Raw genomic sequence first — 57,326 nt, forward strand, 5'->3', positions numbered from 1 at the left:
GCCCGCTCGTCGACTACGACGCGCAGAACAAGCCGTACGAGGTCGCGGCCGAGTCGGTGACGCCGTCCGACGGCAACAAGGTCTGGACGATCAAGCTCAAGGACGGGTTCACCTTCCACAACGGTGAGAAGGTCACGTCCGACGACTACATCAACGCCTGGAACTACGGCGCGTACGCGCCCAACGGCCAGGGCGCCAGCTACTTCTTCGAGAAGATCGCGGGCTACCAGGACCTGCAGGGCGAGAAGCCGAAGGCCACGACGATGTCCGGCCTGAAGAAGGTCGACGACCTGACCTTCCAGGTGACGCTCTCCGACCCGTACATCGACTTCAAGTCGATGCTCGGCTACACCGCGTTCTACCCGCTGCCGAAGGCCGCGTTCTCCGCCCCGGGCGTGCTCAACGACTCGTACGAGCAGGCGCCGATCGGCCAGGGTCCGTTCAAGATGAAGGGCACCTGGCAGCACGACAGCAAGCTCGACGTCGAGCGCTACGACGCCTACCCGGGCGAGAAGCCCAAGGTGAAGGACGTCGAGTTCCGCGTCTACCAGCAGCTCACGGCGGCGTACTCGGACCTGCAGTCGGACAACCTCGACGTGCTGCCGACGATCCCGACCGAGAACCTGAGCACCGCGCCGAGCGACCTGGGTGACAACTACCAGACCAGCCCGATGTCGTCGTTCCAGTTCCTGGCCTTCCCCACCTTCGAGAAGGACTACAGCAACCCGGACGTGCGCAAGGCGATCTCGATGGCGATCGACCGTGACGAGATCACCAAGTCGATCTTCAAGGGTTCGCAGCAGTCGGCCCGCTCGTTCGTCTCGCCGGTCCTGCCGGGCTACCGGGACAACACCACGGGCGCCGCGGGTCAGTTCAACCCGGCCGAGGCCAAGAAGCTCTACCAGGCCGCCGGCGGTCCGTCGAAGATCACCATCTCCTACAACGGGGACGGCGGTCACAAGGACTGGGTCGACGCGACCTGCAACCAGCTCAAGGCCAACCTGGGCGTCGACTGCGTCGGCTCGGCCGAGCCGAAGTTCGCCGACCTGCTGACCAAGGTCGAGAAGAAGCAGCCGGTGGGCCTGTTCCGCCTGGGCTGGGTCATGGACTACCCGTCCATGGAGGACTACCTCGGCCCGCTGTACAGCACCAACGGTTCGTCGAACTACTACGGCTACAGCAACCCGGAGTTCGACCGCCTGGTCAAGGAGGGCGCGGCCGCGACCACCGAGGAAGAGGCGATCAAGAAGTACCAGCAGGCCGAGGACATCTTGGCCAAGGACATGCCGGTGATCCCGCTCCGCTTCGGCGAGAACGTGTACGGGCACTCCAGCAAGGTCAAGAACGTCCAGATGGACCTGTTCCAGCGGGTCAACCTCGTCAAGATCGAGGCGGCCGGCTGAGCTGACCGTGGGACGGGCCACCCGGGGCGACCCGGGTGGCCCGGCGCACGTGGCGGCCCAGGCCGCCGGCACGCCGCGGGCCGGTCCCGGCGCCGGCTCCACCGGGCCGGAGGACACCGGTGGCCAACTTCCGGTACGCCAGAGATGTCATCCCGCGCCCCTTTCGCGCTTTTCCGGAGAGACTGGCAAGCATGTTCCGCTTCATCCTGCGGCGCCTCCTGCAGATGGTCCTCGCGTTCTTCGGGACCACGCTGATCGTCTACGCGCTGATGTTCGCCGGGCAGGGCGACCCGATCCAGGCCCTCGCCGGGGAGCGGCCGGTGACGGCGGCCCAGCGGGCATACCTGACGCAGAAGTACCACCTCGACCAGACCGGCGTGGGCGGCTTCTTCTACCGCTACCTCGACTACGTCAAGAACCTGCTCCAGGGCGACCTCGGCCAGTCGCTCACCGGCCGGCAGATCGGCGACATCCTCCAGCAGGCGTGGCCGGTCACGGTGCGGCTCGCGCTCATCGCGCTCGCCGTGGCCATCGTCTTCGGCGTCACCGCCGGCGTGATCGCCGGCATCCGCCGGGCCGGCATCTTCGACAACTCGACGCTGGTGCTCACCCTGCTGGTGCTGGGTATCCCGACCATCGTCCTGGCACCGCTCGCGCAGTACTTCCTCGGCGTCAAGTGGCAGCTCTTCCCGCCCACCGCCGGGACCCAACCGAGCTTCTACGCGCTGCTGCTGCCCGGCATCGTGCTCGGCTCGCTGTCGCTGGCCACCGCCCTGCGGCTGACCCGCACCTCGGTGGCGGAGAACCTGCGCGCCGACTACGTCCGGACCGCCCGGTCGAAGGGCCTGGTCAAGCGCCGGATCGTCAGCGTGCACGTGCTGCGCAACTCGCTCATCCCGGTGGTCACCTTCCTCGGCGTCGAGCTGGGCAACCTGATGAGCGGCGCGATCATCACCGAGGGCGTGTTCAACATCCCCGGTGTCGGCTTCAACCTGTTCCGCGGCATCCGCACCGAGGACGGCCCACTGGTGGTGGGCATCGTCAGCGTGCTCGTCGTGGTCTACCTGATCTCCAACCTGGTGGTGGACGTCCTGTACGCCGTACTCGACCCGAGGATCCGCTATGAGTGAGCGCAGCGAACGAATCATCAACGCAGCGTGCCGGGTCGCTCGTGACCGCGCCGAGCGGAGCGAGGTGCGGGCATGAGTGACTTCGAGACCGTGGCGGCGACGGAGAACCAGGCCGCGCGGCGGGGTGTCTCCGGCGAGCCGGGCACGCCCAACCGGATCGGGGAGGCGCAGAAGCCGCGCAGCCTGGCCGGCGACGCCTGGCGGGACCTGCGCCGCAACCCGATCTTCTGGGTCAGCCTGGGCCTGGTCGTGCTCATCACCGCGATGGCCGCGGTGCCGTCGCTGTTCACGGCCAACGACCCGCGCGACTGCCTGCTCTCCCGGCAGCACGCCGGGCCGTCCGGCGGGGCCATCTTCGGGTACGACTTCCAGGGCTGCGACGTCTACGCCCGGGCGGTCTACGGCACCCGGGCCTCGCTGCTGGTGGGCGCCCTGGCCGCGCTGGCCACCGGCGTGATCGCGCTGATCGTCGGCATGCTCGCCGGCTACTTCGGCGGCTGGGTGGACGCGGTGCTCTCCCGCGTGATCGACATCGTGCTCGGCATCCCGCTGCTGCTCGCCGCCATCGTGCTGCTGAAGCGGCTGAGCACCAGCAGCGACAACGTCCGGCTGTTCGCGGTGATCTTCGTGCTGGCGGTGCTCGGCTGGACCACCGCGGCGCGGGTGGTCCGCTCCTCGGTGATCACCGCCAAGGAGCAGGACTACGTGGCCGCGGCCCGGATGCTCGGCGCCCGCAACGGCCGGATCATGTGGCGGCACATCCTGCCGAACGCGCTCGCCCCGGCGATCGTGGTGCTCACCATCGCGCTCGGCTCGTTCATCGCCGCCGAGGCGACGCTGAGCTTCCTCGGCATCGGCCTGAAGGCCCCGACCATCTCCTGGGGCCAGGACATCGACACGGGCCGGATCCACATGCGCGAGGCGGCGACCCCGCTGATCGTGCCGTCCGCCTTCCTGGCGCTGACCGTCCTCGCCTTCATCATGCTGGGCGACGCGATCCGCGACGCCTTCGACCCGAAGCTGCGGTGAGAACCTCATGACCGAGTCCGCGGTCCGGCCCACGCCGGCCTCCCCCACCCCGCCCGGCGGCCACCTGCTCGAGGTACGGGACCTGCACGTCGAGTTCCGCACGACCGAGGGCGTGGCCAACGTGATCAACGGGGTGAGCTACCACCTCGACGCGGGCGAGACCCTGGCCGTGCTCGGCGAGTCCGGCTCCGGCAAGTCGGTCACCGCCCAGGCGATCATGGGCATCCTGGACACGCCCCCGGCACACGTCCGCTCCGGCCAGATCCTCTACCAGGGCCGGGACCTGCTGACCCAGTCGGAGGAGCAGCGCCGGCAGGTGCGCGGCAAGGAGATCGCGATGATCTTCCAGGACGCGCTCTCCGCGTTGAACCCGGTCTTCCCGGTCGGCTGGCAGATCGGCGAGACGCTGCGCCAGCGGGAGGGGATGTCCCGGGCCGACGCACGCCGGCGGGCCGTCGAGCTGATGGACCTCGTGAGGATCCCGGCCGCGGCGAAGCGGCTCGGCGACTACCCGCACCAGTTCTCCGGGGGCATGCGGCAGCGCGTCATGATCGCCATGGCGCTCGCCCTGGACCCGAAGGTGCTCATCGCCGACGAGCCGACCACGGCGCTCGACGTCACCGTGCAGGCCCAGATCATGGACCTGCTGGCCGACCTGCGCCGCGACCTGAACATGGCGATGATCCTGATCACCCACGACCTCGGCGTGGTCGCCGGCGTCGCGGACCGCATCGCCGTCATGTACGCCGGCCGGATCGTCGAGCACGCCGACGTGCGCTCGCTGTACCGGGCGCCGGCCCACCCGTACACCAAGGGGTTGCTGGAGTCGATTCCGCGCCTGGACGTCCGCGGCCAGGCGCTGTCGACGATCAAGGGGTTGCCGCCGAACCTCATGCGGATCCCCTCCGGCTGCCCGTTCCACCCCCGGTGCCCGTACGTGCAGCAGGTCTGCGTGGACGTGGTGCCGCACGACCTGGTCCTCGGCGACGGCCGGACCAGCGCGTGCCACTTCGCGCAGGAGGTCCGTGATGACAGCGCCCGCTAGCCCGACCAAGGTCCGCGGCGAGACCATCCTCTCGGTCGACAACGTGGTCAAGCACTTCCCGATCAGCCAGGGGGTGCTGTTCAAGAAGCAGATCGGCGCGGTCAAGGCCGTCGACGGGGTGAGCTTCGAGCTGCGCCGCGGCGAGACCCTCGGCGTGGTCGGCGAGTCCGGCTGCGGCAAGTCGACGCTGGCCCGGCTGCTCATGCGACTGGAGACGCCGACCTCCGGCCGGGCCACCCTCGAGGGCCGGGACCTGTTCAAGGCGTCCGGCTCGGAGCTGCGCCGGCTGCGCCGCAACATGCAGATGGTGATGCAGGACCCGTACACCTCGCTGAATCCGCGCATGACGGTCGGCGACATCATCGGTGAGCCGTTCCAGATCCACCCGGAGGCGGCCCCGAAGGGCAGCCGGCAGCGGCGCGTGCAGGAGCTGCTGGACGTGGTCGGGCTCAACCCCGAGCACATCAACCGCTACCCGCACCAGTTCTCCGGCGGCCAGCGGCAGCGCATCGGCATCGCCCGGGCGCTCGCCCTGCGCCCCGAGATCATCGTCTGCGACGAACCGGTGTCCGCCCTGGACGTCTCCATCCAGGCCCAGGTGATCAACCTGCTGGAGCAGCTCCAGGACGAGTTCGGGCTGTCGTACATCTTCATCGCGCACGACCTGTCGGTGGTCCGGCACATCTCGGACCGCGTGGCCGTCATGTACCTCGGCAAGATCGTGGAGATCGGCACCGAGGAGGAGATCTACGAGCGGGCCACCCACCCGTACACCCAGGCGCTGCTCTCCGCGGTGCCGGTGCCCGACCCGGACGCCCGCGAGGACCGGACCATCATCCGGCTCACCGGTGACGTGCCCAGCCCCGCCGACCCGCCCTCGGGTTGCCGCTTCCGCACCCGCTGCTGGAAGGCGCAGGAGGTCTGCGCCACCCAGGAGCCGCTCACGGTGCGCCGCGCGGCCGACCCGCACCCCTCGGCCTGCCACTTCGCCGAGGTACGCCCCGGCGCCTGACCCCGAGCACGACGGAGGCCCCGTCCCCCGGAGGAAGGGGGGACGGGGCCTCCGCACGGGGGGCCGGTCAGAGCTGGGCGAGGTCGAACGCCCAGATGCCGCGGCCGTGGGTCGCGACGTAGACCGAGTTGTCGGCCGCGTTGTACTCGACGTCCATGCCGACGGTCAGCGGCAGGCCGGCGCCGAGCCGCTGCCAGTCGGTGGCGCCGGGCGCGCGGTAGAACGTGGCCAGGTCGGTGGCGAGCACCAGACCGCCGTTGGACAGCTCCTTGATCGAGCTGGCCGGCACGTCCGGCAGGTTCGCCGAGACGTCCTTCCAGGTCGCGCCCGCGTCGCTGGTCTCGAAGACGTGACCGAAGCCGGCGCCCGGCCCCTCGGTGAACCGGCGGGAGAAGCCGTTCACCGCGAGGTAGGCGTGCGTCGGGTTCGCCGGGTCGATCCCGACGCCCTGGAGGAACCGGTTGGGGAAGTCACCCGGCAGGGCGACCTGGTGCCAGCTCGACGGGTCGGTGACCTTGCCGACCGCGAGGCCCCGGGCGAAGCCGGCGTTGTTGCACGGGCCGCACCAGCCGACGTACGCCGTGCCGCCGGAGACCGCCACCGAGGTGGCGGTGCGACCGGCGCCCAGGTCGAACACGTTGGTCCAGCCCTTGCCGTTCTGGATCGAGTAGCCCTTGGTGTTGACCCAGACGTGCTGGCCACCGGCGACCCAGACGTTCGCGTCGTGGTCGTCGGGCGCGAACGGCGCGATGAACCGGGCCAGCTCGTCGCCGGGTGCGCTGGTGTACGGCTGGATGTCCCGCGAGGTGGAGTCCGCCTGGGTGCCCGAGCCGGTGTTGGCGTTGCAGTTCTCGGTCACCCGCATGGCCAGGTTGGTGTACTCCTGGACCTGCCGGCAGCCGTTCGCCGGATCGGCCTGGGAGTCGCCGCCGTCACCGCCGAAGTGCGAGCCCATCTGGGTGTCGCCGGGGCGCAGGATCGAGGTGCCGTTGTCCTGCAGACCGCCGGAGACGACGGTGCCGGCCCTGGCCGGGTCCCTGCCCAGCGCCACCGAGTAGTACTGGAGCGCGTCGATGGTCCCGTCGTTGAGGCTCTGCCAGTCGGTGGCGTGCCCGTCCTTGTCGGTCTTTCCGTTGATCGGCCGCCGGTAGACGCCGCCGTCGTTGCCGACGTAGACGAAGCCGTTGCCCACGGCCACCGAGTGCTGGTCGGAGTGGGGGGTCTTGTTGCAGGTGTTCTGAGCGTTGTGGATGTTCCAGCAGGAGAAGTTGAAATTCCAGTACGGGCCGACGGTCTTCCAGTTGGCACCGGCGTCGGTCGACTCGTAGACCTCCTCCAGGCCCGCCCAGACGTGGTTCGGGTTGGCCGGGTCCACCGCCAGGAACTGGTTGTACCAGGCCTGGATGCCCGGTCCGTAGCCCTTCCCCATCACGGTCTGCTTGAGCGCGGAGCCGGAGTTGCCCAGCTTCGACGAGTCGGCGATCTTGTTCCAGGGGCCGGCCGGGTTGCCGGTGTTGGAGACGTAGATGCCGTCCAGGTAGCTGTTCACGTTGCCGGCCGGCTTGTTGAGCAGCCGCGGCGACTGGTTGATCGCGTACAGCTTGCCGCCGTCGGCGGAGAAGGCGAAGGTCACGTAGCCGATGTCGTCGGCCGGCATGGCGCCGGTCGGGTTGATCTTCGTCCAGCCGCCGGCCGTGTAGTCGACGGTCTCGTAGAAGCCGTTGTAGGTGTCGCCGGAACGCCAGGCCGAGGCGACCACCACGTGCTTCGGGTTGCGCGGGTCCGGGGCCACGTCGTTGACGATGTTCTTGTACGCGGCGTTCGCGTCACCCGCGTTCGCCCCGCCCGGCAGGTAGCTCGGGTTCGGCGTGAACTCCAGCTTCCAGGCACCCGAGGTGCTGCCCATCGCGTGCGAGAACAGGCCTCGGTTGGTGGCGACCCAGACCTTGCCGTCGAAGAAGCGCAGCTTGTTGATGACCGTGCTCTCCAGCTCGGTCCCGCCGACCCGGTCGGTCGTCTTGAACGCGCCGGACTTCGGGTTGGCCAGCCGGTAGACGCCCGCGCCGACGTACGAGGTGCCGCCCGTGTTGCCCTCGCCGGTCGCGTACCAGAGCGAACCGTCGCCGGCCAGCACGACGTCGCCGCTGGACAGGGTGGGCAGCGCATCCGTGATCGGCGTCCAGCTCCCGCCGCCGATCGAGGAACGCCACACGCCGCCGTCCGCGCCGGCCGCGTACACGTGACCGCTGTCGTCCGACGCGAGACCCGTGATCCGGCCGGTGACCAGGCCGGCGCCCCCGGACGAGTTGGACGCGTAGTCGCGGTAGCGCGGGTCGTCGCCGTCGTACTTGATCTTCGTGACCTCGCGCCAGGTGCCCTTCGTCGCCGGCAACGCGGTGAGCTGGCTCAACGCGTGGGAATACGCCCCCGGCGCGACGATGCCCGGCGCGTAGCGGGCCTGGGCGAACTGCTCGGCGATGGTGCGGGCCTCGAAGGCCTCCTCGCCGGCCTCCTCAGACGACTCGCCGGCGGCCATCTCCATGAACTCTCTGGGGTGCCAGGGCAGGTTGGCGCCCGGCTCGTCGGCCAGGCCCAGTTTCTCCTGCACCTCGTGGTTGGTGGCGACCACGCCACCGAGCGCGGCGGTGAGTACCAACGCGCCCGCTATTGTCGCCGGCCTGCGCCAGCGTGACTGGGACATGTGAATCCTCCCGGATTCGTGGGGGTACCGGGCCTGCGGCCCGGGGTGGAAGGCGATGGACGGATGGCGCGCGGCGGCGCGCCCGCCGCTGTCGGACGGTCACCGTCCGCAAGGGACCCTGGGCCGGCGGAACGCTCGGACGGACCTCGGGTCACGTCCGGCGGAGGCGGGCGGGGTCAGGCGGAGGCCGGTGGGCCGCGGGTGGCCAGGGTGCCGCGTGGCGGCATCGGGAGGGCCGGCTGCGGGCGGGCGATCGCGGCGGCCGCCCACTGGGGCGTGCCGCCGACCCGCTGGGGCGCGGCCGGGAGGACGTCGTCCGGTCCGTCGCCGGCGGTGACGCCGGCGTGGTGGTCACCGCAGGGTCCGCCGGAGAACTCCGTTCGCAGCTCTGACGGAGCGTCGCCGGGCGCTTGGGGCGCGGCGGCGGCCCGGGGAGCGCCGGAGGGTGGGGCGGCACGGTCCGGCGGAGGGACCGGTGTGTCGACGGCCCGTCCGTCCGGTGGGAGGACGGCGTGGCCGCCGTGGTCGATCGACCGGTGCGCGGCGGTGACCACCGCGCCGGGCTGATGGTTCTCCGCGCAGGCGGGCGCGCCCAGGCCGGCCAGGACGAACGCCACCGCGGCGACGACGGTGCTCAACCGGTCGACTGCGCGCATGGGCACACCTGTCCGAGGGGGTGGCGCTCGAGCGGGCGGCGCGACGGCCGCGGGACGGGAGCGGATCGAGCAGAGAACGGGGAGGGTCGATCGCTTGCTGCCGGACAACGCTAGCAACAACTTTCACCACCCGGCAATGGTGGACACTCGTCCTTCGGCTGGTCAGCCGTCCACTCGTGACATCGCTCGGAACGCGGCGGGCAACACATGACACAGGGGCGCGGCCAGTCGGCCGCGCCCCTGTCGGGTTCGTGGAGATCAGTGGAAGAAGTGCCGGGTGCCGGTGAGGTACATGGTCACTCCGGCCTCCTTGCAGGCGGCGATCGTCTCCTCGTCGCGGATCGAGCCGCCGGGCTGGACGATCGCCCGGACGCCCGCCTCGATGAGGATCTTCGGGCCGTCGGCGAACGGGAAGAACGCGTCCGAGGCGCAGACCGAGCCGCGGGCGCGCTCGGCGCCGGCCCGGCTCACCGCGAGCTGCGCCGAGTCGACCCGGTTGACCTGGCCCATCCCGACGCCGACGGTGGCGCCCTCCCGGGCCAGCAGGATCGCGTTGCTCTTCACCGCCCGGACCGCCCGCCAGGCGAACGCCAGGTCGCGGAGGGTGGCCTCGTCGGCCGCGTCGCCGGTGGCCAGCGTCCAGTTCGCCGGGTCGTCGCCGGCGGCGTCGATCCGGTCCCGCAGCTGCACCAGCACGCCGCCGGTGACCTGCCGCCACTCGGCCGGCAGCGGGTCGAACTCGGGGGCCCGCAGCAGGCGGATGTTCTTCTTCGCCCGGAGGACCTCCAGGGCGCCCTTGTCGAAGCCGGGCGCCACCAGCACCTCGGTGAAGATCTCCGCGACCTGCCGGGCCAGCTCCACCGAGACCGGCCGGTTGACCGCGATCACCCCGCCGTACGCGGACACCGGGTCGCAGGCGTGCGCCCGGCGGTGCGCCTCGGCCACGTCCGCGCCGACCGCGATGCCGCACGGGTTGGCGTGCTTGATGATCGCCACCGCCGGCTGCTCCGGGAAGTCGTTCGCGGCCCGCCAGGCGGCGTCCGCGTCGACGTAGTTGTTGTAGGACATCTCCTTGCCGTGCAACTGCTCGGCCTGCGCGAGGCCGGGCGGGCTGGCCGGGTCGGCGTAGAGGGCGGCCGCCTGGTGCGGGTTCTCGCCGTAGCGCAGCACCGCCTGGCGGCGCAACGCCAGCCCGGCGAACGCCGGCCAGCCGTCGGCGGCCGGCGCCAGCTCCCGGGCGAACCACTCGGCGACCGCCACGTCGTAGTCGGCGATGTCCGCGAACGCGCGCGCCGCGAGAGCCCGGCGCTGGGCCAGGGTGAAGCCGCCCTCGGCGAGCGCGTCCCGCAGCGCCGGGTACGCCGCCGGATCGGTCACCACGGCCACCGAGGCGTGGTTCTTGGCCGCGGCCCGGACCATCGCCGGACCGCCGATGTCGATCTGCTCGACGCACTCGTCCTGACTCGCGCCGGAGGCGACCGTGGCCTGGAACGGGTAGAGGTTGGAGACCAGCAGGTCGATGCCGGCGATGCCGTGCTCGTCGAGCTGGGCGGCGTGCGCGTCCTTGCGCAGGTCGGCCAGGAGGCCGCCGTGGATCTTCGGGTGCAGCGTCTTCACCCGGCCGTCGAGGATCTCCGGGAAACCGGTCACCTGCTCGACCGGGGTCACCGGCACGCCCGCGCCGGAGATCGTCGACGCGGTGCTGCCGGTCGAGACGATCTCCACCCCCGCCTCGTGCAGGGCCCGGGCCAGCTCGACCAGCCCGGTCTTGTCGTAGACGCTGACCAGCGCCCGCCTGATCGGGCGACGAACGTCCCCAGTGGCACTCATGGAACGGTGACCTTTCTGCCGGTGATCGTCCAACCTTCACGGACCAGCCGACCGACCTGCTCGACGAGCTGGCGCCGCTCGGCGGACTTGATGCGCTCGGTGAGCGTCTCCTCGTCGTCGTCGTCCCGCACCGGCACGGCGACCTGGGCGACGATCGGCCCGGTGTCCATTCCGGCGTCGACGAAGAAGAGGGTGGCCCCGGTGACCTTCACCCCGTACGCGAGCGCGTCCCGCGGGCCGTGGATGCCGGGGAACGCCGGCAGCAGGGTGTTGTGCGTGTTCAGGTAGCGGTCCCCGAACGCGGCCAGGAACTGCGGGCCGACGAGCTTGAGGAAGCCGGCGCTGATGACCAGGTCCGGCCGGTGCTCGGCGACCCGGGCGGTCAGCGCCTTGTCCCAGTCCGCCCGGGTGGGGTGGTCCTTGACCCGCTCCACGAAGGTCGGCACGCCGGCCGCGGCGGCCCGGTCCAGGCCCGCGATCCCGTCGCGGTCGGCGCCCACGGCCACCACCCGGGCCCCGTACGCGGGGTCGGCGGCGGCGTCCAGCAGGGCCTGGAGGTTGCTGCCGGAGCCGGAGACGAGGACGACGAGGCGGGCGACGGACGCGGGCTCGGTCACGCGGCAACCCTATCGGGCCTGCGGGGGCGTCCGACGCTCGGGCCGCGCCGCCGCTGGTGATCTCCCTCGTGGCGCCGGCACGATACGCTGCCGTCGCCCGGGGCCGTGCGTACGCCCGGCCCCGGCGTCGGCATCGTGACTGACCTTGGTCCCGGGCCCGTGTGCCGCGGCGTCCCGTGTCCGGGCGGAATGATGAGCGGCGACAACCCGACCATGGACCGTTGACCCCCAGTTTGAGGAGCGCCCCGCACATGCAGCCCGGTTACCCCGGTCAGGACCCCCACGGCCAGCAGCCGAACCAGGACCCGACCTCCCCGCAGTACGACCCGTACGCCCAGCCGCCGCAGGCCCCGCAGTACGGGCAGCAGCCCACCTCGGGCCAGCCGTACGGGCAGGACCCGTACGCCCAGCCGCCGCAGGCGCCGCAGTACGGGCAGCAGCCGACCTCGGGCCAGCCGTACGGCCAGCCGACCTCGGGCCAGCCGTACGGCCAGCCGGCCCCCGGCCAGCCCTACGGCCAGGACCCGTACGCGCAGCAGCAGCCGTACGGCGCCGCGCCCCAGTACCCGCAGGCCGGCTACCCGACCGGCCAGGGCGGCCAGAACAACACCCTCGGCCTGATCGGCATGATCGCCGGTATCGCCTCGATCGTGCTGGGCCTCTGCTGCCCGATCATCGGCATCCCGGCCGGCATCGCCGGCGTCGTGCTCGGCCTGATGGGCCAGAAGAAGGTCCAGGCGGGCGAGGCCAGCAACGGCGGCCAGGCCAAGGCCGCCCTCATCTGCGGCGGCATCGGCGTCGTCATCGGCATCATCAACGCCATCGCCGGCGCCGCGATCAACCTGAACAACATCGGTTCCTGAACCGGCTCCGCGAGGGGGCGTCCGGCACCGCCGGAGGCCCCCTCGCCGTTTCCGGACCCGGTCAGTCGGCGCGGCGGGGCGGTGCCGTGGGACGCGGCGGGGCCGGGGTGCGGGTGAGGCTGCGGCCGGCCGCGGCGCCGAGCAGCGCGCCGACGGCGATCACCAGGGCGGCCACGCCCGCCACCGGCCAGGCCGCCGGACCGATGTCGGCCAGCCGGCCGCCGCCGAGCGGGCCGCCGGAGGCCGCCGCGGCCAGGCCCAGCAGCAGCCCCGCGACCGGGCCGGCGAGCGCCGCCGGGACCAGCAGGGTGGACCACCCGACCGGCGCGCGGTCCTCGGCCGCGAGCCGCAGCAGCCGCCGGGCCAGCAGCCAGCCGGCCGCCATCGCGGCCAGCACGGGCACTGCGAGCAGCGCCGCGCCCAGCCCGTCCACCGGGCCGCGCGGCAGGCCGGCCAGCAACGGCACGGCCGGCAGCGCGCCGACGGAGACCTCGCTGGTCCGCACCGCGGTGTCGGTGCCGACGGCGAACCCGGGACCGAGGAGGTAGCTGACCGACCAGACGGTGGCGTTCGGCGCGTAGGCGAGGCTGACCAGCGTGATGCCCGCCTGACCGGCCACCCCGGTCCGGTAGGCCCCGATCATGTCGGCCGCGTCGCCGCCCCCGGTGGCCACGGCCAGCCCGGCCGCTCCGGCGCCCGCGCCGAACAGCAGCAGGCCGGCGACCAGCCCGGTGCGCACCCCGTCGCGCAGCGCCGCCGGGGCACCGCGGGCCAGCACGACCCACCCGCCGGTGGTCCGCAGCGCGCCCACCAGGGCGGCGAGCCCGCCGAGGACCGCGAAGGTCAGCCCGGCCCGGAGCGGCGACACCCGCAACCCGCCCGCGTCGACCGCGAGGGCCGCGAGGGCACCGAGCAGCGCGTACGCGATGGCCACCGCGACCGCGGCGGTGAGCGCCCGCCCGGGCGAGCGGTTGCCCCGGGCGCCGATGGCCCGGCTGACGTGCACGCCGGCGCGGGTGAGCCGCCAGACGGCGAGCGCGGTCAGGGCGAGCGGCGTCAGGCCGAGCGGCCCGGCGGAGGTCTCCACCGGCACGCCGTGCCCGAGCAACCAGCCGACCAGGCCGGCGCGCAGCGCGCCGGGCAGCGAGCCGGCGTCCTCGCTGAGCTGGGCCAGGCCGAGCACCAGGGTCACCGGCAGCCACGACGTCACGGCGGCCCAGAGGGCCGCCACCCCGGCGGCGACGGGCAGCGGGGCCCGGCCGCGCGGCGGCTCCCCCGACCGGGGCGCGGGCACCCGCGGCGCCGGCCGGGCACGGTCGCTCGGCCGGGCGTCGGCGGCGGCCTCGGCCGCGGGGTGGCGGGGCTGGTCAGGGGTGACGCGTGACATCGGCTCTACTCTGGCATGCCGCGCGGGCGACGGCAGTCCGATACCGCCCCGGGACCGCGGCGAGTTCCCTGATCCGTCGGCTCCGCGGCGCGGATCCGGTTTAGCCTCGGCCCAGGACGCGACCTTTCCTGTCGCGGCACCGACCGCTCGGAGGAAGCCGTGAACGCTCCGTATCCGCCGCCCCCGCCGCCACCGGCCGCCGGCCGGGACCGGACCACCCTCTGGGGCGTTCTGGGGATCATCACCGGCCTGCTCTGCTGCGGCATCCTGGGCATCGTCTTCGGCTATCTGTCGATCCGGGACGCGAAGCGCTTCGGCAAGTCCCCGGTGCTCGGCTGGCTGGCCATCGCGTTCGGCGTCATCAACATCATCGCCAGCGCCATCATCCGGACCCGGGGGCACTACTACACCCCGTACTGGTACCGGTAGGACGAACGAGGGGGCCGACCCGAACCGGTCGACCCCCTCGGCACGTCACGGGACCGCTCAGCGGCCGGACATGATCTCCCGCATCAGCTTGGCGGTCTCGGTCGGGGTCTTGCCGACCTTCACGCCGACCGCCTCCAGCGCCGCCTTCTTGGCGTCGGCGGTGCCCGCCGAGCCGGAGATGATGGCGCCGGCGTGGCCCATGGTCTTGCCGGGCGGGGCGGTGAAGCCGGCGATGTAGCCGACCACCGGCTTGGTCACGTTGGCCTTGATGAACTCGGCCGCCCGCTCCTCGGCGTCGCCGCCGATCTCACCGATCATGACGATCGCGTCGGTCTCCGGGTCCGCCTCGAAGGCGGCCAGCGCGTCGATGTGGGTGGTGCCGATGATCGGGTCACCGCCGATGCCGACGCAAGTGGAGAAGCCGATGTCACGCAGCTCGTACATCATCTGGTAGGTCAGCGTGCCGCTCTTGCTGACCAGGCCGATGCGGCCGGAGCCGGTGATGTCGGCCGGGATGATGCCGGCGTTGGACGCGCCCGGCGAGGCGATGCCCGGGCAGTTCGGCCCGATGATCCGGGTCCGCTCGTCCTGGGCCACGTTGTACGCCCAGAACGCGGCGGTGTCGTGCACCGGCACGCCCTCGGTGATCACCACGGCCAGGTCGATGCCGGCGTCGATCGCCTCGACCACCGCGGCCTTGGTGAACTGCGGCGGCACGAAGATGACCGTGACGTCCGCCCCGGTCTCCTTCATGGCGTCCGCGACGGACGCGAACACGGGCAGCTCGGTGCCGTCGAAGTCGACCTTCTGGCCCGCCTTGCGCGGGTTGACGCCGCCGACGACGTTGGTGCCGGCGGCGAGCATCCGCCGGGTGTGCTTCGAACCCTCGGAACCGGTCATCCCCTGCACGATGACCTTGGAGTCCTTGGTCAGCCAGATAGCCATTGTCAGACCCCCGCAGCTGCCAGCTCGGCGGCCCGCTCGGCCGCGCCGTCCATGGTGTCGACCCGCTGGATCAGCGGGTTGTTCGCGCCGTCGAGAATCGCCCGACCGGCCTCGGCGTTGTTGCCGTCGAGGCGGACGACGAGCGGCTTGGTGGCCTTCTCGCCGCGCTGCTCGAGCAGCGCCAGCGCCTGCACGATGCCGTTGGCGACCGCGTCGCAGGCGGTGATGCCGCCGAAGACGTTGACGAAGACGCTCTTCACCGACGGGTCGGAGAGGACGATCTCCAGGCCGTTCGCCATCACCTCGGCGCTCGCGCCGCCGCCGATGTCGAGGAAGTTGGCCGGCTTGACGCCGCCGTGCCGCTCACCGGCGTACGCGACCACGTCGAGGGTGGACATGACCAGGCCCGCGCCGTTGCCGATGATGCCGACCTCGCCGTCGAGCTTGACGTAGTTGAGGTCCTTGGACTTGGCGGCCTGCTCCAGCGGGTCCACCGACGCCTGGTCGACCAGGGCCTCGTGGTCCGGGTGCCGGAACGCGGCGTTCTCGTCGAGGGTGACCTTGGCGTCCAGCAGCAGCAGCTTGCCGTCCTTGGTCGTGGCCAGCGGGTTCACCTCGACCAGCGTGGCGTCCTCGGCGACGAACGCCTGCCACAGCTTGACCGCGACCTCGACCACCTGGTCGGCGACCTCGGCCGGGAAGCCGGCCGCGCTGACGATCTCGCGCGCCTTGGCCTCGTCCACGCCGGTGTTGGCGTCGATCGGGGCCTTGACGACCTTCTCGGGGGTCTCGGCGGCGACCTGCTCGATGTCCATGCCACCGGCCACGCTGGCGATGCAGAGGAAGGTGCGGTTCGCCCGGTCCAGCAGGTACGAGAAGTAGTACTCCTCGGCCACGTCCGCGGTCACCGTGATCATGACCTTGTGGACCGTGTGACCCTTGATGTCCATGCCGAGGATGTCGGTGGCGCGGGCCACCGTCTCCTCCGCGCCCTCGGCCAGCTTCACGCCGCCGGCCTTGCCGCGGCCGCCGACCTTCACCTGCGCCTTGACGACAACCCGGCCGCCGAGGCGCTCGGCGATCGCGCGGGCCTCCTCCGGGGTAGTGGCGACGCCGCCGGCGAGCACGGGCAACCCGTGCCGCTCGAACAGGTCCCGCCCCTGGTACTCGTACAGGTCCACGATTGCGCGTCCCGTCCCGTCTCCGCGGCGCGCCGTCGCGCCGCCACCAGCGTTGGAAAATCAGTTTGACGCCTGTCATCAGATGAGACAGGCCATTTGCCGCAGCCTAACGAGATGGGAACCGGCGGCAACCGAGCGGGTGCACGGTGTGCGGTAATGCACAGCCGCCTCTGCGTCGCGCCGGGGTCAGCCCACCCGGCAGCGGCCGGCCGCGTACCCGACCACGGCTCGCATGATCTCGTCCTCGCTCCGGTCGGCGTGGTTGACGGTGGCGGTGAAGCCGGTGCCGAAGAAGGCCTGCTGCATCCCGGAGTCGAGGGCGGTGAAGGCGCCCAGGCCGCTGCCCACCCGCGGGTCCCGGGGCTTCACGCAGAGCATCTTCTCCAGGCCCCAGCGCCGCACGTAGATCCGCTCGACCAGCTCCCACGGCAGCCAGATCGCCTGCCCCCGGGTCGGCCGCGTCTTGATCCAGAGCCCGGCCGGCCCGAGCGCCAGCACCGGGCCGCCGGAGGAGACCAGCCAGAGCTGGAGGCCGACCGGCACGGCGAAGACGAGCATGACCACCGGGATGATGGCGAGCAGCCCGACGCCGCCGCCCTCCGACGACGCGGCGAGGCCGATCGGGCAGGCCATCACGAGGCCGATCACGAGGGTCACCAGGCCGAGGGTCAGCGCCCGCTTGCGCAGGCTCGGCCGGACCACGAACGGCTGGTCCTCCGGGATCCGCTTCGCGGTCGGCACGGCCGGCGGCTGCCCCGGACCGACGCCACCCGGGTGATACGCCTGCTGCGCACCGGGCCAGCCGGGCGCGGGCGGCTGGTAGGGCGCGCCGTACTGCTGCTGCGGCGCCGGCCAGCCGGGCGCGGGCTGCTGGTACGGCGCGCCGTACTGCTGCTGCGGCGCCGGCCACCCACCGGGAGGCGGGGGCGGCGGGGGCTGGCCGCCGGCGGGGTCGGGCTGCGGGTACGGCGGCTGGGTCACGGCGGGCTCCCGGCAGGGGTCGTCGACCGCGGGACGCGGTCCGGGCAGGCACACCATACGGCCGACTCCCGTGCCGCGAGGGCCCCTGGAAACCGGCCCGTCCGGAGGGCCCGGGACGCGGGCCGTCAGCCGTCCGGGGGATGTTGGGGAAGGGGCGTAACCCCCTGTTGGGGGCGTCGTTGAGTCTGATGTCGGAGCGCTGGTAAGGCGCGACGGCGGGAGCGGCCGATGCCCTGTCGGTCGAGGGGTGGCGGCGGGGCATCGTGCATAGAGGGGCCGGGCGTGTGAGGGGTGCGTCCGGCCCCTCCCCCTGCCCGCACATCGGCGGCCCGCGGCCTGCGGCCCCGGATCAGCTCCTGGCCGCGCTACCGGCCTGATGCCGTGAACGACTCACGGCGGGCTCAGCCCGCCGACCGCGCCGAGTCGATGGCGTCACCACCGACCCGCTCATCACGTGACAGGGTCAGGCAACCGGCTGGGCGACGTTCTCCCGGACCCACTCCACGATCGACTGGGTGGTGGCGCCCGGGGTGAAGATCTTGGCGACGCCGAGCCGCTGGAGCTCCGGGATGTCGGCGTCCGGGATGATGCCGCCGCCGAAGACGACGATGTCGGCAGCCTCGCGTTCGCCGAGCAGTTCGAGGACACGCTTGAAGAGGGTCATGTGCGCGCCGGAGAGCACCGAGAGGCCGACCGCGTCGGCGTCCTCCTGGATCGCGGTCTCGACGATCTGCTCCGGGGTCTGGTGCAGGCCGGTGTAGATGACCTCCATGCCCGCGTCCCGCAGGGCACGGGCGACCACCTTCGCGCCCCGGTCGTGGCCGTCCAGGCCGGGCTTCGCGACGACGACCCGGATACGAGAGCTCATCAGCGCACACCTTTCACCGGCTCCGGCACTCCTGACCTGAACGAACGGTAACCCGCCCTGCCCGGGGCCGGAAACCCGGGCTGCGCTTTACCGCCCGGGCCCGCGCACGGGAAGCCGGACACCTCCGCCGAACGGTCACTGTCCGCGACGAACGGGCGGTTGTCGGGCCACCCGACCGGCGGCACGAGCCGGGACAAGAGGGGATGGAAACGGACAGAACGAAACGCCAGTTCGGCGCTTCAGCTTGTGACAGGAGTGGCAGTTGGCTAACGTGTCCACGGTTGTCATCAGGTCCACGGACGGGTGACGACGCGACACCGGAGGTTCGACCGAGCTTCACCGAACGGTCCGAGGTCGCATCGGATCCCCGACAACGGAGGGTGTGCGTGCGCCAGCGCCTGTCGTCTGAGCCCGATAGATATCGCGGCCGCCGCCGCGTACCCACCCCCCCGCGGAGCCGCTACGCCGCGGTCGTCACCACCGCCTTCGTGGGAGCCGGCATCGTCGCCCTCGGCGCGAACGCCCTCCCCGACGCCAAGAGCGTCAGCCCGTCGGTCCTCGACGAGCTCAAGCAGGCCTCGATCACCAGCCAGGACGCCGCGGCCCGGGCCGACAGCGCGGACCGCGCCAACCGTGACGACCGCGGCGGCAGGACCGCCGACGAGCAGGACACCTGGCTGCTCCCCCTGCACGGCTACGACTTCCAGTCGCCCTACGGCATGCGCTGGGGCAAGCTGCACACCGGCATCGACCTGGTCGCCCCGGAGGGCACGCCCTACCGGGCGATCCACGACGGCCAGGTCACCAAGGCCGGCTGGTTCGGCGGCTACGGCTACGCGGTGATCATCAAGCACGCGGACGGCAGCGAGGCCATCTACGGTCACTCCTCGGCGGTGACCGTCAAGGAGGGCCAGCAGGTGAAGGCCGGCGAGCAGCTCGGTCTGGTCGGCAACACGGGCCACTCCTACGGATCGCACCTGCACCTTGAGATCCATGTCAACGGCCAGCCGCTGGACCCGGTGCCGTGGCTCGACGAGCGCGGTGTGAACATCCAGCTTGAAACCGAGGCAATCTACGCCGAGGTAGCCGCTTCCTGACGCTCCGTATCGCCCGTTGACCGCCCGGATCAGCCGATCCGGGCGGTTTCTTCTGCGGCAAAGTCTGCTGGATCACACCGGCAGATGTGGGCGGCACCACAGCCGTGCATGATCCTTTTCGGCAGGAAACCGCCCAGCCCGGCGTAAACCCGGGCAGGTAGTCTCAGGAGCCTCACCGGCCCTCCGGAGCCCCGTACCTGGCGCCACCCCGGCCGACACCAGTATTTCGAGGTCACGTGCCCCTCGACTGATGAAGGTTTCCGTGCAGGAAGACAGCTCCGTCCAGAACGAGAACACCCCGGACATCGCTCCCGCCCGGCACCGGCGCCAGCGCCCGGTCCGGCGTACCGCATATGTCGTCATCGGCGCGGTGGCCCTGCTGGGCCTCGGCCTCGGGGGCGTCTCCGTCGCCACCGCCGACCACGGCGCCCCGACCCCCGCGGCTGTCGACTTCGACGCCCAGGCGCGCGCCGAGGCTGCCGCCCGTGCCGACCGCTCGGTCCGCGAGTCCACCGCCCCGGTCACCCCCTCCGCCGCCGTGTCGCCGAGCCCGAGCGCGGCCAGCCCGAAGCCGACGAAGCCCGCCCCGGCCAAGCCGAAGCCGAAGCCGAAGAAGACCACCAAGCCGACGCCGGCCTGGGTCATCCCCATGAAGGGCGCCGAGATCACCTCCTGCTACGGGCAGCGGTGGGGCACCCTGCACGCCGGCATCGACTTCGCCATGCCGTCGGGCACGCCGATCCACGCCGCCGCGGCGGGCACCGTGGTCAAGGCCGGTGACGCCGGGGACGGCTACGGCAACTCGGTCTTCATCGACCACGCCAACGGCTACCTGACCCACTACGCGCACCAGAGCCGGCTGATCGTCGGCGTCGGCGACAAGGTGAAGGCCGGCCAGGTCATCGGCTACGAGGGCGCCACCGGCGACGCCACCGGCCCGCACCTGCACTTCGAGGTGCACAAGGGCGCCATGTGGAACCAGATCGACCCGGCGCCGTTCCTGCGCGCCCGGGGCATCGACGTGGCCTGCTGACGGCCATCCCACGAGAGGGGGGCCCGGTCCGGCACGTCGCCGGGGCCGGGCCCCACCTGGCTCAGAGCTTGTCGATGGGGGCGTGCCGGAGGACCAGCCACAAGGTCTGGTCGCCGAAGTCGATCTGCGCCCGTGCGCCCGGACCGTGTCCCTCCACCGCCAGCACCCGGCCGAGGCCGTAGCGCTGGTGGTTGACCCGGTCGCCCACCGAAACCTTGGGCGCCTGCTTCAGCTCGCTTGCGGTGGCCAGCCGGGTGGCGTCCACCCCGAGCCGCTTGGCGAGCTCGGTGGCCTTGGGCGTCCCACCGGTGAAGCCGCCCCGCCCGCCGGGCACCCGGTCCGCCCGGCCGCCCACGCCGCCGCCCCCACCGGCCCACGAGGTGTACGACCCCTCGGTGCGCTCCCAGCGGACCAGCTCGGTCGGCAGCTCCTCCAGGAAGCGAGACGGCGGGTTGTAGGCGGGCGCGCCCCAGGCCGAGCGGGTGACCGCCCGGGACAGGTAGAGGCGCTGCCGGGCGCGGGTGATGCCCACGTAGGCCAGCCGCCGCTCCTCCTCCAGTTCGCGGGTGTCGCCCAGCGAGCGCAGGTGCGGGAAGACGCCGTCCTCCAGGCCGCTCAGGAACACCACCGGGAACTCCAGCCCCTTGGCGGTGTGCAGCGTCATCAGGGTCACCACGCCCTGGTGGTCCGGGTCGTCGGAGGGGATCTGGTCGGCGTCGGCGACGAGCGCCACCTGCTCCAGGAAACCGGCCAGGGTGGCCCGCTCGTCCTCCCCGCCCAGCGCCTCGATCCGCTCGGTGTACTCCCGGGCGACGCTGACCAGTTCCTGGAGGTTGTCCACCCGGCCGGCGTCCTGCGGGTCGAGGCTCTCCTCCAGCTCCGCCAGGTAGCCCGAGCGGGTCAGCAGGGCCTCCAGCACCTCCTCCGGGGTGCCGGTGGCGGCCAGCTCACGTGCCTCGTCGAGCAGCGCGACGAACTCGGCGATGCCGTTGGCGGCCCGGGTGGAGATCCCCGGCGCGTCCTTGGCCCGGCGCAGCGCGGCGCCGAAGGAGATCCGGTCCCGGCTGGCCAGCGCTTCCACGCACGCCTCGGCGCGCTCGCCGATGCCGCGACGCGGGGTGTTGAGGATCCGGCGCAGGCTGACCGTGTCGTCGTCGTTGACCACCGCGCGCAGGTAGGCCAGCGCGTCGCGGACCTCCTTGCGCTCGTAGAAGCGCACCCCGCCGACCACCTTGTAGGGCAGGCCGACCCGGATGAACACCTCCTCGAAGACGCGGGACATGGCGTTGGTGCGGTAGAAGACGGCCACGTCGCCCGGGCGGGTGTCACCGGCGTCGACCAGCCGGTCGATCTCCCGGGCCACCCAGTCGGCCTCGGCGTGCTCGGTGTCGGCCACGTAGCCGACGATCTGCTCGCCGGCCCCGGCGTCACTCCACAGCCGCTTGGGCTTGCGGGAGGTGTTCCGGTCGATCACGGCGTTGGCGGCGTTGAGGATGGTCTGTGTGGACCGGTAGTTCTGCTCCAGCAGGATCGTCCGGGCGTCGGTGAAGTCGCGCTCGAACTCCAGGATGTTGCGGATGGTGGCGCCGCGGAACGCGTAGATCGACTGGTCGGCGTCGCCGACCACGCAGAGCTCGGCCGGCGGGATGCCCTCGGTGCCGGAGACCAGCTCCTTGATCAGCACGTACTGGGCGTGGTTGGTGTCCTGGTACTCGTCGACCAGCACGTGCCGGAACCGGCGCCGGTAGCTCTCGGCCACGTGCGGGTGCGACTGGAGCAGGTGCACCGTCGTCATGATCAGGTCGTCGAAGTCCAGCGCGTGCGCCTCGCGCAGCCGCCGCTGGTAGAGCGTGTAGGCCTCGGCCAGCGCCCGCTCGTTGGGGCCCTTGGCCCGGCCGGCGAACTCCTCCGGGTCGACCAGCTCGTTCTTCAGATTGGAGACCTGGGCGGCCAGGCCGCGCGCCGGGTGGCGCTTCGGGTCCAGGTCCAGCTCGCGGGCGACCATCTGCATGAGCCGGCGGGAGTCGTCGGCGTCGTAGATCGAGAAGGTGGACTTGAGGCCGGCGTGCTCGTGCTCGGCGCGGAGGATCCGGACACAGGCCGAGTGGAAGGTCGAGACCCACATCAACCGGGCGCGCGGGCCGACCAGCGCGGCCACCCGCTCCTTCATCTCACCGGCGGCCTTGTTGGTGAAGGTGATCGCGATGATCTCGCCGGGGTGCACGTCCCGCGCGGCGAGCAGGTAGGCGATCCGGTTGGTCAGCACCCGGGTCTTCCCGGAGCCGGCGCCGGCCACGATGAGCAGCGGGGACCCCGCGTGGGTGACCGCGTCCCGCTGGGGCCCGTTCAGCCCGGCGAGGAGGGCCTGCGGGTCCGGCCGGACCGACGGCTTCAGGTCACGGCGCGGCGACCGGCGAGCCGGGCCGGAGTCGTCGGACCCGGGACGCGGTGGGGTCGCACCGGGCTCCGGCGCGGGCGGGGACGCGGGGATGTCGAAGAGAGGATGCATCGCACGGGAAGTCTATGCCGACCGCCGGACACTTCCCGCCCGCGCCGCCGACGGGACGGCGGCGTCACGTCCCACCTGTTGGCGGGTTTCCTTGCGCGTACGGCCCGCGGGTCGGCATACTCGACGGCGTGTCCGATCAGCGCTTCTACTTTTACTACGGCACCGGGAGTCCGGCAGCCGTAGGTCGCGCCTGATCACAGACCTACGAAAAGCCCCGGGCTCCTGGAGCCCGGGGCTTTTCCGTCCCGGGATCCGGGTACCGGGCCCGAGACCCCGAGGGGTACGACGATGATGACTGACGTGGTGGAGTCCAGCGGCAGCCTGGCGCCGCAGGGCCGGCCCGCCGGCGGTGACCCGACTGGGGCCGCGGCGGCCCGGACCGGCACCGACGACTCGGCGGCGGCCGAGCGGATCAGCGAGATCCGGGAGCGGATCGACGAGATCGACCGCACCATCATCGCGCTCTGGCAGGAGCGGGCCGCGCTCTCCCAGGAGGTCGGGGCCACCCGGATGGCCTCCGGCGGCACCCGGCTCGTGCTCTCCCGGGAGCGGGAGATCCTGGAGCGGTTCCGCGCGGCGCTCGGCGCGGACGGCACCCAGCTCGCGCTCCTGCTGCTGCGCGCCGGCCGCGGACCGCTGTGAGGGGTCCCGGGGGCGCGAAGTCCCCGGATACGACGAACCGCCTGCCGGCGTCGAGCTGACGCCGGCAGGCGGTCCCTGGTCGGTCAGGCCGCGTCGTGGGTGGCGACGATCTCCCGCTTCTCGGCGAAGTGGCAGGCGCTCGGGTGGTCCGAGCCCGGCCGGATCTGGAGCAGCGGCACATCCTGGGCGCAGACGTCCTGCGCCTTCCAGCACCGGGTGCGGAACCGGCAGCCCGAGGGCGGGCTGACCGGCGAGGGGACGTCACCCTGGAGGCGGATGATCGCCTTGCTCTCCCGCACGGTCGGGTCGGGCACCGGCACCGCCGACAGCAGCGCCTGGGTGTACGGGTGGGTCGGCCGCTCGTAGATCTCGTCCTCGGTGCCGACCTCCACCATCTTGCCCAGGTACATCACCGCGACCCGGTCGGAGAGGTGGCGCACGACCGACAGGTCGTGGGCGATGAAGACGTACGAGAGGCCGAACTCGGCCTGGAGCTTCTCCAGCAGGTTCATCACCTGCGCCTGGATCGACACGTCCAGGGCCGACACCGGCTCGTCGCAGACGATGACCTCGGGCCGCAGGGCGAGCGCCCGGGCGATGCCGATGCGCTGCCGCTGGCCGCCGGAGAACTGGTGCGGGTACCGGTTGATGTGCTCCGGGTTGAGGCCGACCAGGTCGAGCAGTTCCTTGACCTTGTCCCGGCGGGACCGTCGCGGAGCCACCTCGGGGTGGATCTCGAAGGGCTCGCCGATGAGGTCACCGACCGTCATGCGCGGGTTCAGCGAGGTGTACGGGTCCTGCATCACCAGCTGGATCTGCCGGCGCAGGCGCCGCAGCGCGCCGCCGGAGAGCTTGGAGATGTCCTGGCCCTTGTAGAGCACCTGGCCGGCGGTCGGCTTCTCCAGGTTCATCAGCACCCGGGCCAGCGTCGACTTGCCGCAGCCGGACTCGCCGACGACGCCGAGGGTCTCGCCGGCCTTCAGGTCGAAGGAGACGCCGTCGACCGCCTTGACCTGACCGATGGTCTTCTTGAACACCACACCCCGGGTCACGGGGTAGTGCTTGACCAGGTCACGGACCTCGATGATGTTCTCAGTCACGGTTCACGAGCTCCTCGGCGAAGTGGCAGGCGCTGGCCCGGCCCCGACCCAACTGCAGCAGCGGGGGCACCTTCTCCCGGCACACCGGCTGCGCCATGGGGCAGCGCGGGTTGAAGGCGCAGCCCGGCGGGATGTTCATCAGGTTCGGCGGGAGGCCCTTGATGGTCCGGAGCTCCTGCCCCTTCTCGTCCATCCGCGGGATCGAGTTGAGCAGGCCGAGGGTGTACGGGTGCGCCGGCTTGGCGTACAGGTCGTACACGTCGGCTTCCTCGACGATCCGGCCGGCGTACATGACCGCGATCCGGTCCGCGACGTCGGCGACCACGCCGAGGTCGTGGGTGATCAGGATCATGCCCATCTGCCGCTCCCGCTGGAGCTCGCCGAGCAGGTCCATGATCTGGGCCTGCACGGTCACGTCCAGCGCGGTGGTGGGCTCGTCGGCGATCAGCACCTCGGGGTCGAGCGCCAGCGACATGGCGATCATGGCGCGCTGCCGCATACCACCCGAGAACTGGTGCGGGTAGTTGCTGTACCGGCCCTTGGCGTTCGGGATCTTGACCTGGTCGAGCATCTCGATCGCGCGCTTCTTGGCGTCCGAGCGGCTCATGCCGCGCCGGATGCGGAACTGCTCGGCGATCTGGAAGCCGACGGTGAAAACCGGGTTGAGGGCGGAGAGCGAGTCCTGGAAGATCATCGCAATGCCTTCGCCCCGGATCCGGCGCCGCTGCTCGGCGGACATCTTGAGCATGTCCTTGCCGTGGAAGCGGACCTGGCCCCCGGTGACGAAGCCGGGCGGGGTGTCGAGGATGCCCATGATGGTCTGCGCGGTGACGCTCTTGCCGGAGCCGGACTCGCCGAGCACGGCGAGGGTCTCCCCCGCGTCGACGTGGTACGTCACCCCGTTGATGACCTTGGCGACACCGTCCCGGGTGCGGAACTCCACCCGCAGGCCGTCGACCTCGAGCAGGCGGCCCGAGGGGCGGCCGGATCCGTCGGCGCCCGGCGCGGACTGCTCGGACACGAGAATGTCGGACAACTCAGTTCCCCTATCGGAGCTTCGGGTCGAGGGCCTCGCGGACCGCCTCGCCGAGCATGACGAAGCTCAGCACGGCGGCGACGAGGAACGCGGAGGGGAAGAACAGCAGGAACGGCGAGACGCGGATGTAGTTCTGCGCCTCGCTGATCATGATGCCCCAGGAGACCACCGGGCTCTTCAGGCCGATGCCCAGGAAGGACAGCGTGGCCTCCGCGCCGATGAACGAGCCGACCATGATCGTGCCGTAGACCAGCAGCGGAGCCAGGCAGTTCGGCAGCAGGTGCTTGAGGATGATCCGGCCGGTGCCGGCACCCAGCGCCCGGGCTGCCACGATGTAGTCCGCCTCCTTGGTGGCGAGCACCGAGGAACGCATCAGCCGCATCACGACCGGCCAGCTCAGCACGGTCAGCGACATGATGACCAGGCCCATGATCGTCCACTCACCGTTGTCGGTGCCCGACCCGTTGAACGTGGTCAGGATGACGATCGCGCCGAGCACGAACGGCAGGCCGAAGAAGATGTCGGCGATCCGGGAGAGCAGCGCGTCCACCCAGCCACCGCGGTAGCCGGCGATGATGCCCATCGTGCCGCCGATCAGCATCGTGCCGATCACGGAGAGCAGCGCCACCACGATGGAGGCGCGGGCACCGTAGATGGTCCGGGCGTACACGTCCCGGCCCTGCACGTCGTAGCCGAACCAGGCGTCGGCCGACGGGTCGACCCGGCTGCGCGACAGCGCGCCGTTGACGGGGTCGTCGGAGGTGAACAGCTGCGGGAACGCGGCCATCACGACGAACAGCAGGATGAAGGCCGCCGAGATCCAGAACAGCGGCTTGCGGCGCAGGTCCCGCCAGGCGTCACCGAGCAGGCCGCGCGGCTTCTGCTGCTTCTGCGCGTTCTCCGGGAGACCGGCGTTGGCGGGCGCGCCGGAACCGGCCTCGGTCGGCATGGTCGCGGGCGGCGTCGAGACGATCGACGCGGTACTCGGGTCACTCATAGCGGATCCTCGGGTCCAGGGCGGCGTAGAGCAGGTCCACCAGCAGGTTCATCACGAGATAGACGACCACCAGCACCACCACGATGCCGACAACGGTAGCGCTCTCCTTGGTGACGATCGCCCGGAGCACCTGGCGGCCGATGCCGTTGATGCCGAAGATGCCCTCGGTGATGATGGCGCCACCCATGAGGGCGCCGAGGTCGGTGCCCAGCAGGGTGACCACCGGGATGAGCGAGTTGCGCAGCAGGTGCACGCCGACGACCCGGCGCATGGGGAGGCCCTTGGCGATGGCGGTACGGACGTAGTCGGCACGCCGGTTCTCCGCGATGCTGGTCCGCGCCACCCGCGCGATGTACGCCGTCGAGGCGCTGCCCAGGACGAAGCCCGGCACGATCAGCTCGCTGAACCGCATCTCGTTGGAGACGGTCGGGGTGATGATGCCCCACTTGACGCCGAGGAACCACTGGAGCACGAAGCCGATGACGAAGACCGGCAGCGCGATCAGGAAGAGGGACGAGACGAGGACCAGGTTGTCCAGGAAGCCGTTGCGCCGAAGACCGGTCAGGACACCCGCGCCGAGACCGATGAGGGCCTCGATGGCGAGCGCGACCACCGCCAGCTTCAGGGTGTTCGGGTACGACGTGGTGATGATGTCGCTGATCTCGCGACCGCCGAACGTGATACCGAAGTCGCCCTGGAACAGGTTCTTCATGTAGCTGGCGTACTGCACCCAGATCGAATCGTCGAGATGGTACTTCTCGGTCATCATGGCCCGGTAGTTCGGCGGGCAACCGCGGTCGCCGCACTTGCCGGCGAAGGGGTCGCCCGGTACCGACCAGACGAGCCAGTAGATCAGGAACGTCGTGCCGATGAACACCGGCACGAGTTGCAGCAGCCGTCTCAACAGATAACGGCCCATGGGGTGGTCCTCCTGACAAGGGGGCGCGTCGGACGGCCGACACGGATGGTGACAACGTGCGAGGGGTTTGTTGTACACCCCCTCGCGGAACGGCCCCGGGTCGGGCTCACCGGTAGGCGAGCCCGACCCGGGGTCAGACCGTTCGGATCAGAGCTCGACCGAGGTGATGTCGAGCTCGCCGACGTTGGTCAGCTCCAGCTTCTTGATCTTCTCCGAGTGGCCGGACTGCTCGCCGCTGAAGTAGATCGGGATCGCCGGGACGTCCTGGTCAATGATCTTGACAGCCTCGGCGAACTTCTTGTGGGCCTCCTCGAGGCTGGGGGCCGCGGAGGCCTCCTTGGCGAGGGCGTCCACCTGCGGGTTGCTGTACTTGCCGTCGTTCGAGGAACCGCCGGTCACGTAGAGCGGGTTGATCCAGTTCTCCACGTCCGGGTAGTCCTGCTGCCAGCCGGCGCGGTACATGCCGGTCATCTTGTAGGCGTTGATGTTCGCCCGGAAGACCGCGAAGGTCGGCACGCCCACGGCGACCGCGTCGATGCCCAGGTTGGTCTTGATCTGCTGGGCGACGGCCTCCATCCACTCCTTGTGGCTGGCGTCCGCGTTGTACGACAGGGTCAGCTTGCCCTGGAAGCCACCGGCCTCCTGGAGCAGCCGCTTGGCCTCGTCCGGGTCGAACTTGCAGGCGGTGCAGTCGCCCGGGGTCGCGCCCGGGGTCAGCGGGTTGGCCCAGCTGTCGGCCGGCTTGCGGTTACCGAAGAAGATCTTGTCGGTGACCTCCTGCCGGTTGATCGACAGCGAGATCGCCCGGCGCAGCTTCGCGTTCTGGAAGCGCTTGTCGTAGATCGGGAAGGCGATGATGCCGTTCGACGGGACGGTCGTCTGGACCGCCCGCTCGCCCAGGTCGGTCTTCCACTTGTCACCGGCCAGCGAGGAGACCGGGACCTGCTGCTGGAAGTCCAGGTTGCCGGCGAGCAGGTCGTTGTAGGCCGCCGTGTCGTCCTGGTAGATCTTGACGGTGACGTCCTTGATCTTCATCTTGTCGCGCAGGCTGTAGTCGTCGAAGCGGGTGAGCTTCAGCTCGACGTCGTCCTGCCAGGAGACGAGCTTGACCGGGCCGTTACCGATCGGCTTCTTGCCGAACTCCGCCGGGGTGGTGGCGAAGAAGGCGTCGGGCAGCGGCATGAAGGCGCTGTAGCCGAGCTTGGTCGGGAACACGGCGGTCGGCGAGGAGAGCGTGACCTCGAAGTTCCAGTCGTCGATGACCTTGAGGCCGGACATCTCCTTGGCCTTCGGCTCCGGGGCCTTCTTCGGGCCGTCCGGGCCGTCCGGGTCCTCGGTGTAGGTGTCCTCGAAGCCCTGGATGTCAGAGAAGAAGGAGGCGTTCTGCGCGCCGTTCGGGCCGTAGGCCGCCCAGTTCCAGGCCTTGACGAAGCTCTCGGCCTTGACGGTGGTGCCGTCGTGGAACTTGGTGTTCTGCTTGATCTTGATCTTGAAGACCTTCGAGTCGCTCGTCTCGATCGACTCGGCCAGCAGGTTCTGCGGGGCCCCACCGTTGTTGGGGTACTCGACCAGGCCACTCCAGACCCAGTCGATGATCTTGCCGCCACCGGTCTCGGTGGTGTTCGCCGGAACCAGGGGGTTCTCCGGCTGGGTGCCGTCGATGACGATCGCGCCGTCCTTGCTGGCGCCGGCGTCGCCACCGTCGTCGTTGCCGCTGGAGCAGCCGGACGCGATGAGCGCGAATGCCGCGCCCACCGCGAGCGCGCCGCTCGCCCGCTTCGAGACTCTCATTCCGAGGGGCCTCCTCTTTCTAACCTGGTTCCGTCGTGGGTTTCACGCACGTGTGGGGGGTGACACCGCCGACGACCCGAACCACAGGTCGCCGGTTTACCGCAGAGGAATTCGGGACACCCCCAGGGGTACCGATCCGCCGGGCGCCACACCCTTCGACGAGGACACCGCGCAGGGTCGACAGCCACGCACCGGCGCCTGGAGGCGGCGTCACGTGGTCGGCGTGCCCGACGGGGTGCCTCACACCGGGGGGTGAGGTGTTGCCACTGTGACACCCACCTGCCCTTTGCGTGAAGGTGCCGTTATCAAGCCGTTAGTTGGTCGCCACGTTGCCGATACTTGAGAAAAGATCATGAAAGGCGTGGATCGGACGGCCCTGAACAGGTACGACACGGCCAGATGGGGCGAGGTCACCCGCGTAGTCTCGGCGCTGTGAGCTTCCCTGCGTCCGCTCCAGCCCTGCCCGACGTCCGTCGAGCACTGGCAGTTTTTGCCCATCCGGATGATGTCGACTTCGGCTGTGCGGGCACCATAGCCGGCTGGGTGGATGAGGGTATCGAGGTGGCGTACCTGATCGCCACCCGGGGAGACTCCGGCGGCTTCGACGACACGCCACGCGCGGAGATGCCGGCCCGGCGGGAGGCGGAGCAGCGGGCCGCGGCCGCCGCGGTCGGCGTGCACCGGGTCGACTTCCTCGACGGCCACACCGACGGCATCCTCACGGCCAGCCTGACGCTGCGCCGGCAGATCAGCGCCGGGATCCGCCGGTTCCGGCCCGACCGCGTGCTGACCAGCTCGCCGCTGCGGCGCTGGGAGCACCTGACCGGGCCGAGCCACCCCGACCACCTGGCCGTCGGCGAGGCGGCCACCTGCGCCGTCTACCCCGACTCGCGCAACCCCTTCGCCTTCCCCGAACTGCTCGACGAGGGGCTGGAGCCGTGGGTGGTCCGGGAGATCTGGTACGCCGGCGGGCCCGGCCCGGACCACGCGGTCGACGTGACCGACCGGATCGACCGCAAGATCGCCGCGATGGAGGCGCACCGGTCGCAGACCGCCCACCTGGACGTGCCGACGTGGATCCGGGACCGGCTCACCACCGTGGCCGACAACGCCGGCCTCCCGTCCGGGCGGCTGGCCGAGGCGTTCACCGTGCTGCGCACGGAGTGAGCGCCCCGGGCCGGCCCCGGCGGAGCGGTCAGACCAGGCGGCGGTCGGCGGCCCAGCGCGACAGCTCGTACCGGTTGGACATCTGCAGCTTGCGCAGCACGTTGGAGACGTGCGTCTCGACCGTCTTGATCGAGATGTACAGCTCCCGGGCGATCTCCTTGTACGCGTATCCCCGGGCGAGCAGCCGGAGCACCTCGCGCTCCCGGTTGGTCAGCTGGTCCAGCTCGGGGTCGGCCACCGGCGCGTCCGGCCGGGCCGCGAAGGCGTCCAGCACGAACCCGGCCAGCCGGGGGCTGAACACCGCGTCCCCGTCGGCCACCCGCCGGATGGCGTCGGTCAGCTCCTCCGGCGAGATGGTCTTCGTGACGTAGCCCCGGGCGCCCGCCCGGATCAGCCCGATCACGTCCTCGGCGGCGTCGGACACGCTCAGCGCGAGGAACCGCACCTGCGGGTGCGTACGCCGCATCGCCTCCAGCACCGCCCGGCCGCCGCCGTCGGGCATGTGCACGTCGAGCAGCACCACGTCCGGCTGCATCGCCGCGATCCGGGTGACCGCCTCCGCCACCGTGCTGGCCTCGCCGACCACCTCGACGCGCGCGCCGAGCTCGGCGCGGACGCCGGCCCGGAACATCGCGTGGTCGTCCACGAGAAACACCCGCAGCCGCCCGTCCCGGGGCGCCGCGCCCTCGACCGGTCCCTGCTCGACCATGGTCATCTGTCCCTTTCCGCCGTGGAGCCCGAGCCGCTGATCGGCAGGATCAGCCGGACCTCGGTCCCCTCCCCCGGCTCGGACCTGATCTCCGCCCGGCCGCCGTGCCGCTTCATCCGTCCGATGATCGAACCCCGGACCCCGTGCCGGTGATCCTCCACGGTATCCGGGTCGAAGCCCTTGCCCCGGTCCCGGATGAAGGCGCTCACCTGCTCCGGCTCCACCTCGGCGTAGAGCGAGACGGTGCGTACGCCGGCGTGCCGGGCCGCGTTGACCAGCGCCTCCCGGGCCGCGGCGACCAGCGCCCCGACCCGCTCGTCGGTCTCCCGGTCGCCGACCACCACCGTCTCCACCGTGATCGCGAAGGTGTCCTCCACCTCGGCGGCGGCCTGTTCCAACGCGGCCGCGAAGCGCTCGGTCGGCGAGGCGGCCGGCTTGTAGAGCCAGTTCCGCAGCGACCGCTCCTGGCCCCGGGCCAGCCGCTGCACCGTCTTGACGTCGGCGGCGTTGCGCTGGATCAGGGCGAGGGTGTGCAGCACCTGGTCGTGCACCATGGCGGCCAGCTCGGCCCGCTCCTGCTCGCGGATCCGCCCCTCGCGCTCCGAGCGGAGCTGGTTCCAGGTGCGCCAGAGCACCGGGCCGGTCACGACGCCCACGCCGGCCAGCCCGACGAGCGCGAAGATGATGCCGTTGAGCACCGCGTCGAAGTTCTGCGCCGGGGAGTAGACCGCCGCCACGCCGATGATGCCGACCGCGACGAGCACCCCGCCGCCGATGAAGCGCAGCACGAACGCGCGCCGGTCGCTCTCCTCCACCACCGCGCCCAGCCAGGGCACCGCCATCGAGCCGCCCCACTGCCGGCGACGCTCGGGCGCGGACTGGTGCCAGATCACGCCGGCGCCGACCGCGATGATGGCGACCAGCCAGCCGGCGGTGCCGGCCGCACCGACCGAGTCGAAGGCGACGACCTGGAGCAGCAGCACGCCCAGCCCGATGGCCACGAAGGGCAGCAGTTGGGCGACGTCGCGGCGGGGCGGGACGGCGGTGTCGCCGGGCCGGGGCGGGACGACCGCCCAGAAGGCCGCGTAGAGCAGCAGCCCGAGCCCGCTCAGCCCGAGCAGCACCATGAACGCCACCCGGACCCGGAGCACCGAGATGCCCAGGTGTTCGGCGAGACCGGCGGCCACTCCCGCGGCCAGCCGGTGCTCGGTGGCCCGGTAGAGGCGCGGGGGGTGCGGGGTCACGGTGCTGCTGATCGGAGGCTCCCGGGTCGCGGACGGCGTGCCGGCGGTGGCCGACGAACCGATCGTCACACGTCCGGACCGCCCCGGACCACGGGGACGCCCCGGACATCCCCGGCCCGAGGATCTCAGGGTGGGGTCAGGGTCGGGTCCTGAGGACGCTCGGGCGGCCCGGGCAGCAGGATCGGAGTCATGACCGAGGACGCTGCCCGTCCGCCCCGCCCCGGGGCGGCAGCACAGGACGGGCCACCGCCACCCCCGCCGGGGCCGGCGCCCACCGCCGCCGACGCCACGGCGCCCCCGCCGTTCGGATCCACCCCGCCGCCGGGCCCGCCGCCCGCCGGCGGCACGCCGTTCGCCGACCCGCCACCCACCGGGTACGCCCCACCGCCCGGCGCCGCCGGTTTCACCTCCCGGTACGGGCTGGTCCGCCCCCGGGAGGGCCGCTACCTGGCCGGCGTCTGCGCGGCGATCGGCCGGGCCACCAACACCGACCCGGTGCTGTGGCGGGTGCTCCTGGCCGTGCTGGGCTTCTTCGGCGGCATCGGCCTTTTGGTTTACGTCACCGCGTGGCTGATCATCCCCGGCGAGGGAGACACCGCGTCGCCGGTGGAGTCGATGCTCGGCCGCGGCCGGTCCAGCATGTCCCCGATCACCGTGATCGTGCTCAGCATCGTGGTCGCGGTCGGCTTCGGCTACGTCGTCACCAACGGTTTCCGGGCGATCCTGCTCGGCGCGGTGATCCTGATCGGCGGCGCGCTGCTGCTCAACCGCGACCAGCGCGGCCCGGCCGCCCGGACGGCGGCGCCCGGCGCGCCCCCCGGCCCGCCGCCGGGTCCGGTCCCCCCGGTGGCCTGGCCGGCGCCGGCGGCCGCCGCGCCCGCTCCCGACGTGCCGGCCGCGGCCGGACCGGTCCCGCCGGCCACCCCGTCGGCGCCCTGGCCCGGCACGCCGGCCGCGGCCGCGCCGCCGTGGCCGAACGAGCCGGCCGAGGCCCCGCCGACGCCCTGGTCCGCCGAACAGCCGGTCACCGCCCCGCCGGCCGCCCGGCCCGAGCCGGGATACCCGCCCGCGCCGGTGTCCGCCGGCGGCTGGCCGGCGACGAGCGTCGCCCAGCCCGCCTGGTCCGAGCCGGAGCCCACCCTGGCCCGGCCGCCGGCCGTCCCGGGCAGCCGGGCCGGCGAGGCGTGGCCCGGCACGGAGGCCGCGGCGTGGTCCGCCGCGCCGACGAGCGGCCGTCCCTACGCCGAGCCCGCCGCCGTGCCGCCGCCGGCCCCGGTGGGCGCGCCACTGCCCCCGGGCGGCTACCGGCCGCCGTTCGCCCCGCACGGCCCGTACGCCGGGTCGGCCCCACCCGCCCCGCCCGCGCCGGCCCGGCCGGCCCGGCCGCCGAAGCGGCCGAAGGAGCGCTCCGCGCTCGGCGCGGTCACGTTCTCGCTGATCTTCCTGGCGCTGGGCGTGGTGGCGATGCTCGACCTGCTCGACGTGTTCCCGGTCGGCGCGGCCGGCTACTTCGCCGCGGTGCTGGCCACCATCGGGCTCGGGCTGCTCGTGGGCACCTGGTTCGGCCGGGCCCGCTGGCTGATCGCACTCGGTCTGGTGACCGCGGCGGCGCTGGGCATCGCCACCGTCGCCGACTCCTACGACCGGGTCCGCGGGATCGACGGGAACGTCACCTGGGCGCCGGCGGACTACCGGGACCTGGCCGACCGGTACGAGAACAACTTCGGCGACGCCGTCCTGGACCTGCGGGCGGTCGACTTCGACAAGAAGGACACCCAGGTGACCGTCGAGGTCAACTTCGGCAAGGCGACGGTGGTCGTGCCGCCGAACGTCGACGTCACCACCGTGGCCGACGTGAACGCGGGTGACGCCACCGTCTTCGGCCGGCGGACCGGCGGGCTGAACGGCCGCCAGTGGGAGAACACCGACCTCGGGCCGGACGGCCGCGGCGGCGGCACGCTGCGCCTGCTGGTCCACGTGAACGCCGGAAACCTGGAGGTGACCCGGTGAAGGCTCACCGCACCGACATCGTGTCCTTCGCCTTCGGGCTGGCCTTCCTCGGGCTGTCCGCCTGGTGGCTGCTGGCCCGGATCCTCGGGCTGGCGCTTCCCCCGGTGGGCTGGTTCCTGGCCGGCGCGCTGATCCTGATCGGACTGCTCGGGCTGGTCGGCGCACTGCGCTCGGGCCGGCACACCGAGCCGCCGGCGGCGGAGACGACGGTGTCCGCCCCCTACGAGGCCGGCACGCCGGCCGGCGGGGCCGGCGCACCCACGGCCGAGGAGGCGGACGAGTGGGCCACGGACGCCGTGACCGACGCGCCGCTCGCGGCCCGGGAGGACCGTCCCTTCGACGCCGAGCCACGCTGGTCGCCCGGCGAGCCGGCGACCCGCGAGCTGTCCCCGGTCGAGCCGGCGCCGGAGGGGCGGGCGGATCCCGAGACCCGCGAACTGCCCGCCGCGACCGGGGAACGGGACGGCAGCGCCGAGCCGGCAACCCGGGAGCTGCCGACCGCGACCGACGGCCGGGACGGCACGGCCGAGCCGGCGACCCGCGAACTGCCGACCGCGACCGACGGCCGGGACGGCACGGCCGAGCCGGCGACCCGCGAGCTGCCGACCGCGACGGAGGGCCGGGACGGCACGGCCGGGCCGGCAACCCGCGAGCTGCCGGCGGTCGACGACGCGGCGGACCGGCCGGGGGGCGGCCCGCGTGCCGGCGGGGACGGGCCGGGCTGACCGCGGCGGTGCGGGGGGCCGCCGGCGCCGCCTATGCTGGCTGGTGGAGATCTCGCCTCCGCCGGCCGGCCCACCCGTGGCGCCCCGGTCGCGGCCGGGGCGCCCGGTCGGCCGGGTCGCCCGGGTCGGCACCGCCGCCTTCCGTCTCTACCTCGTCAGGAGCCCGTCCGAGATGACCCAGTCCCCCGCCGTGCGCGTCACCGGTCCCGCCGGTGCGGTCCGCGTCGGCGAGCGCGCCGCCCGCACCCTCGTCAGTGAGTTCGCCCGGCGTAACGACGCGAAGGCCGGCCTGCTGGTCGGCGCGACCCCGGAGTCCGCGGTGCTGGCCGCGGCGATCGAGGCGCTGCTCCCCGGCGACCGGCTCACGGTCGTGCCGGCGGAGGGCGCCTCCGCGGCGGCGCTCCGCGCGCACGTGACGGCTCAGGGCCGCTGGGTGGCCGACCGGGTACGCGTGGTCGACACCCTCGCCGAGGCGGACGCCGCCGCGGTGGTGATCGCGGCCGAGGCGTTCACCGGCACCGCCGAGGAGGCCCGCACCGCCGTCGACGGGTTGACGAAGTACCTCGCCGAGGGGGCCGTGCTGAGCGTGGCCGCGCCCCTGTTCCGCACCGAGGGCGCCGGGGCCGAGCTGGACCGGCAGGGGGTGCTGCACGGCGTCCGCACCGACCTGGTGCTGCGCAACTCCCCGCCGGTACGCGTGCACCACCTGCGCTCCACTCCCGCGCCGGCCGCGCTGGCCGCGTCGCTGTCCCCGGCGTACCGGCCGTCGAGCGTGCCGCTGACCCGGGGCATGCACATCGACTCCAACGGCGTGGCCGCGGCCGGCATCACCCTCGGTCTGGCCGCGCTGGCCCGGGCCGCCCGGCCGAAGTCCAAGCTCTGGCTGCTGCCGGCACTGGCCGCCGCACCGGTGGCCGCGTTCTTCCGCGACCCGGAGCGGGACGTGCCGGAGGACCCGTCGGCCGTGGTCGCCTCGGCGGACGGTCAGGTCCTGTCGGTGCAGCGGTTGCACGACGAGCGTTTCGGCGAGGGCGAGTGGCTGCGGATCGCGGTCTTCCTGTCCGTGCTGGACGTGCACGTCAACCGCTCACCGGTGGCCGGCAAGGTGGTGGACTACTTCGTCGCCGACGGCGGCTTCGTCAACGCCATGAAGCCGGACGCCGAGCACAACGTGGCCGCGTACACGGTGCTGGACACCGACCACGGCACGGTGGTGGTGGCGCAGCGGACGGGGCTGATCGCCCGCCGGATCGTGCAGCGGGCGCCGGTCGGCGCGCTGCTGGCCCGGGGCGAGCGCTTCGGCCTGATCCGGTTCGGCTCCCGCACCGACGTCTACCTGCCGGCCGAGGCCGCCGAGCCGCTGGTCGGCCCGGGTGACAAGGTGGTCGGCGGGTCGACGGTCATCGCCCGCTGGAACTGATCCCAGGAACGCGAGAAGGGGCGCCGCTTCCGCGGCGCCCCTTCTCGCGTGCTGCGGGTCAGGCGGTGTGGCGCTGGCGCAGCCAGAGCACCGGGCCGCTGACCAGGTAGCCCACCACCACGAGGGCGAAGGTGAGCCGGATGTCGACAAGCGCGCCGACCACCGGGGCCAGCCAGAGCCACGGCGGCAGCTTCACCAGCCGGGCGAGCTTCGCGTAGGGGAAGCTGGAGACCATGGCGAAGGCGAGCAGCGCCACCCCGGCGACCATGACCAGCCCGGAGACCGGCACCCCGATCGCCACGGTGAGGGCCAGCACGGCGGCCGCCATGGTGGTCGGCACGCCGCAGAAGAACCGGCCGTCCTTGGGCGAGACGTTGAACCGGGCGAGCCGGATGGCGGCGCAGGCCGCGACCAGGGCGCAGGCGACCGCGGCGGCCGCCGGCGGCACCGAGCCGGCCAGCGAGGCGTAGACCACGACCGGCGCGGCGAGGCCGAACGAGCACATGTCGGCCAGTGAGTCCATCTGCGCGCCGAACGGGCTGGCCACGTTGAGCTTGCGGGCCAGCGCCCCGTCGAGGCCGTCGAACGCGACGCAGGCGATCAGGCAGAGCGCCGCGATCCGGACCTCGCCCTGCATGGCCAGGAAGATCGCCAGCATGCCGAGCACGAGGCTGCTCAGGGTGCAGGCGTTGACCAGCGCGAACTTCGCCCGGCGGGCGGCGGTGCGCTCGCCCGGCAGCAGCGGGATCGACATGGCCGGCGACTCGTCGACCGGCGTGGCCGGGCCGAGCGCCGGGCTGACCGGCATCACGGCCTCGACCTCGGCCTCGTACCGCCCGTAGCGGCGGCGCTGGCGGTCGGACCAGCGGTGGTCGGGGGTGACCAGGTCGGTCCCGGTGACGGCGGCGCCGTCCCGGCGGCCCACCCGGACCAGCAGCACCTGGCGGGCGAACGTGCTGCTGCGGCGCAACCGGCCCGCCCAGCGACGCCCTGCGGGGCGCGGACTGTCAGTCGTACGACGCCGGCGCCATGGGGCTCTCGGCACGTTTCCTCCATCACCGGATCGGGTGACCGCCACGCGGGCGGGTGTCCGGCTGTCTCGTGCCGGACCTTTCGGGCCCGGCAGCCCATTTGCGGAGTACACCATTGCACAGGGGATAGGGGGTTGGCGATAGCTGCCGGCGGTACTTATAACTCTCTTAACCGCACGAACCGCTCAGTTATTCCCATCTCGGGCCTCATCGCCCGTTTTCGTCGGCCAATCCCTGCCACCGACTGTACCGGAGGAGGCCCAGGGCGGCTCGGTGAGCGGGTGTCAGCTACCCCGTTGTCCGGTTGCGCGGGCCGCCACCTCCGTCATCCGCAGGCCCCTGACCTGGTCCGGCGCGAACCAGGCAGCGCGCGCCGTGGAGCCTCCGGCGAGCTCGGTCACCACGGCCTCCGTCGGGGCGTCCACCCGGACCCGATAGATGACGCGTACGCCGTGCCAGTCCAACGGCCGTCCCTCGGGGCCGAGCGCGGCCGGGTTGTGCATGTTGTCCACGGCCAGCAGGTCGACCACCCGGCCGAGCTGGCCGGCCTCCTCGACCAGTTCGCGGAGCAGGCCGGCGGCGGGCTGCTCGCCGTGGTCGGTGCCGCCGCCGGGCAGGTGCCACCGCCCGGCGCCCGGGTAGCCGTCGGCGATCATGGTGAGCAGCACGCGCCCCGCCGGGTCGGTGACCAGCCCGTACGCGGCGAAGCGCTGGCGCCGGTCGGCGTCCGGGGCGGCGAGCGCGGGCGGCAGCGCGCGGGGCAGGCCCGCCGGCAGCGGCGACACCGGCACTCCGAGCAGCTCGGCGGTGAACGGCATCAGGGGCACGGCCGCCGCCTCGTCCGGGGTGAACCAGCCCAGCTCGTCGCTGCCCCCGGCCGGCTCGGGGCGGAGTTCACCGCCGCGCGCCTCGACGTCGAAGACCAGCCGGTCGGTGTGCACGGCGACGCCGTCGGACGGGAAGGTGGCCACGTCGGCGACCGCGCCCCGGATCGCGCCCGCCGCGACGATCAGCCCGGTCTCCTCGGCGAACTGGCGCTCGACGGCCCGCGCCGGATGCTCGGCGTGCTCGATACCGCCCCCCGGCAGCTGCCACACCCCGGGAAAGGAACAGGCCGCCGACCCCCGCGCCAGCAGCACCCGCCCACCCGGGTCCCGCAACACCCCGTGCGCCCCGATCCGCCGCCGCTCCTCCACCACGCCCGCACCCACTCCCCACCGCCAACTCCGTCGATCATGAGGTTAGCGGCACCGGGACGGACATTTCACACAGTCAACCTCATGATCAACGGCCTGGGGCGGGCGGGCGCACGGACGCGGGGCGGGGTGGTCAGATCAGGTGGGCGGCGTGGACCGCTTCGGCCGTCACCTCGGTGAGGCGGTCGGTGGGGAGGGCGCCAAGTTCCTCGCGGCGGAACCAGCGGGCCTCGCAGGTGGAGCCGCCGACGTCGGCCACGGTGGGCGGGGCGGGTTGGTCGACGACCACCCGGTAGAAGGCGCGGACGCCGTGCCAGTCGATCGGGTAGCCCTCCGGGCCGAGCGAGGCGGCGTCCCGGTGGCTGGCCACCCCGAGCAGCTCGACCAGGCGGCCGGTCTGCCCGGTCTCCTCCACCAGTTCCCGGATCAACGCGGCGCCCGGCTGCTCCCCGTAGTCGGTGCCGCCGCCGGGCAGGTGCCAGCAGCCGGCGCCCGGGTAGCCGTCGGAGACCCGGGTGAGCAGGACCCGCTCCTCCGGGTCCGTCACCACGGCGTACGCGGCGAAGCGCTGCGCCCGGTGCAGCCCGTCGGGACCGGGGACGGCGTAGAACGAGGGGAACTCGGGCACCTCCTCCGGCACGATGTCGTCGGTGGCGGTGGGCAGGCCCAGGGCGCGCGCCGCGAACGAGCGCAGCGGCAGCTCCCGGGCCTCGTCGAGGGTGAACCAGCGGGCCAGGTCGGTGGGGCGGTCGACCCGGTCGGCGAGCGTCCCGCCCCGCACCGAGACCGTGTAGAGCAGCCGGTCGGTGTGGATCGTGATGCCGCGCTCGGGCAGCGCCCGCATGTCGGCGAGGACGTCCTGGAGGGCGGCGACGGCGACCGAGAGGCCGGTCTCGGCGGCGGTCTCCCGGACGACGGTGTGCTTGGGGTCCTCACCGTGGTCGACCGCCCCGCCGGGCAGCGACCACGTGCCGGGGGTGCCGGAGCGCTCCGATGCGCGGACCAGCAACACTCGGCCGTCTGAATCTGCACAAACTGCGTATGCCGCGATCCTGCGGAGCGGCTCCAGCAAGGTGGTCACGGGAGGAAATTCTCCCCGGCTGCGGTTACCCGCATCGAAAAGAGTCAGATTCCTGACTCTTTGCTGGCGCCTCAGGGACGCGTCAGGGTAGGAGTCCGGGCGGTCACCGAGGTCGCCCGCCCGACCGCGGGGGACCGTGGAGACATGACCTCCACGAACCCCTCCCAGGCCCCGTACAAGCAGCTCCGCCGGCCGGTCACCGACCGGATGCTCGCCGGCGTGGCCAGCGGCCTCGGTCGCTACTTCGCCGTCGATCCCACCCTCGTGCGGGTGGCCTTCGCGGTCGCCACCCTGCTCACCGGCGGGATCGCCGCGCTGGCGTACCCGATCATGTGGTTCCTGATGCCCGAGGAGCCGGCGGGCGCGCCCGCCTGGCCGCATCCCCCGGGCACCGCGCCCGGCTGGCCGCCGGTCCCGCCGACGACCCCGGGCCCGTACGCGGCGCCGAGTCCTGGCTCGTACCCGGCGCCGACCGCGCCGACGATCCCCGGCCCGTACGCGGCGCCGGCCACGCCCGAGCCGGCGCCCCGGCCGGCGCCTCAGCCGCCGGCGCCGCCCGCGGCCTGAGCCGGCGTCACTCCCACTCGATGGTGCCCGGCGGCTTGCTGGTCACGTCCAGGACCACCCGGTTGACCTCGGCGACCTCGTTGGTGATCCGGGTGGAGATCCGGGCCACCACCTCGTAGGGCAGCCGGGACCAGTCGGCGGTCATCGCGTCCTCGCTGGAGACCGGGCGCAGTACCACGGGATGCCCGTAGCTGCGCCCGTCGCCCTGGACGCCGACGCTGCGCACGTCGGCCAGGAGCACCACCGGGAACTGCCAGACGCCCCGGTCCAGGCCGGCCGCGGTGAGCTCCTGCCGGGCGATCAGGTCGGCCTTGCGGAGCACGGCGAGGCGCTCCTCGTCGACCGCGCCGATGATCCGGATGGCGAGGCCCGGGCCGGGGAACGGGTGCCGCCAGACCATCGCCTCGGGCAGCCCCAGCTGCAGGCCGAGCGCCCGGACCTCGTCCTTGAACAGCGTGCGCAGCGGCTCGACCAGGGCGAACTTCAGGTCCTCCGGCAGCCCGCCGACGTTGTGGTGGCTCTTGATGTTGGCGGTGCCGGTGCCGCCGCCGGACTCCACCACATCGGGGTAGAGGGTGCCCTGCACCAGGAACTCGACGTCGCCGTGGGCGGCGATCTCCCGGGCGGCGGCCTCGAAGACCCGGATGAACTCCCGGCCGATGATCTTGCGCTTCTGCTCGGGGTCGGTCACCCCGGCCAGGGCGCCGAGGAACCGCTCGCGGGCGTCGACCACCTTGAGCTTGATGCCGGTGGCGGCCACGTAGTCCTTCTCCACCTGCTCGGCCTCGCCCGCGCGGAGCAGGCCGTGATCGACGAAGACGCAGGTGAGCTGGTCGCCGACGGCCTTGTGCACCAGCGCCGCGGCGACCGCCGAGTCGACGCCGCCGGACAGGCCGCAGATGACCTCCTTGTCGCCGACCTGCGCCCGGATCCGGGCGACCTGCTCGTCGATGATGTTCTCGGGCGTCCAGGTCGGCGCGATGCCGGCGATGTCGTGCAGGAAGCGGGCCAGCATCTCCTGGCCGTGCGCGGTGTGCCCGACCTCCGGGTGGAACTGCACCCCGGCCCGGCGGCCGGCCAGGTCCTCGAACGCGGCGACCGGCGCGCCCGCCGACTCGGCGGTGACCGTGAAGCCGGCCGGGGCCTCGGTGACGCAGTCGCCGTGGCTCATCCACACCGGCAGGTCGTCGGGGAGGTCGCGGAGCAGCACGCCGGCCTCCGGACGGGCGTGCAGCGGGGTGCCGCCGTACTCGCGGTTGCCGGTGCGTGCCACGGTGCCGCCGAGCGCCTGCGCCATGGCCTGGAAGCCGTAGCAGATGCCGAACACCGGAACGCCGGCGTCGAACATCCCGGCGTCGATCTGCGGGGCGTCCGGCGCGTAGACGCTGGACGGGCCGCCGGACAGGATGATCGCGGCCGGATCCTTCGCCAGCATCTCGGACACCGGCATGGAGTGCGGGACGATCTCCGAGTAGACCTTCGCCTCGCGGACGCGGCGCGCGATGAGCTGGGCGTACTGGGCTCCGAAGTCCACCACGAGGACGGGGCGAGGCGTGCTCATGTGCAGCAACCCTACCGACAGTCACCCTCCCCGCGGGCCGCGCCCCGGTGTGTCGCGCGCCGCGTCGCTCAGGGACGCAGCGCGGCGGGGGCGTGCGCCGGCACGGCGGGCTGTTCCGGGGCCACCGGGGCGAGGCGGCGGTAGGGCGCGCCGAGCGGCGGTCGGGGGTCCTCGTCCCCCTTGTTGGGCCAGAACGACATGGCCCGCTCGGCCTGCGCCGTGATGGTCAGCGACGGGTTCACGCCCAGGTTCGCCGAGACGGCCGCGCCGTCCACCACGTGCAGCCCCGGGTGGCCGTGCACCCGGTGGTACGGGTCGATCACCCCGCGCTCCGGGCTGTCGCCGATCACCGCGCCGCCGAGGATGTGCGCGGTCATCGGGATGTTGAACGGCTCGGTGACCGCCCCGCCGGGCGTCCCGTCGATCTCCTCGGCGAGCAGCCGGACGGCCTCGTTGCCGGCCGGGATCCAGGTCGGGTTGGGCGCGCCGTGCCCCGGACCGGAGACCAGCCGGCGGCCGAACCGGCCGCGTCGGTAGCGGGTGGTGAGCGAGTTGTCGACCGACTGCATGACCAGCGCGATGACGGTGCGCTCGGACCAGCCGCGCACCGAGAGCATCCGGGCGGCCAGGCCGGGCTGCCGGACGATGCTGCCCAGCCAGCGCCGGATCCGGTGCGGGCCGCCGTCGACCAGCAGCGACTGGAGCAGCCCCATGGCGTTGGAGCCCTTGCCGTAGCGGACCGGCTCGATGTGGGTCTGCGGGTCGGGGTGGAACGAGCTGGTGATCGCCACCCCCTCGGTGAAGTCGAGGCCGCGCCGCCGGGCCTGGCCGGGCCCGACCGACGCCCCGAGGATGGCCTCCGAGTTGGTGCGGGTCAGCTCGCCGAGGCGGGGTGACAGGTGGGGCAGCGCCCCGGTCGCCTTCATCTCGTGCAGCAGCCGCTGGGTGCCCAGCGCGCCGGCGGCGAAGACCACCTGGTCGGCGTGGATCACCTGGCGGTGCCTGCGCACCCAGGCCCCGGTGCGCTCGGTGTGCACGGCGTAGCCGCCCTCCGGGGCGGGGCGTACCGCCGTCACGGTGGTCAGCGGGTGGACCTGCGCGCCGAGCCGCTCGGCCAGCCAGAGGTAGTTCTTGACCAGGGTGTTCTTCGCGCCGTGCCGGCAGCCGGTCATGCACGAGCCGCAGTGGCTGCACCCCGTCCGGTCCGGCCCCACCCCGCCGAAGTACGGGTCGGGCACGCGCTCGCCGGGGCGGCCGATGTGCACGCCCACCGGCGTCGAGTGGAACGTGTGCCCCACCCCCATCCGCTCGGCCACCGCCCGCATGGCCCGGTCGGCCCCGGTGTGCAGCGGGTACGTGGTGACGCCGAGCATCCGCTTCGCCTGGTCGTAGTGGCGGGCCAGTTCGTCGCGCCAGTCGGTGATGTCCCGCCACTGAGGGTCGGCGTAGAAGGCGTCGAGCGGCTCGTAGAGCGTGTTCGCGTAGACCAGTGAGCCGCCACCCACGCCGGCGCCGGCGAGCACCAGCACCCCGCCGCCGGCCTTCCGGTCGGCCGAGCGCAGCAGGGTGATCCGCTGGATGCCGTAGCAGCCGAGTCTCGGGGCCCACAGGAAGCGGCTCGCCCGCCAGGAGGTGCGGGGGAACTCGTCGTCGGCGAAGCGCCGGCCGGCCTCCAGGACCCCGACGCTGTAACCCTTCTCGGCCAGCCGCAGCGCGGTGACGCTGCCGCCGAAGCCGGACCCGATGACGACCACGTCGTACCGCATGCACGCATCATTACCGACCGGTAGCTATAGCGCCAGCGAGAGTTTTTCGCAGATCATGCAGAGCGCTCGATGACACGGGATTCCCGCCCGGGCAACCGACGGCCCTCCGTCGCGCGTCGAGTGGAAGACGGGGAAGGAGACCACGATGACGCGTCGACGGTTGCTGCTGGGGCTCGCCGCCCTGGTGGCCGTGGTGCTGGTCGCCGCCGGCGCGGTGGTGACCACCCGGCTGGTCTCCCGCCCGTCGCCGGGCCCGGTCGCCGGGCCGGGCACGCCGAGCCCGTCCACCGCCGCCCCGGCCACCCCGGCCCCGGTGACCTCCAGCCCCACCCCGCCGCCCGGCGCCGACCTCAAGGGGCCGCTCAACCTCCTGCTGGTCGGCGTGGACACCCGGATCAGCGTGCCCGGTTGGGAACCGCACGCCGACGCCGTGCTGGTGCTGCACGTGCCGGCCGGGTTGGGCCGCGCGTACCTCTTCTCGCTCCCCCGCGACCTGGTGGTGGACATCCCGGCCTACCCGAAGGCCGGCTACCCGGGCGGCCGGACCAAGCTCACCCACGCGATGAGCTACGGCAGCCGGGTCCCCGGCGACAAGAAGCACCCCAGCACGGCGCAGGGGTACGAGCTGCTGCGCACCACGGTCAGCCGGTACACCGGGCTGCGCATCGACGCCGGCGCGGTGATCACCTTCGGCGGGTTCGACAAGCTCGTCGACACCCTCGGCGGCGTGGACCTCTACGTCGACCAGCGGGTCGCCTCGATCCACCGCCGGCCGGACGGGCGCTACCGGGACCGGACCGGCAGCACCTACACCGGGCCGCAGATGGTCTACCAGCCGGGCAACCGGCACCTGACCGGCTGGCAGGCGCTCGACTACGCCCGCCAGCGCTACACGGCCGGCGGCGACTACACCCGGCAGCGGCACCAGCAGCAGCTCGTCCGGGCGCTGGCCCGGAAGATCCTCGACCAGGGGCTGGCCCGCGACCCGGACCGGGTCGAGCAGGTGGTCGCCGCGCTGGGCAGGACCCTGGTGTACGTCGGCGGCGGCCGCCGGCTGGTCGACTTCGCGTACGCCCTGGGCGGCCTGCCGGCGGAGAGGTTCGTCCTGGTCGGCCTCCCCGGCGAAGGGGTGGGCAGCGGCGCGTCCTACCGGGGCGAGCAGCTGCGCCCGGTGGGCCGGCAGTTCCTCACCGCCCTGCGCGGCGGCGGCGCCGACGCCTACCTGGCCGCGCACCCCTCGCTGCGGGTGAAGAACTGACTCAGAGCGGCTTCGGGGCCGGCGGGCGTTCGGTGCCGTAGAGCCAGGCGTCGAAGAGCTTGCCGAGCTTCTTGCCGGAGACCCGCTCGGCGAGCGCCACGAACTCGTCGGTGGTGGCGTTGCCGTGCTTCTTCTCCGCCGCCCAGGTGCGCAGGACGGTGAAGAAGGCGCTGTCGCCGATCGCCACCCGCAGCGCGTGCACGGCCATCCCGCCCCGCTCGTAGACCGACCGGCCGAACAGGTTCGCCACCCCCGGCCGGCCCGGCGGCGTGCGCCAGACCTGGCTCGACGCGGTCCCGTACTTCTGCTCGAAGGTGTGCTGGACGGTGGACTCGCCGGCGTGCTCGGCCCACAGCCACTCGGCGTACGTGGCCATGCCCTCGTTGAGCCAGATGTCCTGCCAGCGCTGGACGGAGACGCTGTCGCCGTACCACTGGTGGGCCAGCTCGTGCGCGACCACGCCCGTGTTGTCGCCCTGCCGGAAGAACCCGGCCGAGTAGACCGGCCGCCCCTGCGTCTCCAGCGCGTACCGGATCCGGTCGTCGGCGACCACCACGCCGCCGTACGCGTCGAACGGGTACGGCCCGAAGATGCTCTCCAGGTAGTCGGCCACCTCGACGGTCCGCGCGATCGACCGGTCGGGCGCGCCCTCGGCCACCTGCTTCGTGACCGCGCTGTACACCGGCCGTCCCTTGTGCTCGCCGGTGGTGATCCGGAACTTCCCGATCGCCACCGTGGTCAGGTAGCTGGCCATCGGGGCGCCCTCGGACCAGCGCCAGGTGGTCCAGTCCCCCTTGGTGCTCCGCCCCTTCGGGACCCCGTTGCTGACCGCGGTGAGCCCCTTCGGCACGGTGATCTCGAAGTCGTAGGTGGCCTTGTCCGAGGGGTGGTCGTTGACCGGGTACCAGGTGCTCGCCGACTCCGGCTGGCCGAGCGCGATCGCCCCGTCGGCGGTGTGCAGCCAGCCGCCCTCGCCGAGCACGTCGTTGTCGAGCGCGGCCGGCCGGCCGTCGTACCGGACCTCGGCGACGAAGCCGTTGCCCGAGGTGAGGCCGGTGGCCGGCGTGACGACCAGTTCGTCGTCGCTGCGGCTGTGGCCGGCCTTGGCCCCGTCGACGGTGACCGACCGCACCGTCAGCCCGGCCAGGTCCAGGTTGAACGCCGACAGGTTGGCGGTCGCCGTGGCCCGCAGCGTGGTGGTGCCGGTGAGCTTGTCGGTCGCCGGGTCGTAGCGCACCCGCACGGTGTAGTGGGCCACGTCGTAGCCGCCGTTGCCGTAGCTCGGGAAGTAGGGGTCGCCGGCGCCCGGCGCGCCGGGGGCGAAGCTGCGCCCGGCCGTCGGGCTGGGCGAGGTGGGGTCGGGGGCCGCCCGGTCCGGTTCGGTCGCACCGCAGCCGGTGAGCAGCAACCCTCCACAGAGCAGCAGCCCGAGCCGTCGTCGTCCGCCGCGCCGCGCCATCGCCTCGATCCTTCCCGGAGCAGGTACCGGCGCGGCCCTGCCCGGGGCCGCTCCGCCCGCGGCAGCCTACCCAGGATCGATCACGCCCGCGTCACGGCAGGGCCGGCGGGCTCGCCCCGATCAACCAGGCGTCGAAGAGGGGCCGCAGGGGCTTCCCGGCGGTCCGCTCGGCGTACCCGATGAAGTCGGCGGTGGTGGCGGTGCCGTTCCGGCGTTCGGCCAGCCAGCCGCGCAGGACGCGGAAGAACGTCGCGTCGCCGACGGCCCGGCGCAGCGCGTGCACGGCCAGCGCGCCGCGCTGGTAGACCGCGTCGCCGAACATGGCGGCGCGGCCCGGGTCCACCGAGGGCCGGCTCCAGTCGGTGACCGCGTAGCGGTCGGCGAAGGCCCGCTCGACGGTGCGCCCGCCGTCGTGCTCCGCCCAGAGCCATTCCGCGTACGTGGCGAAGCCCTCGTTGAGCCAGAGGTCGCTCCACCGGGCCACCGAGACGCTGTCGCCGAACCACTGGTGGGCCAGCTCGTGCGCGACGACCTCGGTGTTCGGGCCGGTGCCCCGGAAGAAGCCGGGCCCGTAGACCGGCCGGGACTGGGTCTCCAGCGCGTACCGGATCCCGTCGTCGGCCACCACGATCCCGCCGTACGCGTCGAACGGGTACGGCCCGAATCGGCCGGCCAGGAAGTCGGCGATCTCGCCGGTGCGGGCCACCGAGGTGGCGGCCGGCCCGTCGGCGGGCAGCGTGCCGGCGACGGCGGTGACGATCGGCTTCCCGGCGTGCGTGCCGGTCCGGACCCGGTAGTCGCCGATCACCAGGGTGGACAGGTAGCTGGCCATCGGCGCGCCCTCGGACCAGCGCCAGGTGGTCCAGCCGCCACTGCTCTCCGTTCCCTTCGGCACCCCGTTGCTCAGCGCGGCCAGCCCGGCCGGGACGGTCACCTCGATGTCGTAGGTGGCCTTGTCGGAGGGATGGTCGTTGACCGGGTACCAGGTGCTCGCCGACTCCGGCTGGCCCAGCGCGATCGCCCCGTCCCCGGTGGCCCGGAAGCCGCCGTCGCCCAGCTCGGTGCTGGGCAGCGGCTCCGGCACCCCGCCGTAGGTCACCTCGACGGTGAACCGCTGCCCGGCCGGCAGGCCGTGCGGCGGGGTGACGACCAGCTCGGCACCGTCGCGCCGGTGCTTCGCCGGGGCGCCGTCGACGCGTACCCGGTCGACGGTCAGGCCGGCCAGGTCGAGCTGGAACCGGGACAGCGCCGATGTGGCGGTGGCGGTCAGGACGGCGTCGCCGGCGAGCCGGTCGTCGGCCGGGTCGTAGCGGACCTTCAGCGCGTAGTGCCCGACGTCGTAGCCGCCGTTGCCGGACCCCGGCACGTACGGGTCGCCCGCGTCCGCCGCGCCCGGGCGGAACCGCCCGTCGCCGTCCCCGGTGCAGCCGCCGGCCAGCACCGCGACGGCGAGCACCGCCGCGCCGCACCGCCGGCCCCGCGTCATCCGCCGAGCCTAGACGCGCGACGGCGCGGGTGGGACCGGAATGCCCACCCGCGCCGTCGGTCGCTCACGCGGTCAGCGGTCGAGGACCAGGCCGACCTTCTGGAACTCCTTGAGGTCGCGGTAGCCGCACTTGGCCATCGCGCGGCGCAGCCCGCCGAAGAGGTTGAGCTGGCCGTCCGGCTCGTCGGCCGGGCCGAACAGCAGCTTCTCCATCGAACCGAGCGGCTCACCGGCCACCTCGAACGCGCCGCGCGGCAGGGACGGGTGGCTGGCGGCCGAGTGCCACCAGGCGCCGCCGGCCGGGGCCTCCTCGCAGAGCGACAGCGGCTCGCCGAGCATCACGGCGTCCGCGCCGCAGCCGAGCGCCTTGGCGATGTCGCCGGAGGTCTGCATGTCGCCGTCGGCGATGAGGTGCACGTACCGGCCGCCGGTCTCGTCGAGGTAGTCGCGGCGGGCCGCGGCGGCGTCGGCGATCGCGGTGGCCATCGGCACCCGGATGCCGAGCACCGACTCGGTGGTGGACCAGTCGTCGCCGCCGATGCCGACGATCACGCCGGCCGCGCCGGTGCGCATCAGGTGCAGCGCCGTCTTGTAGTCGGTGCAGCCACCCACGATGACCGGCAGGTCGAGGTCGGCGATGAACTCCTTGAGGTTCAGCGGCTCGTCGGTGGTGGAGACGTGCTCGGCGGAGACGATGGTGCCCTGGATGACCAGGATGTCCACGCCGGCGTCGAGGATCACCGGGGCGAGCGCCAGGGTGTGCTGCGGGGAGACCCGGACAGCCACCGTGCCGCCGCCGTCGCGCAGCTCGCGGACCCGCTCGGCGATCAGGTCGGGACGGATCGGCTCCGCGTAGACCTCCTGGAGCCGCTTGGTGGCCCGGGCGTCCTCGTCCAGGCCGGCCAGCTCCTCCAGCACCTTGGCCGGGTTCTCGTAGCGGGTCCAGAGGCCCTCGACGTTGAGCACGCCGAGGCCGCCGAGCTGGCCGAGCCGCACCGCCGACGCCGGGCTCATGGTCGCGTCGGAGGGGTGCCCGACGCAGGGGATGCCGAACTGGTAGGCGTCGAGCTGCCACGCCGTGGAGACGTCGTCGACGTCCCGGGTGCGGCGGCTCGGCACGATGGCGATCTCGTCAAGGTGGTAGCCGCGCTGCGCGGTCTTGCCCAGCCCGATCTCGACCACGTCACGCATGGGGGACTCCAGGTGGTTGGGGGTGGTGGGTCAGCGGGTGTGGTAGTTGGGCGCCTCGACGGTCATCTGGATGTCGTGCGGGTGGCTCTCCTTGAGCCCGGCCGCGGTGATCCGGATGAGCTGGCCGCGCCGGTGGAGCTCGGGGATGCTCTCGGCGCCGGAGTACCCCATCGCCAGCCGCAACCCGCCGACGAGCTGGTGGGCGACCTGGGCGAGCGGCCCCCGGTACGGCACCTGGCCCTCGACGCCCTCGGGGACCAGCTTCTCGTCGCTCGTCACGTCCTGCTGGAAGTAGCGGTCCTTGGAGTACGACTTGGCCTGGCCGCGGGACTGCATGGCGCCGAGCGAGCCCATCCCCCGGTAGGCCTTGTACTGCTTGCCGTTGATGAACAGCAGCTCGCCCGGGCTCTCCTCGCAGCCGGCGAGCAGGCCGCCCAGCATCACCGTGTCGGCGCCGGCCACCAGGGCCTTGGCGATGTCGCCGGAGTACTGGATGCCGCCGTCGCCGATCACCGGCACGCCGGCCGGGCGGGCGGCCCGGGCGGCCTCCATGATCGCGGTGATCTGCGGTACGCCGACCCCGGCGACGATCCGGGTGGTGCAGATGGCACCCGGGCCGACGCCCACCTTGACGCCGTCCGCGCCCGCGTCGACCAGGGCCTTGGCGCCCGCGTAGGTGGCGACGTTGCCGCCGACGACGTCGATGGCCACGTCCTTCTTGAGCCGGGCGACCATCTCCAGCACGGCCCGCTGGTGGCCGTGCGCGGTGTCCACGATCACCACGTCGACGCCGGCGTCGACAAGGGTGCGGGCCCGCTTGTACGCGTCCTCGCCCACACCGATGGCGGCGGCCACCCGGAGCCGGCCGGCCTCGTCCTTGGTGGCCTCCGGGTACTGCTCGCTCTTGGTGAAGTCCTTGACCGTGATCAGCCCGCGCAGCTTCCCGGACTCGTCGACGATCGGCAGCTTCTCGACCTTGTGCTGGCGCAGCAGGGCCAGCGCCTCGTCCTTGCCGACGCCGACGCGGGCGGTGATCAGCGGGGTCCGGGTCATGATCTCGCGGACCGGGGTGGCCGGGTCGGAGACGAAGCGCATGTCCCGGTTGGTGACGATGCCGACCAGCTGGCCCTGCCCGTCGACCACCGGGACGCCCGAGATGCGGTAACGCCCGCAGAGCGCGTCGACCTCGCGGAGGGTGTCGTCCGGGCTGGCGGTCACCGGGTTGGTGATCATGCCGGACTCGGAGCGCTTGACCAGGTCGACCTGGAGGGCCTGGTCCTCGACGGAGAGGTTGCGGTGCAGCACGCCGATGCCGCCCTGGCGGGCCATGGCGATCGCCATCCGCGCCTCGGTGACGGTGTCCATCGCGCTGGAGAGCAGCGGGATGGTCAGCTCGACGTTGCGCGTGAGCTGGGTGCGGGTGTTCACCCGGCTCGGCACCACGTCCGACTCGCCCGGCTGGAGAAGCACGTCGTCGAAGGTCAGCCCGAGCGGCACCACCCGGGCCGAGCCGGCGGGCAGCTCCGGCAGATGGCCGCTCAGCTCACCGCCGTCGCGGCCGGCCGGGATCTCGGTGCTGGGCGAATTCTCCACGATTGCTCCCCTGAGCTGGTCGGACGGGCTGCAGCGAGGCGGCGCGCGCGGGCACCGGCGCACGCCGGCAAGACGGCGCGTCGCTTCATCGTACCCATTGACCTGGGCGGCCCCCGGCAGCGGCGGGCCCGGGTCGGCGGCGCCACAGGGAGTCGCCGGGGCGGACTTTCCGGCGCGGCGGGGACTACGGTGAGGGGGTGCACGACGAGCCCATCGACCCGTTCAACGGCGACCCGGCCGATCCGGCTGCCGGTCTGCACGACCCGCGCGAGGACGACCCGCTCGACCCGCTGACCGAGATCGAGCGGCAGGACGTCCTCGAGGATCTTGCCGACCTGGAGATCTACCAGGCCCTGCTGCAGCCGATCGGCGTCCGCGGCCTGGTCATCGAGTGCGAGGACTGTCGCGAGCCGCACTACTTCGACTGGGACCTTCTCCGCGGCAACCTGCGCCACCTGCTCGACTCGGGGCGACCCCGGGTGCACGAGCCGGCCTACGACCCGGATCCGGACCACTACGTGAGCTGGGACTACGCGCGCGGCTACGCCGACGGCGTGCACGACACCCTCACCGAGGGCACCGACGACTCCGCCGAGGAGTGAGCGGCCGGCTCAGGCGACCAGGCCGGCGCGGAAACCGGCGGCCACCGCGTGCGCCCGGTCGCGCGCGCCGAGCTTGCGGAACAGCCGGCGGGCGTGCGTCTTGACGGTGTCCTCCGAGACGAACAGCTCCCGCCCGATCTCCGCGTTGCTCTTCCCCTCGGCCATGCCGAGCAGCACCTGAAGCTCACGCTCCGTGAGGCCGATCGCGCTGCGCGGCGTGCGCGCCGACCGCTGCGGGCCGCCCGCCGGCGCGGCCTCCGTCTCGCCCGCCGCCGGGTCGGCCGGGTCCTCGCCGCGCTGCACCGGGACCACCGTGGGCCCCCCGCCGGGACCCTCCGCCGACCCCGCCGGCCACGCGGCCCCGGCGGGGGTACGCCCCGGCGCGGCCGACCGGGCCGGCCCACCGACCGCCGCGGCGTCCCGGGCCGGGTCGCTGACCCGGTGCCGGTTCGTGCGCCCGGGGGCGGAGAGCAGCAGCAGCGCCTTGGCGACCGCGCTGGTCAGGTCGTGGTCGGCGTTCTGGATGAGCCCCCGGGCGCCGGCGCTGATGGTGGCCGCCGCGGCCTCCGACTCCTCGGCGCCGAGCAGCAGCACGGCGGCCTGCGGGGCACGGGCGAGCACCCGGCGGACGAAGCCGGCGCTGTCCGGCCGGGTGAGGGCGGTGTCGGCCAGCACCACGTCGACCTGACGCTCGGCGAGCCGCAGCATCACCTCGGGGTCGGAGACGGCCGTGCGGAGCACGCCCGACAGCCCGAGCCGCGCCGCCGCGGAGGTCAGGTGCTGGGCTGCGAGTGGTGTCCGAACGCACACAAGAACGCTACGCACAGTGGTCTCCTCTCCGCCTCAGAGCAGACCACGACGGGGTGTGCTCGGGAGGAGGTTCCGGGCAATCATCCGAACTTTTCCGGCAGATGGGGCATATGCCGCCGAGTGTCCGAGGTTTTCGATCACAGATGTGTGAGGGCGGGAAAGCCCGGGTACCGAGGGGTCACTCCGGAAACGGTGTCCCGCGCGGACCACCGCACCGGTGGGAGCTGGCCACGATGATTCTCCGCGGTGCCGCGCGGGAGGAGGGGTGCTGATGTCGAACGTACGCAGGCTGCCCGGACCCATTGTCGACCTCTGGGACTGGCAGCGGCTCGGTGCCTGCCGCGGGCGGGACAGCGCGCAGTTCTTCCACCCGGACGGCGAGCGCGGCTCGTCGCGGCTGCGCCGCGAGTCCGGCGCCAAGGCCGTCTGCCGCGCCTGCCCGGTCCGCGCCGAGTGCGCCGCGCACGCCCTCTCGGTCCGCGAGCCCTACGGCGTGTGGGGCGGCTTCAGCGAGTCCGAGCGGCTGCGGCTGCTGGCCCTCGGCTGGGAGGACCTGGCGGACCGCCGGCAGGCCCGGGTGGACGTCGCCCGGCTGGAGGCCCGCCTCGGCCGGCCGCACAAGTCCGCCGTCCCGGACCAGCGCAAGATCGCCTGACCCTCACCGACCGCCGCCGACGCCGCGCTCCTCTCCGGGGGCGCGGCGTCGCCGTGCTCTCTCTCCCGGGCGCGGGTCGCCGTGCTCTCTTCTGAAGCGCGGCGACGCCGCGCGTCTGAGTCGTTCACGGCATCACGTTCGTAGGCTCCGACGGAGACCCTGGGGACGCGACGGACTGCGGGCCTGGCCACCTCCGGCCGCGCACCATCGCGGTCCCGTTGCGGGACCGGTGAGGCGCCGGTCAGCCGACGGTGACCTTGACCGTGTGCCAGCCGGTGGCGCCGTCGGGCGCGACCGGGCGCCGCTGCTCGGGCTGGGTCTCCCCGGTGGAGTCGGTGGCCCGGACCTGGAGGGTGTGGTCGCCCGGGGTGGCGTCCCAGCGCCACGACCACTGCACCCAGGTGTCCACCGAGACCGTCGGGGCCAGTGTCGCCTCCTGCCAGGGGCCGCCGTCGACGCGTACCTCAACCGTGCGGATGCCCCGGTGCTGGGCCCAGGCCACGCCGGCCACGGTGACCGGGCCGGCGGTGAGCCGGTTGCGCGAGCGCGGCGTGTCGATCCGGGACTGCGTCCTGATCGGCCCCTGCGCCGACCACCCGCGCGGCACCCAGTACGCGTCGAAGTCCGCGAAGCTGGTCAGCTCCAGCTCGGTCACCCACTTGCAGGCCGAGACGTACCCGTAGAGGCCGGGCACCACCATCCGCACCGGGAAGCCGTGCTCGACCGGCAGCGGCTCGCCGTTCATCCCGACCGCGAGCAGGGCGTCCCGCCCGTCCCGCAGGACCGCGGTGGGGGTGCCGCAGGTCCAGCCGTCGACCGAGCGGCCGACCACCTGGTCCGCCCCCTCCTCCGGCTCGACCTCGTCCAGCAGCTCCCTGATCGGCACGCCCAGCCAGCGGGCGTTGCCGATGAGGTCGCCGCCCACCTCGTTGGAGACGCAGGCCAGGGTGACGTAGCGCTCGACCATCGGGCGGGCGAGCAGGTCGTCGAAGCTCAGCTCGATCGGTTTCCGTACCCGGCCGTGGATGCGCAGCCGCCAGGTGGCCGGGTCGACCTGCGGCACCACCAGGGCGGTGTCGATCCGGTAGAACTCCCGGTTCGGGGTGACGAAGGGGGCGAGCCGGCTGACCGACAGGTCGGCGCCGGCCGGCACCGGCGGGGCGGGCACCGCCGGAGCGGGCAGCCGCACCGCCTCGCGGGCCGCCGAGACGCCCCGCCGCCCGGCCAGCCAGTGCCCGCCGAGCCCGGCGACCGCCGCCGTGCCGGCCAGCAGGCCGACGCCGCGCAGGAACCGGCGGCGCGACTCCTGGTCGCCGCCGTCGAGCGGTTCCCACCCGGCCGGAGTCTCGTCCCGCGCGAGCGCGGCCACGGCCGGGGGCGGGGCGGGTGCCGACGGCGTGGACGCGGACGGCTCCGACTCCGGCGTCGCCGGCGCCGTCCGCGGCCCGGCGCCCGCGCCGAGCGGACCCGCCACGAAGGCCCAGAGCGTCAGCGCCCCCAGCAGGCCGCCGACCAGGGAGGGCAGCGCGTCGAAGGCGTCCGCGCCGGCCCGGGTCAGCGCGGCGGCCACCCCGAGGGCGGCGAACGCCGCGATGCCGGCCAGGCCGATCCGGAGCCGCCGGGCCGCCAGCACGCCGACCAGCGCCGCGATCGCGGCCAGCAGCACCGCCGTGCCGACCAGGAGAGCGATCTTGTCGTGCCGGCCGAAGACCGCGATGGCGAAGTGCTTGAGCGGCTCCGGCACCACGTCGACGACCAGCCCGCCGACCGCGATGATCGGCGCGGACCGGGGGCCGGTGAGGACGGCCACCGGTTCGGCCGCGCCGATCGCGACGGCCGCGGCGGTGACCCCGGCCAGCGCGGCCTGACCGCGCGACATGTTGCTCACGGCGACCAGTGTCGTCGGTCGGAGCGGCCCGCCGCCAACCTCGTCAGCGTTCCGTAAGCAGAGACGGGTCAGGGCACACCGCCGGGTGGCGGTGTGCCCTGACGTCAGGCCGGGCGGCTCGGGATCAGAAGCCCGGGCCGTGCTGGTGGCCGTGACCGTGGCCGTGGCCGTGACCGGCGTCGGCCGGCTCGGCCTTCTCCGGCTTCTCCACCACGAGGCTCTCGGTGGTGAGCAGCAGGCCGGCGATCGACGCGGCGTTGGTGACCGCGTTGCGGGTCACCTTCACCGGGTCGAGGATGCCGGACTTAACCAGGTCGACGTACTCGCCGGTGGCGGCGTCGAGGCCGTTGCCCCACTCCTGGGCGGCGACCTTCTGCACCACCACGTAGCCGTCGTGGCCGGCGTTCTGGGCGATCCAGCGCAGCGGCTCGACCAGCGCCTTGCGCACGATCGAGACGCCGACCTTCTCGTCGCCGGTGAAGCCCAGGTCGTCGTCGAGCACCGGCAGGATCTGGGCCAGGGCGGCGCCGCCACCCGGGACCGTGCCCTCCTCGACCGCGGCCTTGGTCGCGGCGATCGCGTCCTCGATGCGGTGCTTGCGCTCCTTCATCTCGACCTCGGTGGCCGCGCCGACCTTGATCACCGCGATGCCGCCGGAGAGCTTCGCCAGCCGCTCGGCCAGCTTCTCCCGGTCCCACTCGGAGTCCGAGGCCTCGATCTCCTTGCGGATCTGGGCGACCCGGTCGGCGACCTCGGCGGCCTGGCCGCCACCGTCGACGACCGTGGTGTTCTCCTTGTCGACCACGACGCGGCGGGCGGTGCCGAGCACCTCCAGGCCGACCTGGTCGAGCTTGTAGCCCAGCTCCGGGGCGACCAGCTCGGCGCCGGTCAGGATCGCCATGTCCTGGAGCATCGCCTTGCGGCGGTCGCCGAAGCCGGGGGCCTTCACGGCGCAGACCTTGATGGTCTTGCGGATCGCGTTGACCACCAGCGTGGACAGGGCCTGGCCCTCGACGTCCTCGGCGATGATGAGCAGCGGCCTGCTGTTCTGGAGGACCTTCTCCAGCAGCGGCAGCAGCTCCTCGATCGCCGAGATCTTCTGCGTGGTGATCAGGATGTACGGGTCCTCGAGGACCGCCTCCTGCCCCTCCACGTCGGTGACGAAGTTCGGCGAGATGAAGCCCTTGTCGAACTGGAGACCCTCGGTGACCTCCAGCTCGGTGGTGAGGGCGGAGCCCTCCTCGACGGTGATGACACCGTCGCGGCCGACCCGCTCCATCGCCTCGGCGATCAGCTCGCCGATGGTGGAGTCCTGCGCGGAGATGGTCGCGACGTGCGCGATCGACTCCTTGTCGGCCACCTCGACGGCCCGGCCGAGCAGCGCCTCGGAGACCTTGGTGGCCGCCGCGTCGATGCCCCGCTTGATGCCGGTCGGGTTGGTGCCGGCGGTCACGTTGCGCAGGCCCTCGCGGACCATGGCCTGGGCCAGCACGGTCGCGGTGGTGGTCCCGTCGCCGGCGACGTCGTTGGTCTTGGTCGCCACCTCCTTGACCAGCTGCGCGCCGAGGTTCTCGTAGGGGTTGGTGAGCTCGATCTCCTTGGCGATGGTCACGCCGTCGTTGGTGATCGTGGGGGCACCAAACTTCTTGTCCAGGACGACGTTGCGCCCGCGCGGGCCGAGAGTGACCTTGACCGCGTCCGCGAGGGCGTTGACACCGTGCTCCAGCAGGTGCCGGGCGTCGTCCGAGAAGCTCAGGATCTTCGCCATCTGTATCCCTTCGAAGCGACGCTGCCCCGGCCCGGCGAGCCGGACCGGGGCAGCGACACTGATCGGTTGCTTACTTCTCGATGACCGCGAGGACGTCGCGGGCGGAGAGCACCAGGTACTCCTCGCCGGCGTACTTGACCTCGGTGCCGCCGTACTTCGAGTAGAGGACGGTGTCGCCGACCTTGACGTCGATCGGCACGCGGTTGCCCTTGTCGTCGATCCGGCCCGGGCCGACAGCGAGGACGGTGCCCTCCTGCGGCTTCTCCTTGGCGGTGTCGGGGATCACGATGCCCGAGGCGGTGGTGGTCTCGGCCTCGTTCGCCTGGACCACGATGCGGTCCTCGAGCGGCTTGATCGCAACCTTGGTCGCGGTAGTCACGGGCATACCCTCCTGGGGTACTTGGTGTCGTTGCCGGTCGGCACGCCGACCAGCGTCAATCTGCCACATGCCACCGGGCGGGGCCGTCGTCGCGGGTGCCGGTCCGCCTGGCGCTCAACCCCCGGACACCAGGGCCCGGGCGTTGGCACCCTCAGGGTGAGAGTGCTAATCGCAGGTTATTCCTCGGCTAGCACTCCGTCAAGGAGAGTGCCAACGCGCCGCGCCTCGTGTCGCCGGCCCCGGGCCGGACCGGCGCCGCCGGCGACGCGCGCCAGGGGTCCGGGCCGGCCGCCCGGACGTGGCCGGGAGAATGCGCGGGTGGACCTGGAACAGTTCGCCGCCCTGCGTACCCCCGAGGGGTCGGCCGCGCTCGACGCGGCGGCGCGGGTGGCCGGCGGCGACCCGCTGACGGCGGCGGCGGCGCTCCGCACCGCCGGGGTGCCGGCCGGCCTCGCGGCGGCGGCGCTGACCCAGGCCGAGCTGCGCCGGCGCGCGGTGGGCAAGTTCGGCCCGGCGGCACGCGGCATGTTCCTCACCCGGGCGGGCCTGGAGCAGGCCA

The 57,326-nt window shown here is 72.8% G+C and carries 48 protein-coding genes and 1 pseudogene (2 of these 49 only partly in view); 19 read left to right on the plus strand and 30 right to left on the minus strand.

The features are described 5' to 3' along the window. The 5 genes from ACZ6PY_RS10730 to ACZ6PY_RS10750 all read left to right on the plus strand — a co-directional run. A protein-coding gene (locus ACZ6PY_RS10730; RefSeq protein WP_466071164.1) for a peptide ABC transporter substrate-binding protein crosses the window boundary here: on the plus strand, positions 1-1,403 show its 3' portion. It extends 205 nt beyond the left edge of the window; the window shows 1,403 of its 1,608 coding nt (coding positions 206-1,608); the start codon falls outside the window, past its left edge; its stop codon occupies positions 1,401-1,403. 191 nt (positions 1,404-1,594) lie between these two features. Next, positions 1,595-2,533, plus strand: a complete 939-nt coding sequence (locus tag ACZ6PY_RS10735) for an ABC transporter permease (RefSeq protein ID WP_262283150.1) — start codon at positions 1,595-1,597, stop codon at positions 2,531-2,533. Positions 2,534-2,605: 72 nt separating this feature from the next. Further along, entirely contained in the window at positions 2,606-3,562 is a 957-nt protein-coding gene (locus ACZ6PY_RS10740) for an ABC transporter permease (protein ID WP_466071166.1), read from the plus strand. A gap of 7 nt (positions 3,563-3,569) precedes the next feature. Continuing rightward, positions 3,570-4,607 (plus strand): ABC transporter ATP-binding protein, encoded by a 1,038-nt coding sequence (locus ACZ6PY_RS10745; RefSeq protein WP_466071168.1) that lies wholly within the window; start codon positions 3,570-3,572, stop codon positions 4,605-4,607. Beyond that, entirely contained in the window at positions 4,591-5,619 is a 1,029-nt protein-coding gene (locus ACZ6PY_RS10750) for an ABC transporter ATP-binding protein (protein WP_262283147.1), read from the plus strand. Before ACZ6PY_RS10745 ends, ACZ6PY_RS10750 begins: the two co-directional genes overlap by 17 nt. A gap of 67 nt (positions 5,620-5,686) precedes the next feature. Here the strand turns inward: ACZ6PY_RS10750 and ACZ6PY_RS10755 are convergent, their stop codons facing one another. The 4 genes from ACZ6PY_RS10755 to purN all read right to left on the minus strand — a co-directional run bounded on the left by ACZ6PY_RS10755 (position 5,687) and on the right by purN (position 11,423). Next, the gene (locus tag ACZ6PY_RS10755; RefSeq protein WP_466071169.1) at positions 5,687-8,320 is read right to left on the minus strand and encodes a glycosyl hydrolase; all 2,634 of its coding nucleotides are present in this window, start codon (positions 8,318-8,320) and stop codon (positions 5,687-5,689) included. Between the two features lie 176 nt (positions 8,321-8,496). Beyond that, a complete protein-coding gene (locus ACZ6PY_RS10760; RefSeq protein ID WP_466071171.1) occupies positions 8,497-8,976 on the minus strand; it encodes a hypothetical protein in 480 nt (159 codons plus the stop codon). A 258-nt stretch (positions 8,977-9,234) separates the two neighbouring features. Next, positions 9,235-10,806, minus strand: coding sequence for a bifunctional phosphoribosylaminoimidazolecarboxamide formyltransferase/IMP cyclohydrolase (purH, locus tag ACZ6PY_RS10765; protein ID WP_466071172.1), 1,572 nt, complete (start codon positions 10,804-10,806; stop codon positions 9,235-9,237). Next, entirely contained in the window at positions 10,803-11,423 is a 621-nt protein-coding gene (purN, locus tag ACZ6PY_RS10770) for a phosphoribosylglycinamide formyltransferase (RefSeq protein WP_262283143.1), read from the minus strand. Before purN ends, purH begins: the two co-directional genes overlap by 4 nt. A 251-nt stretch (positions 11,424-11,674) precedes the next feature. On the opposite strand from purN, the gene ACZ6PY_RS10775 reads away from it, so the two are divergent. Further along, positions 11,675-12,286 (plus strand): DUF4190 domain-containing protein, encoded by a 612-nt coding sequence (locus ACZ6PY_RS10775; RefSeq protein ID WP_466071175.1) that lies wholly within the window; start codon positions 11,675-11,677, stop codon positions 12,284-12,286. Between the two features lie 61 nt (positions 12,287-12,347). Here ACZ6PY_RS10775 and ACZ6PY_RS10780 read toward each other — a convergent pair whose 3' ends face one another. Continuing rightward, positions 12,348-13,673 (minus strand): cell division protein PerM, encoded by a 1,326-nt coding sequence (locus ACZ6PY_RS10780; RefSeq protein WP_466071176.1) that lies wholly within the window; start codon positions 13,671-13,673, stop codon positions 12,348-12,350. Positions 13,674-13,832: 159 nt separating this feature from the next. On the opposite strand from ACZ6PY_RS10780, the gene ACZ6PY_RS10785 reads away from it, so the two are divergent. Continuing rightward, a complete protein-coding gene (locus tag ACZ6PY_RS10785; protein ID WP_466071178.1) occupies positions 13,833-14,102 on the plus strand; it encodes a DUF4190 domain-containing protein in 270 nt (89 codons plus the stop codon). Between the two features lie 57 nt (positions 14,103-14,159). Here ACZ6PY_RS10785 and sucD read toward each other — a convergent pair whose 3' ends face one another. From sucD to ACZ6PY_RS10805, 4 genes are all read right to left on the minus strand, one after another. After that, the gene (sucD, locus tag ACZ6PY_RS10790; protein WP_466071179.1) at positions 14,160-15,047 is read right to left on the minus strand and encodes a succinate--CoA ligase subunit alpha; all 888 of its coding nucleotides are present in this window, start codon (positions 15,045-15,047) and stop codon (positions 14,160-14,162) included. Positions 15,048-15,049: 2 nt separating this feature from the next. Beyond that, positions 15,050-16,228 (minus strand): ADP-forming succinate--CoA ligase subunit beta, encoded by a 1,179-nt coding sequence (gene sucC, locus ACZ6PY_RS10795; protein ID WP_148429882.1) that lies wholly within the window; start codon positions 16,226-16,228, stop codon positions 15,050-15,052. A 186-nt stretch (positions 16,229-16,414) separates the two neighbouring features. Further along, on the minus strand, positions 16,415-17,209 hold the full coding sequence (locus ACZ6PY_RS10800) for a hypothetical protein (RefSeq protein ID WP_466071180.1): 795 nt from the start codon (positions 17,207-17,209) through the stop codon (positions 16,415-16,417). Between the two features lie 463 nt (positions 17,210-17,672). Continuing rightward, positions 17,673-18,077, minus strand: a complete 405-nt coding sequence (locus ACZ6PY_RS10805; protein WP_466071181.1) for a cobalamin B12-binding domain-containing protein — start codon at positions 18,075-18,077, stop codon at positions 17,673-17,675. Between the two features lie 386 nt (positions 18,078-18,463). On the opposite strand from ACZ6PY_RS10805, the gene ACZ6PY_RS10810 reads away from it, so the two are divergent. Beyond that, on the plus strand, positions 18,464-19,174 hold the full coding sequence (locus ACZ6PY_RS10810; RefSeq protein WP_466071182.1) for a M23 family metallopeptidase: 711 nt from the start codon (positions 18,464-18,466) through the stop codon (positions 19,172-19,174). 250 nt (positions 19,175-19,424) lie between these two features. Then, positions 19,425-20,207, plus strand: a complete 783-nt coding sequence (locus ACZ6PY_RS10815) for a M23 family metallopeptidase (RefSeq protein WP_466071183.1) — start codon at positions 19,425-19,427, stop codon at positions 20,205-20,207. A gap of 61 nt (positions 20,208-20,268) precedes the next feature. Here the strand turns inward: ACZ6PY_RS10815 and pcrA are convergent, their stop codons facing one another. Then, complete coding sequence (gene pcrA / locus ACZ6PY_RS10820) at positions 20,269-22,716, minus strand: DNA helicase PcrA (protein ID WP_466071184.1); 2,448 nt, start codon at positions 22,714-22,716, stop codon at positions 20,269-20,271. Positions 22,717-23,004: 288 nt separating this feature from the next. On the opposite strand from pcrA, the gene ACZ6PY_RS10825 reads away from it, so the two are divergent. Beyond that, positions 23,005-23,358 carry a chorismate mutase gene (locus tag ACZ6PY_RS10825; protein ID WP_466071185.1) on the plus strand — a complete coding sequence of 118 codons (354 nt, stop codon included), beginning with the start codon at positions 23,005-23,007 and terminating at the stop codon, positions 23,356-23,358. An 83-nt stretch (positions 23,359-23,441) separates the two neighbouring features. Here ACZ6PY_RS10825 and ACZ6PY_RS10830 read toward each other — a convergent pair whose 3' ends face one another. The 5 genes from ACZ6PY_RS10830 to ACZ6PY_RS10850 form a co-directional block, all read right to left on the minus strand. Beyond that, entirely contained in the window at positions 23,442-24,458 is a 1,017-nt protein-coding gene (locus ACZ6PY_RS10830; RefSeq protein WP_466071186.1) for an ABC transporter ATP-binding protein, read from the minus strand. Further along, a complete protein-coding gene (locus ACZ6PY_RS10835) occupies positions 24,451-25,479 on the minus strand; it encodes an ABC transporter ATP-binding protein (RefSeq protein ID WP_366646381.1) in 1,029 nt (342 codons plus the stop codon). The genes ACZ6PY_RS10830 and ACZ6PY_RS10835 overlap by 8 nt, the downstream gene beginning before the upstream one ends. A 25-nt stretch (positions 25,480-25,504) precedes the next feature. Further along, complete coding sequence (locus tag ACZ6PY_RS10840) at positions 25,505-26,491, minus strand: ABC transporter permease (protein ID WP_466071187.1); 987 nt, start codon at positions 26,489-26,491, stop codon at positions 25,505-25,507. Further along, a complete protein-coding gene (locus ACZ6PY_RS10845) occupies positions 26,484-27,410 on the minus strand; it encodes an ABC transporter permease (protein ID WP_466071189.1) in 927 nt (308 codons plus the stop codon). The genes ACZ6PY_RS10840 and ACZ6PY_RS10845 overlap by 8 nt, the downstream gene beginning before the upstream one ends. A 147-nt stretch (positions 27,411-27,557) precedes the next feature. Then, positions 27,558-29,201 (minus strand): peptide ABC transporter substrate-binding protein, encoded by a 1,644-nt coding sequence (locus ACZ6PY_RS10850; protein ID WP_466071191.1) that lies wholly within the window; start codon positions 29,199-29,201, stop codon positions 27,558-27,560. Positions 29,202-29,633: 432 nt separating this feature from the next. Here ACZ6PY_RS10850 and ACZ6PY_RS10855 point away from each other — a divergent pair, with 432 nt between their 5' ends. Continuing rightward, positions 29,634-30,368 (plus strand): PIG-L deacetylase family protein, encoded by a 735-nt coding sequence (locus ACZ6PY_RS10855; RefSeq protein ID WP_466071192.1) that lies wholly within the window; start codon positions 29,634-29,636, stop codon positions 30,366-30,368. A gap of 28 nt (positions 30,369-30,396) precedes the next feature. Here ACZ6PY_RS10855 and ACZ6PY_RS10860 read toward each other — a convergent pair whose 3' ends face one another. Both ACZ6PY_RS10860 and ACZ6PY_RS10865 read right to left on the minus strand, forming a co-directional pair. Further along, positions 30,397-31,077, minus strand: coding sequence for a response regulator (locus ACZ6PY_RS10860; protein WP_466072052.1), 681 nt, complete (start codon positions 31,075-31,077; stop codon positions 30,397-30,399). A 2-nt stretch (positions 31,078-31,079) separates the two neighbouring features. Continuing rightward, positions 31,080-32,321 carry a PspC domain-containing protein gene (locus tag ACZ6PY_RS10865; protein ID WP_466071194.1) on the minus strand — a complete coding sequence of 414 codons (1,242 nt, stop codon included), beginning with the start codon at positions 32,319-32,321 and terminating at the stop codon, positions 31,080-31,082. Positions 32,322-32,510: 189 nt separating this feature from the next. Between ACZ6PY_RS10865 and ACZ6PY_RS10870 the strand changes: the two genes are divergently transcribed. The 3 genes and pseudogenes from ACZ6PY_RS10870 (at position 32,511) to ACZ6PY_RS10880 (ending at position 36,476) form a co-directional block, all read left to right on the plus strand. Continuing rightward, positions 32,511-34,331, plus strand: coding sequence for a PspC domain-containing protein (locus ACZ6PY_RS10870; protein ID WP_466071195.1), 1,821 nt, complete (start codon positions 32,511-32,513; stop codon positions 34,329-34,331). Continuing rightward, positions 34,328-34,603 (plus strand): annotated as a pseudogene (locus ACZ6PY_RS10875) (hypothetical protein); the annotation flags it as partial. The gene ACZ6PY_RS10870 and the pseudogene ACZ6PY_RS10875, both read left to right, overlap by 4 nt. A gap of 625 nt (positions 34,604-35,228) precedes the next feature. Next, positions 35,229-36,476, plus strand: a complete 1,248-nt coding sequence (locus tag ACZ6PY_RS10880; RefSeq protein ID WP_466071196.1) for a phosphatidylserine decarboxylase — start codon at positions 35,229-35,231, stop codon at positions 36,474-36,476. Positions 36,477-36,534: 58 nt separating this feature from the next. Here the strand turns inward: ACZ6PY_RS10880 and ACZ6PY_RS10885 are convergent, their stop codons facing one another. From ACZ6PY_RS10885 to ACZ6PY_RS10895, 3 genes are all read right to left on the minus strand, one after another. Further along, positions 36,535-37,446: a CDP-alcohol phosphatidyltransferase family protein gene (locus ACZ6PY_RS10885; protein WP_262283123.1), complete on the minus strand. Its 912-nt coding sequence runs from the start codon at positions 37,444-37,446 to the stop codon at positions 36,535-36,537. Positions 37,447-37,791: 345 nt separating this feature from the next. Next, the gene (locus tag ACZ6PY_RS10890) at positions 37,792-38,703 is read right to left on the minus strand and encodes an NUDIX hydrolase (RefSeq protein ID WP_466072054.1); all 912 of its coding nucleotides are present in this window, start codon (positions 38,701-38,703) and stop codon (positions 37,792-37,794) included. A 133-nt stretch (positions 38,704-38,836) separates the two neighbouring features. Next, entirely contained in the window at positions 38,837-39,784 is a 948-nt protein-coding gene (locus ACZ6PY_RS10895; RefSeq protein ID WP_466071198.1) for an NUDIX hydrolase, read from the minus strand. A 144-nt stretch (positions 39,785-39,928) separates the two neighbouring features. Between ACZ6PY_RS10895 and ACZ6PY_RS10900 the strand changes: the two genes are divergently transcribed. After that, positions 39,929-40,351, plus strand: coding sequence for a PspC domain-containing protein (locus tag ACZ6PY_RS10900; RefSeq protein WP_466071200.1), 423 nt, complete (start codon positions 39,929-39,931; stop codon positions 40,349-40,351). Between the two features lie 7 nt (positions 40,352-40,358). Here ACZ6PY_RS10900 and guaA read toward each other — a convergent pair whose 3' ends face one another. Together guaA and ACZ6PY_RS10910 are read right to left on the minus strand one after the other, a co-directional pair. Then, positions 40,359-41,912 carry a glutamine-hydrolyzing GMP synthase gene (gene guaA / locus ACZ6PY_RS10905; protein ID WP_466071202.1) on the minus strand — a complete coding sequence of 518 codons (1,554 nt, stop codon included), beginning with the start codon at positions 41,910-41,912 and terminating at the stop codon, positions 40,359-40,361. Between the two features lie 68 nt (positions 41,913-41,980). Then, complete coding sequence (locus ACZ6PY_RS10910; protein WP_466071204.1) at positions 41,981-43,678, minus strand: FAD-dependent oxidoreductase; 1,698 nt, start codon at positions 43,676-43,678, stop codon at positions 41,981-41,983. Between the two features lie 145 nt (positions 43,679-43,823). On the opposite strand from ACZ6PY_RS10910, the gene ACZ6PY_RS10915 reads away from it, so the two are divergent. Continuing rightward, positions 43,824-44,936 carry an LCP family protein gene (locus ACZ6PY_RS10915; protein ID WP_466071206.1) on the plus strand — a complete coding sequence of 371 codons (1,113 nt, stop codon included), beginning with the start codon at positions 43,824-43,826 and terminating at the stop codon, positions 44,934-44,936. Position 44,937: 1 nt separating this feature from the next. Here the strand turns inward: ACZ6PY_RS10915 and ACZ6PY_RS10920 are convergent, their stop codons facing one another. From ACZ6PY_RS10920 to guaB, 4 genes are all read right to left on the minus strand, one after another. Further along, a complete protein-coding gene (locus tag ACZ6PY_RS10920; RefSeq protein WP_466071208.1) occupies positions 44,938-46,395 on the minus strand; it encodes a M1 family metallopeptidase in 1,458 nt (485 codons plus the stop codon). A gap of 91 nt (positions 46,396-46,486) precedes the next feature. Then, positions 46,487-47,881, minus strand: coding sequence for a M1 family metallopeptidase (locus tag ACZ6PY_RS10925; RefSeq protein WP_466071210.1), 1,395 nt, complete (start codon positions 47,879-47,881; stop codon positions 46,487-46,489). A gap of 72 nt (positions 47,882-47,953) precedes the next feature. Then, a complete protein-coding gene (locus ACZ6PY_RS10930; protein ID WP_313724485.1) occupies positions 47,954-49,072 on the minus strand; it encodes a GuaB3 family IMP dehydrogenase-related protein in 1,119 nt (372 codons plus the stop codon). Positions 49,073-49,102: 30 nt separating this feature from the next. Then, positions 49,103-50,665 carry an IMP dehydrogenase gene (gene guaB / locus ACZ6PY_RS10935; protein ID WP_466071212.1) on the minus strand — a complete coding sequence of 521 codons (1,563 nt, stop codon included), beginning with the start codon at positions 50,663-50,665 and terminating at the stop codon, positions 49,103-49,105. 197 nt (positions 50,666-50,862) lie between these two features. Between guaB and ACZ6PY_RS10940 the strand changes: the two genes are divergently transcribed. Next, positions 50,863-51,267, plus strand: coding sequence for a DUF5319 domain-containing protein (locus tag ACZ6PY_RS10940; protein WP_151465105.1), 405 nt, complete (start codon positions 50,863-50,865; stop codon positions 51,265-51,267). A 9-nt stretch (positions 51,268-51,276) separates the two neighbouring features. Here the strand turns inward: ACZ6PY_RS10940 and ACZ6PY_RS10945 are convergent, their stop codons facing one another. Continuing rightward, positions 51,277-52,092, minus strand: a complete 816-nt coding sequence (locus ACZ6PY_RS10945) for a helix-turn-helix transcriptional regulator (protein ID WP_466071214.1) — start codon at positions 52,090-52,092, stop codon at positions 51,277-51,279. Positions 52,093-52,348: 256 nt separating this feature from the next. Here ACZ6PY_RS10945 and ACZ6PY_RS10950 point away from each other — a divergent pair, with 256 nt between their 5' ends. Beyond that, positions 52,349-52,732, plus strand: coding sequence for a WhiB family transcriptional regulator (locus tag ACZ6PY_RS10950; protein WP_357938651.1), 384 nt, complete (start codon positions 52,349-52,351; stop codon positions 52,730-52,732). A 241-nt stretch (positions 52,733-52,973) separates the two neighbouring features. Here ACZ6PY_RS10950 and ACZ6PY_RS10955 read toward each other — a convergent pair whose 3' ends face one another. From ACZ6PY_RS10955 to groES, 3 genes are all read right to left on the minus strand, one after another. Continuing rightward, on the minus strand, positions 52,974-54,611 hold the full coding sequence (locus ACZ6PY_RS10955; RefSeq protein ID WP_466072056.1) for a molybdopterin-dependent oxidoreductase: 1,638 nt from the start codon (positions 54,609-54,611) through the stop codon (positions 52,974-52,976). 133 nt (positions 54,612-54,744) lie between these two features. Then, the gene (groL, locus tag ACZ6PY_RS10960) at positions 54,745-56,388 is read right to left on the minus strand and encodes a chaperonin GroEL (RefSeq protein WP_466071215.1); all 1,644 of its coding nucleotides are present in this window, start codon (positions 56,386-56,388) and stop codon (positions 54,745-54,747) included. A gap of 70 nt (positions 56,389-56,458) precedes the next feature. Beyond that, positions 56,459-56,773 (minus strand): co-chaperone GroES, encoded by a 315-nt coding sequence (gene groES, locus ACZ6PY_RS10965; RefSeq protein ID WP_018222648.1) that lies wholly within the window; start codon positions 56,771-56,773, stop codon positions 56,459-56,461. Between the two features lie 312 nt (positions 56,774-57,085). Here groES and ACZ6PY_RS10970 point away from each other — a divergent pair, with 312 nt between their 5' ends. After that, a protein-coding gene (locus ACZ6PY_RS10970; RefSeq protein WP_466071217.1) for a THUMP-like domain-containing protein crosses the window boundary here: on the plus strand, positions 57,086-57,326 show its beginning. It continues 959 nt past the right edge of the window; the window shows 241 of its 1,200 coding nt (coding positions 1-241); it begins with the start codon at positions 57,086-57,088; its stop codon lies off the right edge, out of view.

The sequence above is a fragment of the Micromonospora sp. NPDC048907 genome (assembly GCF_055586885.1).

Coding starts and splice junctions, on each gene's coding strand:
- ACZ6PY_RS10735 (WP_262283150.1), top strand. CDS start 1,595: ATGTTCCGCTTCATCCTGCGGCGCCTCCTGCAGATGGTCCTCGCGTTC.
- ACZ6PY_RS10740 (WP_466071166.1), top strand. CDS start 2,606: ATGAGTGACTTCGAGACCGTGGCGGCGACGGAGAACCAGGCCGCGCGG.
- ACZ6PY_RS10745 (WP_466071168.1), top strand. CDS start 3,570: ATGACCGAGTCCGCGGTCCGGCCCACGCCGGCCTCCCCCACCCCGCCC.
- ACZ6PY_RS10750 (WP_262283147.1), top strand. CDS start 4,591: ATGACAGCGCCCGCTAGCCCGACCAAGGTCCGCGGCGAGACCATCCTC.
- ACZ6PY_RS10755 (WP_466071169.1), bottom strand. CDS start 8,320: ATGTCCCAGTCACGCTGGCGCAGGCCGGCGACAATAGCGGGCGCGTTG.
- ACZ6PY_RS10760 (WP_466071171.1), bottom strand. CDS start 8,976: ATGCGCGCAGTCGACCGGTTGAGCACCGTCGTCGCCGCGGTGGCGTTC.
- purH (WP_466071172.1), bottom strand. CDS start 10,806: ATGAGTGCCACTGGGGACGTTCGTCGCCCGATCAGGCGGGCGCTGGTC.
- ACZ6PY_RS10775 (WP_466071175.1), top strand. CDS start 11,675: ATGCAGCCCGGTTACCCCGGTCAGGACCCCCACGGCCAGCAGCCGAAC.
- ACZ6PY_RS10780 (WP_466071176.1), bottom strand. CDS start 13,673: ATGTCACGCGTCACCCCTGACCAGCCCCGCCACCCCGCGGCCGAGGCC.
- sucD (WP_466071179.1), bottom strand. CDS start 15,047: ATGGCTATCTGGCTGACCAAGGACTCCAAGGTCATCGTGCAGGGGATG.
- ACZ6PY_RS10805 (WP_466071181.1), bottom strand. CDS start 18,077: ATGAGCTCTCGTATCCGGGTCGTCGTCGCGAAGCCCGGCCTGGACGGC.
- ACZ6PY_RS10815 (WP_466071183.1), top strand. CDS start 19,425: ATGAAGGTTTCCGTGCAGGAAGACAGCTCCGTCCAGAACGAGAACACC.
- pcrA (WP_466071184.1), bottom strand. CDS start 22,716: ATGCATCCTCTCTTCGACATCCCCGCGTCCCCGCCCGCGCCGGAGCCC.
- ACZ6PY_RS10825 (WP_466071185.1), top strand. CDS start 23,005: ATGATGACTGACGTGGTGGAGTCCAGCGGCAGCCTGGCGCCGCAGGGC.
- ACZ6PY_RS10840 (WP_466071187.1), bottom strand. CDS start 26,491: ATGAGTGACCCGAGTACCGCGTCGATCGTCTCGACGCCGCCCGCGACC.
- ACZ6PY_RS10845 (WP_466071189.1), bottom strand. CDS start 27,410: ATGGGCCGTTATCTGTTGAGACGGCTGCTGCAACTCGTGCCGGTGTTC.
- ACZ6PY_RS10850 (WP_466071191.1), bottom strand. CDS start 29,201: ATGAGAGTCTCGAAGCGGGCGAGCGGCGCGCTCGCGGTGGGCGCGGCA.
- ACZ6PY_RS10860 (WP_466072052.1), bottom strand. CDS start 31,077: ATGGTCGAGCAGGGACCGGTCGAGGGCGCGGCGCCCCGGGACGGGCGG.
- ACZ6PY_RS10870 (WP_466071195.1), top strand. CDS start 32,511: ATGACCGAGGACGCTGCCCGTCCGCCCCGCCCCGGGGCGGCAGCACAG.
- ACZ6PY_RS10880 (WP_466071196.1), top strand. CDS start 35,229: ATGACCCAGTCCCCCGCCGTGCGCGTCACCGGTCCCGCCGGTGCGGTC.
- ACZ6PY_RS10900 (WP_466071200.1), top strand. CDS start 39,929: ATGACCTCCACGAACCCCTCCCAGGCCCCGTACAAGCAGCTCCGCCGG.
- guaA (WP_466071202.1), bottom strand. CDS start 41,912: ATGAGCACGCCTCGCCCCGTCCTCGTGGTGGACTTCGGAGCCCAGTAC.
- ACZ6PY_RS10910 (WP_466071204.1), bottom strand. CDS start 43,678: ATGCGGTACGACGTGGTCGTCATCGGGTCCGGCTTCGGCGGCAGCGTC.
- ACZ6PY_RS10915 (WP_466071206.1), top strand. CDS start 43,824: ATGACGCGTCGACGGTTGCTGCTGGGGCTCGCCGCCCTGGTGGCCGTG.
- ACZ6PY_RS10920 (WP_466071208.1), bottom strand. CDS start 46,395: ATGGCGCGGCGCGGCGGACGACGACGGCTCGGGCTGCTGCTCTGTGGA.
- ACZ6PY_RS10925 (WP_466071210.1), bottom strand. CDS start 47,881: ATGACGCGGGGCCGGCGGTGCGGCGCGGCGGTGCTCGCCGTCGCGGTG.
- ACZ6PY_RS10930 (WP_313724485.1), bottom strand. CDS start 49,072: ATGCGTGACGTGGTCGAGATCGGGCTGGGCAAGACCGCGCAGCGCGGC.
- ACZ6PY_RS10950 (WP_357938651.1), top strand. CDS start 52,349: ATGTCGAACGTACGCAGGCTGCCCGGACCCATTGTCGACCTCTGGGAC.
- ACZ6PY_RS10955 (WP_466072056.1), bottom strand. CDS start 54,611: ATGTCGCGCGGTCAGGCCGCGCTGGCCGGGGTCACCGCCGCGGCCGTC.
- groL (WP_466071215.1), bottom strand. CDS start 56,388: ATGGCGAAGATCCTGAGCTTCTCGGACGACGCCCGGCACCTGCTGGAG.
- groES (WP_018222648.1), bottom strand. CDS start 56,773: ATGCCCGTGACTACCGCGACCAAGGTTGCGATCAAGCCGCTCGAGGAC.